This window comes from Ruegeria sp. CDSB013 (genome assembly GCF_059611165.1).
Genome location: NZ_JBXWPA010000001.1, coordinates 567,350 through 623,437, shown reverse-complemented (window position 1 = coordinate 623,437; position 56,088 = coordinate 567,350). Strand labels below are relative to the sequence as shown.

General features: G+C 56.4%; 56 protein-coding genes, 1 tRNA gene and 1 pseudogene (2 of these 58 only partly in view). 28 read left to right on the top strand and 30 right to left on the bottom strand.

What is annotated here, in order from left to right:
* The 3 genes from AC2FJF_RS03125 to AC2FJF_RS03115 form a co-directional block, all read right to left on the bottom strand.
* Positions 1–124 carry the 5' end (the start) of a 50S ribosomal protein L21 gene (locus AC2FJF_RS03125; RefSeq protein WP_282118448.1) on the bottom strand. It extends 488 nt beyond the left edge of the window, so the window shows 124 of its 612 coding nt (coding positions 1–124); the start codon lies at positions 122–124; the stop codon falls past the left edge of the window.
* 208 nt (positions 125–332) lie between these two features.
* Positions 333–1,133: a DUF2059 domain-containing protein gene (locus AC2FJF_RS03120; RefSeq protein WP_496722845.1), complete on the bottom strand. Its 801-nt coding sequence runs from the start codon at positions 1,131–1,133 to the stop codon at positions 333–335.
* Positions 1,133–1,975 (bottom strand): DUF2059 domain-containing protein, encoded by an 843-nt coding sequence (locus tag AC2FJF_RS03115; protein ID WP_282168326.1) that lies wholly within the window; start codon positions 1,973–1,975, stop codon positions 1,133–1,135. Before AC2FJF_RS03115 ends, AC2FJF_RS03120 begins: the two co-directional genes overlap by 1 nt.
* A 123-nt stretch (positions 1,976–2,098) precedes the next feature.
* Here AC2FJF_RS03115 and AC2FJF_RS03110 point away from each other — a divergent pair.
* Positions 2,099–2,188, top strand: a tRNA-Ser gene (locus AC2FJF_RS03110).
* Between the two features lie 725 nt (positions 2,189–2,913).
* On the opposite strand, the gene AC2FJF_RS03105 is transcribed toward AC2FJF_RS03110, so the two are convergent.
* Entirely contained in the window at positions 2,914–3,480 is a 567-nt protein-coding gene (locus AC2FJF_RS03105; RefSeq protein ID WP_496722843.1) for a TetR/AcrR family transcriptional regulator, read from the bottom strand.
* Positions 3,481–3,654: 174 nt separating this feature from the next.
* On the opposite strand from AC2FJF_RS03105, the pseudogene AC2FJF_RS03100 reads away from it, so the two are divergent.
* The 3 genes and pseudogenes from AC2FJF_RS03100 to AC2FJF_RS03090 all read left to right on the top strand — a co-directional run bounded on the left by AC2FJF_RS03100 (position 3,655) and on the right by AC2FJF_RS03090 (position 7,561).
* Positions 3,655–4,956 (top strand): annotated as a pseudogene (locus AC2FJF_RS03100) (purine-cytosine permease family protein).
* A 64-nt stretch (positions 4,957–5,020) separates the two neighbouring features.
* Positions 5,021–6,481 carry a beta-Ala-His dipeptidase gene (gene pepD / locus AC2FJF_RS03095; RefSeq protein WP_496722841.1) on the top strand — a complete coding sequence of 487 codons (1,461 nt, stop codon included), beginning with the start codon at positions 5,021–5,023 and terminating at the stop codon, positions 6,479–6,481.
* A 12-nt stretch (positions 6,482–6,493) separates the two neighbouring features.
* Entirely contained in the window at positions 6,494–7,561 is a 1,068-nt protein-coding gene (locus tag AC2FJF_RS03090) for a 2,5-dihydroxypyridine 5,6-dioxygenase NicX family protein (protein WP_496722839.1), read from the top strand.
* Between the two features lie 192 nt (positions 7,562–7,753).
* On the opposite strand, the gene AC2FJF_RS03085 is transcribed toward AC2FJF_RS03090, so the two are convergent.
* The gene (locus AC2FJF_RS03085) at positions 7,754–8,140 is read right to left on the bottom strand and encodes a hypothetical protein (protein WP_496722837.1); all 387 of its coding nucleotides are present in this window, start codon (positions 8,138–8,140) and stop codon (positions 7,754–7,756) included.
* A gap of 236 nt (positions 8,141–8,376) precedes the next feature.
* On the opposite strand from AC2FJF_RS03085, the gene AC2FJF_RS03080 reads away from it, so the two are divergent.
* The 15 genes from AC2FJF_RS03080 to AC2FJF_RS03010 all read left to right on the top strand — a co-directional run bounded on the left by AC2FJF_RS03080 (position 8,377) and on the right by AC2FJF_RS03010 (position 26,371).
* Positions 8,377–9,615: a hydroxymethylglutaryl-CoA reductase gene (locus AC2FJF_RS03080; protein WP_496722835.1), complete on the top strand. Its 1,239-nt coding sequence runs from the start codon at positions 8,377–8,379 to the stop codon at positions 9,613–9,615.
* Positions 9,612–10,523, top strand: coding sequence for a UbiA family prenyltransferase (locus tag AC2FJF_RS03075; protein WP_496722833.1), 912 nt, complete (start codon positions 9,612–9,614; stop codon positions 10,521–10,523). The genes AC2FJF_RS03080 and AC2FJF_RS03075 overlap by 4 nt, the downstream gene beginning before the upstream one ends.
* A complete protein-coding gene (locus AC2FJF_RS03070; RefSeq protein ID WP_496722831.1) occupies positions 10,520–12,976 on the top strand; it encodes a PEP/pyruvate-binding domain-containing protein in 2,457 nt (818 codons plus the stop codon). The genes AC2FJF_RS03075 and AC2FJF_RS03070 overlap by 4 nt, the downstream gene beginning before the upstream one ends.
* Positions 12,969–14,069: a BtaA family protein gene (locus AC2FJF_RS03065; protein ID WP_496722829.1), complete on the top strand. Its 1,101-nt coding sequence runs from the start codon at positions 12,969–12,971 to the stop codon at positions 14,067–14,069. Before AC2FJF_RS03070 ends, AC2FJF_RS03065 begins: the two co-directional genes overlap by 8 nt.
* A complete protein-coding gene (locus tag AC2FJF_RS03060; protein WP_496722827.1) occupies positions 14,066–15,397 on the top strand; it encodes a hypothetical protein in 1,332 nt (443 codons plus the stop codon). Before AC2FJF_RS03065 ends, AC2FJF_RS03060 begins: the two co-directional genes overlap by 4 nt.
* Complete coding sequence (locus AC2FJF_RS03055; RefSeq protein ID WP_496722825.1) at positions 15,394–16,239, top strand: hypothetical protein; 846 nt, start codon at positions 15,394–15,396, stop codon at positions 16,237–16,239. The genes AC2FJF_RS03060 and AC2FJF_RS03055 overlap by 4 nt, the downstream gene beginning before the upstream one ends.
* On the top strand, positions 16,232–17,653 hold the full coding sequence (locus AC2FJF_RS03050; RefSeq protein ID WP_496722823.1) for an AMP-binding protein: 1,422 nt from the start codon (positions 16,232–16,234) through the stop codon (positions 17,651–17,653). Before AC2FJF_RS03055 ends, AC2FJF_RS03050 begins: the two co-directional genes overlap by 8 nt.
* Positions 17,654–17,998: 345 nt before the next feature.
* Positions 17,999–18,493 carry a hypothetical protein gene (locus AC2FJF_RS03045; protein WP_496722821.1) on the top strand — a complete coding sequence of 165 codons (495 nt, stop codon included), beginning with the start codon at positions 17,999–18,001 and terminating at the stop codon, positions 18,491–18,493.
* A 183-nt stretch (positions 18,494–18,676) separates the two neighbouring features.
* Positions 18,677–19,705, top strand: a complete 1,029-nt coding sequence (locus AC2FJF_RS03040) for an alcohol dehydrogenase catalytic domain-containing protein (RefSeq protein WP_496722819.1) — start codon at positions 18,677–18,679, stop codon at positions 19,703–19,705.
* A 75-nt stretch (positions 19,706–19,780) separates the two neighbouring features.
* On the top strand, positions 19,781–20,656 hold the full coding sequence (locus AC2FJF_RS03035) for a branched-chain amino acid ABC transporter permease (RefSeq protein WP_170557355.1): 876 nt from the start codon (positions 19,781–19,783) through the stop codon (positions 20,654–20,656).
* Between the two features lie 3 nt (positions 20,657–20,659).
* Positions 20,660–21,757 (top strand): branched-chain amino acid ABC transporter permease, encoded by a 1,098-nt coding sequence (locus AC2FJF_RS03030; RefSeq protein ID WP_496722816.1) that lies wholly within the window; start codon positions 20,660–20,662, stop codon positions 21,755–21,757.
* Positions 21,754–22,518, top strand: coding sequence for an ABC transporter ATP-binding protein (locus AC2FJF_RS03025; protein WP_496722814.1), 765 nt, complete (start codon positions 21,754–21,756; stop codon positions 22,516–22,518). The genes AC2FJF_RS03030 and AC2FJF_RS03025 overlap by 4 nt, the downstream gene beginning before the upstream one ends.
* Positions 22,515–23,288 carry an ABC transporter ATP-binding protein gene (locus AC2FJF_RS03020; protein WP_496722812.1) on the top strand — a complete coding sequence of 258 codons (774 nt, stop codon included), beginning with the start codon at positions 22,515–22,517 and terminating at the stop codon, positions 23,286–23,288. The genes AC2FJF_RS03025 and AC2FJF_RS03020 overlap by 4 nt, the downstream gene beginning before the upstream one ends.
* 5 nt (positions 23,289–23,293) lie before the next feature.
* On the top strand, positions 23,294–25,180 hold the full coding sequence (locus tag AC2FJF_RS03015; RefSeq protein WP_496722810.1) for an AMP-dependent synthetase/ligase: 1,887 nt from the start codon (positions 23,294–23,296) through the stop codon (positions 25,178–25,180).
* A gap of 30 nt (positions 25,181–25,210) precedes the next feature.
* Entirely contained in the window at positions 25,211–26,371 is a 1,161-nt protein-coding gene (locus AC2FJF_RS03010; protein WP_496722807.1) for an ABC transporter substrate-binding protein, read from the top strand.
* 71 nt (positions 26,372–26,442) lie between these two features.
* On the opposite strand, the gene rpsI is transcribed toward AC2FJF_RS03010, so the two are convergent.
* Positions 26,443–26,928, bottom strand: coding sequence for a 30S ribosomal protein S9 (gene rpsI / locus AC2FJF_RS03005; protein ID WP_058271904.1), 486 nt, complete (start codon positions 26,926–26,928; stop codon positions 26,443–26,445).
* A gap of 5 nt (positions 26,929–26,933) precedes the next feature.
* Positions 26,934–27,392 carry a 50S ribosomal protein L13 gene (gene rplM / locus AC2FJF_RS03000; RefSeq protein ID WP_496722805.1) on the bottom strand — a complete coding sequence of 153 codons (459 nt, stop codon included), beginning with the start codon at positions 27,390–27,392 and terminating at the stop codon, positions 26,934–26,936.
* A 237-nt stretch (positions 27,393–27,629) separates the two neighbouring features.
* Between rplM and AC2FJF_RS02995 the strand changes: the two genes are divergently transcribed.
* Positions 27,630–27,992, top strand: coding sequence for a nuclear transport factor 2 family protein (locus AC2FJF_RS02995; RefSeq protein WP_496722802.1), 363 nt, complete (start codon positions 27,630–27,632; stop codon positions 27,990–27,992).
* 4 nt (positions 27,993–27,996) lie between these two features.
* Here AC2FJF_RS02995 and AC2FJF_RS02990 read toward each other — a convergent pair whose 3' ends face one another.
* Positions 27,997–29,400 carry an aminotransferase-like domain-containing protein gene (locus AC2FJF_RS02990; RefSeq protein ID WP_496722800.1) on the bottom strand — a complete coding sequence of 468 codons (1,404 nt, stop codon included), beginning with the start codon at positions 29,398–29,400 and terminating at the stop codon, positions 27,997–27,999.
* Between the two features lie 98 nt (positions 29,401–29,498).
* On the opposite strand from AC2FJF_RS02990, the gene AC2FJF_RS02985 reads away from it, so the two are divergent.
* Positions 29,499–29,726: a DUF1127 domain-containing protein gene (locus tag AC2FJF_RS02985; protein ID WP_496722798.1), complete on the top strand. Its 228-nt coding sequence runs from the start codon at positions 29,499–29,501 to the stop codon at positions 29,724–29,726.
* A gap of 59 nt (positions 29,727–29,785) precedes the next feature.
* Here the strand turns inward: AC2FJF_RS02985 and AC2FJF_RS02980 are convergent, their stop codons facing one another.
* Positions 29,786–30,229: a PaaI family thioesterase gene (locus AC2FJF_RS02980; RefSeq protein ID WP_108858651.1), complete on the bottom strand. Its 444-nt coding sequence runs from the start codon at positions 30,227–30,229 to the stop codon at positions 29,786–29,788.
* Between the two features lie 58 nt (positions 30,230–30,287).
* On the opposite strand from AC2FJF_RS02980, the gene AC2FJF_RS02975 reads away from it, so the two are divergent.
* The 4 genes from AC2FJF_RS02975 (at position 30,288) to gluQRS (ending at position 34,223) form a co-directional block, all read left to right on the top strand.
* A complete protein-coding gene (locus AC2FJF_RS02975; RefSeq protein WP_496722794.1) occupies positions 30,288–31,073 on the top strand; it encodes an enoyl-CoA hydratase in 786 nt (261 codons plus the stop codon).
* Positions 31,074–31,337: 264 nt separating this feature from the next.
* Positions 31,338–32,678 carry a methylenetetrahydrofolate--tRNA-(uracil(54)-C(5))-methyltransferase (FADH(2)-oxidizing) TrmFO gene (gene trmFO / locus AC2FJF_RS02970; protein ID WP_496722792.1) on the top strand — a complete coding sequence of 447 codons (1,341 nt, stop codon included), beginning with the start codon at positions 31,338–31,340 and terminating at the stop codon, positions 32,676–32,678.
* Between the two features lie 37 nt (positions 32,679–32,715).
* A complete protein-coding gene (locus AC2FJF_RS02965) occupies positions 32,716–33,330 on the top strand; it encodes a class I SAM-dependent DNA methyltransferase (RefSeq protein WP_496722790.1) in 615 nt (204 codons plus the stop codon).
* Positions 33,327–34,223: a tRNA glutamyl-Q(34) synthetase GluQRS gene (gene gluQRS / locus AC2FJF_RS02960; RefSeq protein WP_496722788.1), complete on the top strand. Its 897-nt coding sequence runs from the start codon at positions 33,327–33,329 to the stop codon at positions 34,221–34,223. Before AC2FJF_RS02965 ends, gluQRS begins: the two co-directional genes overlap by 4 nt.
* Before the next feature lie 6 nt (positions 34,224–34,229).
* Here gluQRS and hisI read toward each other — a convergent pair whose 3' ends face one another.
* The gene (gene hisI, locus AC2FJF_RS02955) at positions 34,230–34,619 is read right to left on the bottom strand and encodes a phosphoribosyl-AMP cyclohydrolase (RefSeq protein WP_496722786.1); all 390 of its coding nucleotides are present in this window, start codon (positions 34,617–34,619) and stop codon (positions 34,230–34,232) included.
* A 48-nt stretch (positions 34,620–34,667) separates the two neighbouring features.
* Between hisI and AC2FJF_RS02950 the strand changes: the two genes are divergently transcribed.
* On the top strand, positions 34,668–35,120 hold the full coding sequence (locus AC2FJF_RS02950) for an iron-sulfur cluster assembly scaffold protein (RefSeq protein ID WP_496722784.1): 453 nt from the start codon (positions 34,668–34,670) through the stop codon (positions 35,118–35,120).
* 59 nt (positions 35,121–35,179) lie between these two features.
* Positions 35,180–35,818, top strand: a complete 639-nt coding sequence (locus tag AC2FJF_RS02945; protein ID WP_058271582.1) for a MarC family protein — start codon at positions 35,180–35,182, stop codon at positions 35,816–35,818.
* 184 nt (positions 35,819–36,002) lie between these two features.
* Here the strand turns inward: AC2FJF_RS02945 and AC2FJF_RS02940 are convergent, their stop codons facing one another.
* From AC2FJF_RS02940 to sciP, 5 genes are all read right to left on the bottom strand, one after another.
* Positions 36,003–36,125 (bottom strand): hypothetical protein, encoded by a 123-nt coding sequence (locus AC2FJF_RS02940; RefSeq protein WP_496720389.1) that lies wholly within the window; start codon positions 36,123–36,125, stop codon positions 36,003–36,005.
* A gap of 111 nt (positions 36,126–36,236) precedes the next feature.
* Positions 36,237–38,327: an ATP-dependent DNA helicase RecG gene (gene recG / locus AC2FJF_RS02935; protein WP_496722780.1), complete on the bottom strand. Its 2,091-nt coding sequence runs from the start codon at positions 38,325–38,327 to the stop codon at positions 36,237–36,239.
* Complete coding sequence (gene ligA / locus AC2FJF_RS02930) at positions 38,324–40,450, bottom strand: NAD-dependent DNA ligase LigA (RefSeq protein ID WP_496722777.1); 2,127 nt, start codon at positions 40,448–40,450, stop codon at positions 38,324–38,326. The genes recG and ligA overlap by 4 nt, the downstream gene beginning before the upstream one ends.
* A 124-nt stretch (positions 40,451–40,574) precedes the next feature.
* Positions 40,575–41,291 (bottom strand): response regulator transcription factor CtrA, encoded by a 717-nt coding sequence (gene ctrA / locus AC2FJF_RS02925; RefSeq protein ID WP_496722775.1) that lies wholly within the window; start codon positions 41,289–41,291, stop codon positions 40,575–40,577.
* Positions 41,292–41,388: 97 nt separating this feature from the next.
* The gene (gene sciP, locus AC2FJF_RS02920; RefSeq protein ID WP_496722773.1) at positions 41,389–41,667 is read right to left on the bottom strand and encodes a CtrA inhibitor SciP; all 279 of its coding nucleotides are present in this window, start codon (positions 41,665–41,667) and stop codon (positions 41,389–41,391) included.
* Positions 41,668–41,796: 129 nt separating this feature from the next.
* Between sciP and mnmA the strand changes: the two genes are divergently transcribed.
* Complete coding sequence (mnmA, locus tag AC2FJF_RS02915; protein WP_496722771.1) at positions 41,797–42,942, top strand: tRNA 2-thiouridine(34) synthase MnmA; 1,146 nt, start codon at positions 41,797–41,799, stop codon at positions 42,940–42,942.
* Positions 42,943–42,952: 10 nt separating this feature from the next.
* Here the strand turns inward: mnmA and AC2FJF_RS02910 are convergent, their stop codons facing one another.
* From AC2FJF_RS02910 to AC2FJF_RS02840, 15 genes are all read right to left on the bottom strand, one after another.
* Positions 42,953–43,528: a hypothetical protein gene (locus AC2FJF_RS02910; protein WP_496704259.1), complete on the bottom strand. Its 576-nt coding sequence runs from the start codon at positions 43,526–43,528 to the stop codon at positions 42,953–42,955.
* A complete protein-coding gene (lpxB, locus tag AC2FJF_RS02905) occupies positions 43,521–44,687 on the bottom strand; it encodes a lipid-A-disaccharide synthase (RefSeq protein ID WP_496722769.1) in 1,167 nt (388 codons plus the stop codon). The genes AC2FJF_RS02910 and lpxB overlap by 8 nt, the downstream gene beginning before the upstream one ends.
* The gene (locus AC2FJF_RS02900) at positions 44,687–45,481 is read right to left on the bottom strand and encodes an LpxI family protein (RefSeq protein WP_496722766.1); all 795 of its coding nucleotides are present in this window, start codon (positions 45,479–45,481) and stop codon (positions 44,687–44,689) included. Before AC2FJF_RS02900 ends, lpxB begins: the two co-directional genes overlap by 1 nt.
* Positions 45,482–45,484: 3 nt before the next feature.
* On the bottom strand, positions 45,485–46,270 hold the full coding sequence (gene lpxA / locus AC2FJF_RS02895; RefSeq protein WP_496722764.1) for an acyl-ACP--UDP-N-acetylglucosamine O-acyltransferase: 786 nt from the start codon (positions 46,268–46,270) through the stop codon (positions 45,485–45,487).
* On the bottom strand, positions 46,267–46,740 hold the full coding sequence (fabZ, locus tag AC2FJF_RS02890; protein ID WP_496722762.1) for a 3-hydroxyacyl-ACP dehydratase FabZ: 474 nt from the start codon (positions 46,738–46,740) through the stop codon (positions 46,267–46,269). The genes lpxA and fabZ overlap by 4 nt, the downstream gene beginning before the upstream one ends.
* Positions 46,741–46,812: 72 nt before the next feature.
* A complete protein-coding gene (locus AC2FJF_RS02885) occupies positions 46,813–47,397 on the bottom strand; it encodes an OmpH/Skp family outer membrane protein (protein WP_496722759.1) in 585 nt (194 codons plus the stop codon).
* A gap of 7 nt (positions 47,398–47,404) precedes the next feature.
* Complete coding sequence (gene bamA / locus AC2FJF_RS02880) at positions 47,405–49,765, bottom strand: outer membrane protein assembly factor BamA (protein WP_496722757.1); 2,361 nt, start codon at positions 49,763–49,765, stop codon at positions 47,405–47,407.
* A gap of 123 nt (positions 49,766–49,888) precedes the next feature.
* Positions 49,889–50,017 (bottom strand): hypothetical protein, encoded by a 129-nt coding sequence (locus tag AC2FJF_RS02875; RefSeq protein WP_496722754.1) that lies wholly within the window; start codon positions 50,015–50,017, stop codon positions 49,889–49,891.
* A 90-nt stretch (positions 50,018–50,107) separates the two neighbouring features.
* Complete coding sequence (gene rseP / locus AC2FJF_RS02870) at positions 50,108–51,460, bottom strand: RIP metalloprotease RseP (protein WP_496722752.1); 1,353 nt, start codon at positions 51,458–51,460, stop codon at positions 50,108–50,110.
* A gap of 4 nt (positions 51,461–51,464) precedes the next feature.
* Positions 51,465–52,637, bottom strand: a complete 1,173-nt coding sequence (dxr, locus tag AC2FJF_RS02865) for a 1-deoxy-D-xylulose-5-phosphate reductoisomerase (RefSeq protein WP_496722750.1) — start codon at positions 52,635–52,637, stop codon at positions 51,465–51,467.
* Entirely contained in the window at positions 52,637–53,419 is a 783-nt protein-coding gene (locus AC2FJF_RS02860; protein ID WP_496722747.1) for a phosphatidate cytidylyltransferase, read from the bottom strand. The genes dxr and AC2FJF_RS02860 overlap by 1 nt, the downstream gene beginning before the upstream one ends.
* Entirely contained in the window at positions 53,416–54,147 is a 732-nt protein-coding gene (gene uppS / locus AC2FJF_RS02855) for a polyprenyl diphosphate synthase (RefSeq protein ID WP_496722744.1), read from the bottom strand. Before uppS ends, AC2FJF_RS02860 begins: the two co-directional genes overlap by 4 nt.
* An 8-nt stretch (positions 54,148–54,155) precedes the next feature.
* On the bottom strand, positions 54,156–54,719 hold the full coding sequence (gene frr / locus AC2FJF_RS02850) for a ribosome recycling factor (RefSeq protein WP_496722742.1): 564 nt from the start codon (positions 54,717–54,719) through the stop codon (positions 54,156–54,158).
* Positions 54,720–54,904: 185 nt separating this feature from the next.
* Positions 54,905–55,900, bottom strand: coding sequence for an acryloyl-CoA reductase (gene acuI, locus AC2FJF_RS02845; RefSeq protein ID WP_496722739.1), 996 nt, complete (start codon positions 55,898–55,900; stop codon positions 54,905–54,907).
* A 58-nt stretch (positions 55,901–55,958) separates the two neighbouring features.
* On the bottom strand, positions 55,959–56,088 hold the 3' end of the coding sequence (locus AC2FJF_RS02840; protein WP_496722736.1) for a dimethylsulfoniopropionate demethylase. 974 nt of this gene lie beyond the right edge of the window; only the last 130 of its 1,104 coding nucleotides appear in the window; the start codon falls outside the window, past its right edge; its stop codon occupies positions 55,959–55,961.

The window sequence follows — 56,088 nt, the reverse complement described above, 5'->3', positions numbered from 1 at the left end:
CCAGCATCAGAACATCGTTGAATTGAACTGTTTCACCTGCGTCGGCAGCCAATTTTTCAACGCGGAGGATATCGCCCGCTTGAACTTTGTACTGCTTGCCGCCAGTCTTGAGGACCGCAAACATGCGTCTTTCCTTTGTCTAATCGCGTTCTATGGTCCCCGACCGGGCGTTTTTGGCTTTCGCCACCTCGAACAGCGCGCCCTTTTCGGGCTGTGTGACGACCCGTGGGACAAGGTCCTAGGGTCAATAATAACGACACCCGGCGCGGAAAACCGGCCGGGATGCGCGCTTATCCATAGATTGATCGGCAAAGTCAACATCAAATACAGGATCAAAGATCCGATGCGCCAAGCGCCCGTGAGACCGCCTGTCCCAGTTGAAAATAGATCTGGTCATACATCTTATCGAAACCATCGAAAAAGGCCTCGTTTACGGCGCGCCCGGTCTCAGTTCGGGAAAAAGCAATGTTCTCCCGCATCTGAGCCTCATCGAGCGGTTGATAGGCTACCAGAAGGAAGGAATACAACCAGATGCGGTTTTCCTCGGCAAGCCTGTCCTTGTCCGACAAGAGCTGCGCCAGAATATCTTCCGAGCTGGTTCCGGCATCCGCGCTGAGGCCGCGAAAAAAGTTATAATCCGAACTAAGCGAGCTTTGTACGTTCTTTTCGATAAGGTCATTGACCTCGATATACTCGCCGACCAGCCGGTAAAGTTGGGTGCCGCCTGCCCCGTTCAGATAGTTTTCACGCGCCATGTCTTTGATAGTTTCATCTGCAAAGGCCTTTCTGGCCGAGTTTTCCAGAGTTATAACGGTTTGCCCGACATCACTTTCAAAGAACAGGATGGCGCGATCCATCTGGCTAGCTGTCAGGCTTGTCTCGAAGGTCCCGGAAATCTGTTCCTGCATCCACTCCGGATCATAAATCTCGTCCACCTGATCATCGAAGAGCGGCCCGCCGTCACCACCCAGAAATGTGTCGTTCAGGCCTTTGGACTGAGCCAACCCTTCGTCGCGCAAGATATCGACGACCTGTTCCAATTGAAGTGCCAGCATGAGGCGTTCAACCCGCTCGGACGCCGCCAGCGGCATGGCTGACAGCAAAACGGCAAAACAAGCAGCGATCAGGCGCATCAAATATCCTGGGCCGGGTGCAGTTCCGCCATCCGCGCGGCCAGGTCTTCAAACTTCATGGCCATGATTTCGTATTGAATGGCATTCAGCAGCTCATAGACTTCTTGCATCAAAGGTTGTTCCAGCGCCTCAGCATAGGCGACGACCTCAGAATCCGAGAAGTCCTGATAGGTATAGGCTGCCCCGGCAAGCGCGGACAGCTGCAAAGCTTGTCGCATGCCGGTCTCATTGCGCTTCATCATCTGACGCAGCTCATCCGCGCCCAGTTGCAAGTCGATCACCCCCGAGGCGCTGGCAGCGAGCAAAAAGCGCACCTGAATTTCCTGCAGCGCACGCAATGCCGTCCCGCTGGAATCAATTGCATTATTCATGCGTTTCAGATTTTCGACCCGTTTCGATCCACCCTTGATCAGGTCCGAGACGATTTTCTGCCCTTCCAGTTGCTTGGCATCGTCATCTTCAACCATGTGCGATGCATTCTCGGACTCGACCAGCCGTTGCCCAAGATCGGATGCATAAAACTCGACCGCATGGGTTAGCGCCTCGTCGCTCAGCGTTTGTTCCAGAATAGACACGGCTGTTTCGCGCATTTCCTTGGTATCAAAGACCTCTTCGGTCAGGCGTGTCCAGTCGGACCCAAACCCATCAGGATCGATCCCCAACATTTGCGGGGCTGAGGCCGAGGCCAGAGCGATGCTTTCAAGTGCAACGTCGAACCCGGTTGTTGTCAAAAAGGCTTCGATCCGATCCCGTCCGGCAGCAAATGCTTGCTGCGACCCGGAAATCACGAACAGAACGGCGGCGAATAGCGGCAGGATAGTTTGGCGTAAAGGATATGTCATACCTATGAGCCTAGGGGAAATACCGCGTCAGGCAACGGAAAATCCCGCCTTTGTCATTTTCAGGAATTTTCTGCTTGCACCCCCGCGCGTTCCTCACTAAATCCCCCCCTCACAGACCCCCGCGGAGAGGTGCCGGAGTGGTCGAACGGGGCGGTCTCGAAAACCGTTGTGGGTGCAAGCCCACCCAGGGTTCGAATCCCTGTCTCTCCGCCACTACCTATCAAAAATAAAAGATATTCCCAGGCTTTCTGCTCCCACGAGGGACGCCGTTAAACCACTTTGCGCTGCCGCAACATGTCATACTATGACAACATTTCGGGTTTCGTTTGCACCAACTATGCCATTTCTTGGGTTCAAATCTTGGCGCGAGAGCATCGGTAGTCGCCATGGGGCACCGCAGACCTCGATGGCCGCGAAGGCAGCGCAGATTCCAAACATCCGCACATGCCGAATGGGTTCTTTCCTTGAAATTTGATGGGATAGCCAACTCCGCGCGCCCACTCTTGAACCCTAACGCGCAAATCGACCGTGCCAGTAATGATGTCGTCGAACCCACTACGGAAGATCTTTGTTGTTATTTGTTCGAGCGAAAGCCCTATGTCCATCTCAAATGTATCCGCCCATACGAACCTTCCGTCTCCAATGTTGCGGTTGAGAAATCCGTCGAAGTCCCGGGCGACACTGGTGTTTGGATCACTTGCAATACTCGATCTAATCATACTGTCAGGTTAAGTAAGGACTTTTGGGAACACCAGCGGTAGAGAACGACTGTACTCTTGTAGACCCTTACCAAAGGCTAAGTACCCTCCGCATCTTGCTGTCGTCATTTGAAACTGCTGGATGCTACGATGGGGCCATCCATCCGGACCGGTTCGCCTGCATTCAAATCACCCTAACGCTCTAACCTGCTTAAGTTCCGCTGAACCCGACCTAACGTGCTACTTTTGTGCCAGACTGTGTTTCAGCATTTCAATTCGTTCAGGGTCCAAAGCACCGAGACGAAGCCATTCATATGACAATGACACATAGAGTGCTCCCATGCGCTGACTGAACCACAGAAAGAAATCTGCATCCGGGAGGTCTCCGTCTGCCACAGCCCTTTGAAACAGCTCTCGTTCGATTTCTGTAATGCGTACAATTTCGGGTGTCTGCCAGCCAATCGCCTCAGTGCCGCCGGGCTGACTGAGGTCCAGTAAGACAAGCCGCGCAATGCCAGGGCGTTGAACCAACAAATCGACCTGACGACCTTGAATGAAGTTCAGCGCTTGCATTGCGCCAAGTGATTCGTCCACGTTGTCGTAACACAGAAGAATTTGGCCTAAGCCTCGGCGCGTCACTGCTTCGAGTATCGCCTGCATACTCGAAAAATGGGCGTAAAGAGAAGGTGGTTTGATCCCCAACTCTTTGGCGATCAAGGCATGCTGCAGTCGCTGGGGGCCCACCTCGGCACTCAGGCGTTCAACAACATCAAGTATATGATCTTTGGAGTTTTTCTTCTGAATCATAATCAACTTTTCGTCTGTTTCTTTTGAATATCCGCTTCAAACGGGTCGCGCCTGTGGGCAGAGCGCTTCGCCACGGTACCTAATTTCGTTAGGATACGTAACCTAATTATGTTAGGCTAATGGTATTAGGGAATAGAGCCACGCGTAAGAAGCCGGGCCAATAGGGAGGGACAGATGTCAAATTCGGATATTCAGCTTGAGGTGTCGCGCCTCGAAAAACTCACCGAAGATTACACCCGCGAACCGGTTCCGGCGGACGTGAATACACGCGGCATCCAGATCGCAGTTATCCAATGTGCAATCGGCATCACGCTTCCGGTGCTGGCCTACAGCTCTTGGCTGGCTCAAGATAATGGACTGGGCAGCGCCAACTTTGCCTTCTGGGTTGGCAGCTGGATTGTCGCGATCATTTCGATCTTTTCGGGAATCGTCGGTGCACGTTCGCGCCTGTCGACCTACATGATCCTGCAATTCTCGTTTGGTCAAACCGGCGCAAAGCTGGTGAACCTGTTGATGGCCCTGATCCTGTTGGGTTGGTACGCGGTGACCTGCGAAGAGTTCGGCGTGGCGATTTCGCAAGCCCTCAAGACAATGCTCAACATCGACTTCAACGTGAAAGTCGCGACCTTTATTGGTTCGGTCCTGATGACGATCACAACGATCTTTGGCTTTCAGATGATCGAGAAATTCTCGCGTTTCTCGGTACCGTTGCTGGCGGCGTTCATGATCTAAGTCGCGTTCCAAGCCACCGGCAATGCCGACAGCGCGCTGGACTGGACCCGCACGGCAACAACCGAGAGTGAGATTTCGCTGATCTCGACTGTGATCGGCCTGTTCGTGATTGCAGCTGTGCTGATGCCGGATTTCACGCGGTATTGCCCTAACGACCGGGAAAGTCTGATTGCATCAGCTGTGGGACTTGGCTTCACTTTCCCTATGGTTGCCCTGATGGCGGCGATCCCTGCGGTTCGCACTGGTGAATCCGACCTGATCCTTATCATGGCTGGAATGGGTGTGGTCTGTGCCGCTTTGTTCGTTCTGGTTTTCGCCACTTGGTCGACGAACATCACCAACCTCTATTCCTCGACCCTGACGCTGCCGACATTCGCAACCAAGACCCCAAGCTGGAAGATCACTGTCTTCGGCGCGATCATCGCAACCATTGCCGCCGTGGGCGGGTTCGCCAGTTATTTCTCGGACTTCCTGCTGTTTATCGGGGTTTGCGTGACACCGCTGGTCGGCGTCTATGCCGTCGACTTCTTCCTGGTCAATGACCGGGACTATGGCCTGAACAAGCTGGAAAGCACTCCGGCTATCGGTTGGCCAGCATTGATCGCGTGGGCCGCAGGCTCGGTACTCGGCTACGTCACGCAAAATGGTTATCTGACGCTGACCGGCCTGTCCGCGATCGATGCGTTGGTCGCCACAGCAGTGCTGTACTTCGTGTTGGCGAAGGCTCTGCGCAAAACAGGTTAACCCTCCCCGACTGCCCGTGCGCGGCTGCTGCGCCTCGCGCGGGCCTTTTCAAGGAGCAATGACAATGCCCACGTCCCTTTCAGGGCTGATGCCCTACGCCGTCTGGCGGCACTTCGAAGGTCTCAGCCAGATCCCGCGCGGATCAGGCAAGGAAGAGCGGGCGGTCGCTTTTGTCCGCGGATTTGGTCTGGCGTTGGATCTGGATACCCGTGTCGATGCCACCGGCAACGTGATCATCCGCAAACCCGCGACCCGTGGGATGGAAGATCGCCCGACGGTCGCTCTGCAATGCCATCTGGATATGGTGCAGGAGCAGGAAGAAGGGCGTGGTTTCGACTTTGACTGCGATCCCATTGAATTGGTGGTGGACGGCGACTGGCTGACCGCTCGGGGTACGACATTGGGGGCGGACAACGGTATCGGCGTCGCCCTGACAATGGCCGTTCTGGCCTCGTCCCAGATGGCACATCCGGCGATTGAGGCTTTGTTCACCGTCGACGAAGAGGTCGGCATGAGCGGAGCCGAGGCGGTGACAGCCGACCAGTTGACTGCGCCCTATCTGATCAATCTGGATATGGAGAGCGATCACGAGTTGACCATTAGGTGCGCCGGTGCCGTCGATATCCTGGCCGAGGGCCGATATGATCAGCAGCCGCTGAATGGTGACGCGCATCTCTATGAGATTCAGGTGCGGGGTGGCCTCGGCGGACATTCCGGCCTCGACATCCATCTGGATCGCATGAACGCTATCAAGGTTCTGGCAGAGGCACTGGTTCGACTTAACGCAGCCGTGCCCTTGACGGTCACGTGGTTCGGCGGCGAAGGCGTGGCCAACGTCATCCCGCGCCGTGCCAAGGCCCATTTTGCGGTTACCCCAGGCAGTGAGACTGCGTTGCAGGAGGCTATTCACGGCTTGCCGGATCTTGTGGCACCGTTCGTGCCTCGCGAACCCGATGCCCGCATTCGGTGCAACCGGGTACATGAGACTGCCGAGCGCGGCTTTACCCCTGCGTTCCAGGCCGAGTTTCTGGTTGCAATTGGCCGGGTGAACAGCGGCGTCCATTCGATGAGCGACGACGTGCCCGATCTGGTCGAGACCTCCAACAACCTGTCTATCGCCGTCGCGGAAAAAGGCCGGTTTCAGGTCACCTGCCTGGCCCGTAGCTGCGTCGAAGCCCACAAACCAAAGGTCATTGAACGGGTGAAAGACAGCGTCGGTGGAACCGGGGCGCAAATCTGGACGGCCAATGAAGCGCCGGGATGGGAACCTCAGGCCGATAGCGCGCTGTTGCATTTCATGTCGAACGCCTACCACTCCCAGCAAGGCGAGAAGCCCGGAGTGATCGCAATTCATGCCGGGTTGGAAACCGGTATTCTGTCTCAGACCTTCCCGGCCACCGAAATGATCTCGTACGGGCCAAACATTCAGGGCGCTCATTCCACCGATGAACGAGTGCAGATCAGCTCGGTCCAGAAAGTCTGGGCAGTTCTGCAAAAAACGCTCGCCAAACTCCCTTCAGCATAAGGAACTCTAACCATGACTCCGAACCTGCCCGAGCAATATCTGGTCGTTGCGCGCCGTATCATTCAGGAGATGTTTGCTGCCAAGCCCGGAGAGACCGTGGCCCTGACTGAGGACGACGGCACCGACCCGCTGATCACGCAAGCCTTTTATCAGGCGGCGGCCGAGGTGGATGCCAAGCCGCTGATCATGAAGTTCCGGCGGGCGAACAACAATGGTGAGGCAGGAATGCCGGACTGGCCCGCCGGAGCCATGGAAGCCGCCCTTAGTCACGCCGACATCTGGATCGAAAACAACGAGGCGTTCACGCTCTACTCCTCCATGTGGGAACGCGTGATGGAGGCCAACGACAACCTGCGTTACAATGTGCTGGCGGGCAGTTCCATCGACAGTCTTGAGCGGGTGTTCTGCCACTATGACATCACCCGCATGGGCCAAGTGATCGACAAGATCGTAGCGCTTGCGGCCAAGGCCAAGACCGTGCGCGTCACCAACGAAAGCGGCACGGACGTGTCCTTTGAAATGGACCCCAACAACGTGATCGATGCCGATAGCGGAGATTTCTCGCAGAAGAAATTCGGCACTGCACCTGGGTATGTGAACCTCGTTCCCAAAACCGGCACGATGGAAGGCCGTATCGTGTTTGACATGATCATGCATGCTGACCTGTCGAAAGGCGGCAAAGTTGAGTTCACCATGCAAGACGGCAAGATCCTCGATTACGGCGGCCAACACGGGAACCTGTTGCGCGATTATGTCGAAGGCTTCGACGAAGAAAACATGCGCAGGATCAGCCATATGATGATCGGGTTCTGCACTGGCGTGCGCGAGCTGAGTTGGGAAATCGTCGAGGACGAACGCATCTGGGGTGGTGTCGACTTCGGCTTCGGCCACACCTCTCCGATGGACATGCCCCCGCATGGCCAACCCGCCAGTTCTCATTTTGACGGTATTTCAACCAAGGCAACCGTTTGGCTGGACGATCTGAAAATTATGGAAAATGGGGTGATCGTGCACCCGGACATCAAGGAAGATGCCGAACAATTGCTGCATGACTACGACCGAAAAACCGCGAGCGCGTAACGGTCGTCGCCCCCATCCTCGTCAGCAAGACTGGCGAGGATGGCATACTTACTGTTTTAGCGGATTTGCTTTAGGGTCAAAAATATCTTCCTTCGGTGCCACCCCAAAACGCGGGTTTGGACACCGAGCGCGGTATTATCGCCGGGAGCGTCGAACAGACAGCCCGCTTGGACAACCCGAACGCTTCCGCACTCAGATTGCATTGGCTTCTCTGACCGTAAGTTGCCGTTCTGCTCCCAGAAACCAAGATTCTCCGGAAACGATCATACGGTTACCAGGCTCAAGATGATCAAAATCGAAATTGGAATCTGGACCAAGATTGGGGATCGAAATGACTGCCTGATACATGTGCCCGGCATTGTCGCGAACGGTAACTGTACTTCCATCCTTTTCAGGCTTAACCGAAACGATTTCTACTTCCAGCTCGTTGAGTTCCACCTCGTCGTTGGCGGATGCTCGCGTCCCCGGCTGACAGGCTGTAACACTTAGAAGAACGAAAAATGTAACAATGGCTTTCATCAGTTTTTGCATGATGTTTTGTGATCTTCTGATTAGAGGCTTGAAGGCGATGCGTTTCATCTGACCCGTTGGCGTTTTGGCTGATCTATTGCGTAGACACGCTTATCGAGCAGAAAGTAGTATCAACCGCAACATATACGAGACCCTTTCGGATCAAATACTTGATAAAGGAAAATTTGGCTGGTTTTTAGTCGATCTATTAGTAACTTGCATACCGATCAGATTGTGGTTGTAATCGCTTTTTGCGGAAAATCTATTGGAGTGCACTCTTGATAATTCCGTTTCATGTTCGGGAAATGCTTCAACGCATCAGGGCACGATTTGACGCTGATCAGATACCGAAACAGATGGCACCAAATGATGCCGAGTTTTCAACACTGCGCCCGTCCCGCAAGCCTACCAAAGAGATGGTCGTGCGCTTTTGGGAGCAGTTGAAACCCACAGCCAGCGACGAGGATCAAGCGCAAATCGCTGATCCGGAAACGGTAGAAGATGCCGAAACCTATGGCACCAATATTGAGAACTTCATCGGGACGGTTAAGCTTCCTGTCGGGGTCATTGGACCTTTACGTTTGAACGGAATGAACGCAAACGGCGATTTTCATATCCCCCTTGCAACAACCGAGGCGGCGCTGGTCGCGTCTTATGCCCGGGGCGCTTATGCCGCCACCCGATCGGGCGGTGTCAGTACAGCTGTTTTGTACGAAGGTGTTCTGCGGACACCGGCGTTTGTTTTTGAGAGCCTTCTTAAGGCCGGGCAATTTGTGGATTGGGTTGTGACAAATGTCGACATACTCAAATCTGCGGCCGAAGCGACGACCCGTCATGGCAAGCTTGTATCGCTGGAGCCGTTCATTGATACAAACGTCGTTTTTTTGATTTGCCGCTACACCACAGGTGACGCAGCGGGTCAGAATATGGTGACCATCGCCACCGACGCCTTGTGCCACGCAATCGCGGATAGCTGCCCTGTCGCGATTGAGAACTGGTATGTCGAAGGCAATTTTTCGGGCGATAAAAAGGCTTCGGCGCTGGGGCTGGTAACGGGGCGCGGGCGTAAGGTCAGCGCCTCGGTCACGCTTCCGGCTGAGGTTGTCAAAAAGACGCTTGGAACGACGGTCGAAGCGATGCTTGACTATGGCCGTGTCGCCAATCTGGGGGCGCTTTTGTCCGGCCAATTTGGGGCGCAGGCGCACTATGCCAACGGGCTGGCGGCATTCTACATTGCAACCGGACAGGACGCGGCCTGCGTTGCCGAAAGCGCGATGGGAATCACGCGAATGGAACCAAGGGGCGACGATCTTTTCTGTTCGGTTACACTTCCGAACATCTTGGTTGGCTCGGTCGGCGGGGGCACTGGATTGCCCAGCCAGGCAGCAGCGCTGAACATACTCGGCCTACGGGGCAGCGGGTGTGGCACAGCTTTGGCTGAAGTGGCCGCGGCCACGTGCCTATGTGGTGAAATCTCCATCGTCGCCGCGATTGCTGCGGGCCATTTCACCCGCGCCCATGAAAGTCTGGCCCGCCACAGATGAGCATTCAGAACCGATTCTGGATTTATCAATCCGAGCGTTTTCCACTGAAGAAAACCGTCCCTCTGTTGCTGGTGTTTTCCTCGGCCAGTATCTGCGTGTCCGCCCGTCTCGCAGACCGCCCCCTGCCCGAATGGCCCGCCTTTGCCGCCGGCTTTGTGTTGGCCATGGCGTTGTTCTTCCAGATGCGGGTCTGTGACGAGTTTAAGGACGCTGAAGACGACCGGCGCTACCGGCCCGAAAGGCCGATCCCACGCGGATTAGTCTCAACCGGTGAAGTTCTAAGCCTGGGTTTACTGACCATTCCACTGGCATTTGCGGCTGCCTGGTTCTGGTACCCGTCGGTTTTGTGGCTGTTGGGCGCGGTTTGGATCTGGCTCGCGGCGATGACGGTCGAATTCGGTGTCCCGGCCTGGCTGAAGGCGCGGCCGGTTTTGTACCTGCTAAGCCATATGGCGATCATGCCCTTGATTGATCTGTTGCTGACCGGCCTCGAATGGCTGCCGGCAGGCGGGGCGGCGCCCTCTCTGTGGCTGTTCCTGGCGTTGTCCTTTGTGAATGGCTGCGTCCTTGAGATCGGGCGCAAACTGTGGGCACCAGAAAACGAAATTGCCGGGGTCGACACCTATTCCGCCCTATGGGGTCCGCGTCGGGCGGGGCGTATCTGGATCGGCTGCGTCCTGCTGTCCTACGCGCTTCTTGTCGGCACGGGCAGCGCCACAGGCGTTGGCTGGCCAAGTGCCCTGATCGGCGCGCTGGCGCTGGTTCCTTGCGGGGCTGCCGCATTCCGCTATAGTCAGTCACCAACTGAGAAAGCCCAGAACAGGATGGACACTGTTTCCGGCCTTTGGGTGTTTTTCTGCTATGCCACGGCTGGTTTCCTGCCCTTCTTGTTCGGAGCCGCTGTATGACTTTCATCGTCGCCCAAGCGGATGCCAACGATGTCTCGGTTGTCGGTGGCAAAGCGGCGGTACTGTCGCATCTGACGCAGCACGGTTTTTCCCCACCCGAGTTCTTTGTCATCACTAATGACGCATTTCGCATGGGGCAGTCCGGGCCCATCGCGAAAAAGGGCCTGCGATCGGCAGTGACCGCTGCGCTTAAAACGCTCGGGCCCGGGCCTTACGCGGTGCGCAGCTCTGGCCGGTCCGAAGATGGCGTGGATCACAGTCACGCGGGACAGTTCGAGTCTGTCCTGAACGTTCCTGGCAAGAGTGTGATCGCAGCGGCCAAGCAGGTGTGGCAATCCGGTTTCTCGGCAACGGTCGAAACCTACCGGGCGGTCAAATCCGGCGGCCAAGCCGAGGCTCCTGCGATCATCGTACAATGCATGGTCGATGCAAAGACGGCCGGTGTCGCCTTTTCCGCCGATCCGGTCAGTGGTCGGCGCAATGTGGTCGTGATCTCGGCCATTGAAGGCCTTGCAGACCAGCTTGTGTCAGGTGAAGCGGACGGAGAGGACTGGATCATCGGTGCGGATGGCACACCGGAAAGCGCACCAGACACCCCAACACATTTGAACGTGAACGAGGCGCAATCCATCGCGGCCCTTGCCCAAAAGGCCGAAGCTCTGTTTGGATCACCTCAGGACATCGAATGGGCCATTGATGCGCAAGGGCTACATATTTTGCAGGCCCGACCGATTACCACGGCCTTACGTCCTGTGCCGCTCGAAGACCAGACACTTACTATTTTCGACAACTCCAATATCGTAGAAAGCTATCCGGGCATCGTCAGCCCGCTGACCTATTCTTTTGCTCTGCATGTTTATTCTCAGGTGTATCGCGCTTTCGTCAGGTTGCTGGGCGTTTCCCGGCACACGGTTGCCCAGAACCCAACTGTGTTTGACAATTTGCTGGGGCGGGTGGATGGGCGTGCCTATTACAATCTGATCAACTGGTATCGCGCGCTGGCACTGTTGCCCGGGTTTTCACTGAACCGCGACTATATGGAAACGATGATGGGCGTTTCTGAGCCGATGCCGCGTGAGGTCACGGATGCTCTTGCTCCGCCCTCCACCACTGGTTGGACCAGGGTCGTGGAATACGCGAAACTCGCCAAGGTTGCCGGCGGTCTGATCTGGCAGGCTATCCGGCTGCCGCAGACCCGGCGCAATTTTTATCATAGGCTGAACGACATATTGCTGGCGGGGCTCGATGTGAACACGTCCAACGCGACCGAACTGGCGGCCGAGTACAGGCGCATCGAAAGCACCTTGCTGGATCGTTGGGACGCCCCGCTGATCAACGATTTTCTATGCATGATTGCCTTTGGCGGCTCGCGCAACCTGCTACAAAAGTGGCTGGGCGAGGACGGGTTGACCCTGCACAATGACCTCATGATCGGGCAAGGCGATATCGTTTCAGCGGAACCCGCTCAGCGCATTGCCCAAATGGGAAAGTTGGTTAGGCAGGCAGGTCTTGCCGCAACTTTAAAAGCCAATGCAGAGCTGTCAGTTTTTTCCGGGCACCGGCAAATCGAAGCCGAGGTTGATGCGTATCTTGAGAAGTTCGGCGACCGATGCACCGAAGAGCTCAAGCTGGAAAGCGTTCCGCTGCGCGACGACCCAACCAGCCTTTTGCTGGCGATTGCAGCCAGCGCCGAGCGTCCCCCGTCCGGGCGTCAGGAAGGCGCTGAACCGGACTGGCAAGCTCTGTTTCCAGCAAACCCCCTCAAACGGCAGTCGGCCAAATGGATTCTTGGCTGGACCAAGGCGCGTGTGCGCGACCGCGAAAACCTGCGTTTTGAACGCACGCGAATCTTTGGTTATGCGCGGCGTGTGTTTTTGGGCATCGGCCGGGAATTCGCCGCCCACGATCTGATTTCATCACCAAAGGATGTATTTTTCCTGACAACACATGAGGTTCTCGGAGCAGTCGAAGGCTATAACCTGTCACCTGATCTGAAAGGCATCGTTGCGCGGCGCAAACAAGAGGATGAAGCTTCATCCCGACGCCCCGACCCGCCGGAACGCATCGAAATCCGTGGTCCCGCCATCGCGCCGATCTGGTCCGACAACGCGGAACTCGAGGTGGACACGGCACGGGTGAAGCACGGCACGGGCTGTTCCGCAGGACAGATCAAAGCGCGTGCGCGTGTGATCCGTGATCCACGCACCGAGGCCCTGGACCCCGGAGACATTCTGGTGGCGCGCCACACCGACCCGGGCTGGATCGCCGTATTCTCAAACGCATCGGCCATCGTCGTCGAGCGAGGATCACTGTTGTCACATTCGGCCATTGTGGCGCGCGAACTTGGTATCCCCTGCGTGGTTGGCCTGAAAGGGGCCACCAACTGGATCGAAGATGGAGAGATGATCTCGGTCGACGGGGCAAGCGGCGCGGTGGAGCGGTGCGATGGGTAGCAGTGAGATTGAGAAAAAAGCGGATTTCGACTATGTCCGCTATGCCCAACTGTGGGAGGACGCAGATGTCCTGACTTCTGCATTGGGCGATTGTGCGGGCAAGACATTGGTGTCCATCTGCTCGGCCGGTGACAATGCGCTGGCGATGCTGACACTCGATCCCGCGCGCGTCGTGGTTCTGGACCTATCACCGGCGCAGATCGCCTGCCTCAAACTCAGAATCGCGGCCTATCAGCGGCTGACTCATTCAGAGTTCATCGAACTTACAGGCTCGCGCCCAAGTACCCGACGGGGTACATTGCTGGGCCGGGTTTTGGACGCCACAGATACCGACACACGCGCCTTCTGGGAGGCTCTGACTCCGGAGGTCAAAAAACACGGCATTGGGGGCGTCGGCAAATTTGAACGCTATTTTCGCATTTTTCGGACCCGGCTTTTACCGCTGGTGCATTCACGCCGAACCATCGACGAAGTGTTCACTCCACGCAGTCCAGAAGCACGACAAACTTTTTTCGACGCGCGGTTCAACACATTCCGTTGGCGTCTTTTGCTGAACATCTTCTTTTCTCGCTTCGTCATGGGGCGCATGGGCCGGGACAGCGCATTTTTCGATCATGTCGAAGGCAGCCCGGCCCAACATGTCGCCCGCCGCATCCGTCATGCGGGGGTCGCCACCGATCCTTCGCAAAATCCCTATCTGCATTGGATTCTCAAGGGCGACCACGGTGACGCGCTGCCGATGGCGTGGCGCCCCGAGCATTACGAGACAATCCGATCCCGATTGGATCGTCTCGACATCCGCCTCGGGTCGCTCGAGGCATTTGTATCGACCGGTGAAAAAGCCAGCGGGTTCAACCTGTCGGATATCTTCGAATACATGTCGCCTGAAAGCTTCCCGCAAGTCTACGGCTCTATCCTGACCGCCGCAGAGCCACACGCCCGACTGGTCTATTGGAACATGATGGCACCCCGGCGGGTTCCGCCGGTATACAGAAGCCAGATAGGCACACTGACCGACATCGAAACGCAGCAGAAAGCCCGTGACATGGCATTCTTCTATTCGGATTTCGTCGTTGAAGAGGTGCAACCGTGACGGTTCCTGGGCAGGTTCTGCTGGCGGCGGGGTCCGTATTGGCTCTGGTCGGAGTAATGATGGTCATCCGAAGTCTGGCCAACACGGCGGGTTTGAGCGCCGAAGTGCAGCGCAAGCTGATGCATGTCAGCACGGGCCTCTTTGCGTTGCTGTTGCCCTGGCTCTTTCCTGATCGCTGGCCGGTGTACATGCTGATCGCAGCCACAATGCTGGTGATGCTTGTGCTGCGCCTGCCGCGTTTTTCATCGGGTCTTGGCTCGACCCTACATGGGGTTGAACGCACATCCTACGGTGACTTTCTACTCGCCTTGTCCGTTGGACTTTGCTTTTTGCTGGCGGGCGAAAACACGCTGTTCTACTTGCTGCCAATTGCAGTTCTGACACTCGCGGATGCTGCCGCAGCGCTTGCCGGGACCGCGTATGGAACCAAACGCTACGTGGTGGAAGATGGCGACAAGAGCCTAGAAGGGTCAGTGGTGTTTTTTGTCGTAACGCTATTGGTTGCGATCATCTGCTTCTTGTTCTTGTCGAAACTCCCGCCATCTAACGTCATGATGTTGTGTCTTATGGTTGCGGCCTTTGGCACATTGGTCGAGGCGCAAAGTTGGCGGGGGTTTGATAACTTGTTCCTGCCGCTTGGCTTGCTAATTTTTCTGAACGGCCACTATCACAGCTCTTTGGCAGAGCTCGCCCTGTTGGCTGCCATGTTTTTTGCCGCCCTTGCCAGTTTCGGCGTGGTGGGAACCAAGCTGGGCCTGACCAAGCATACGACCCGCGTGTATGTTGTCGCGGTTTTTTTGCTGCTTGCGGCCGCTAAACTGCAGAACACAGTACTCCCGATTATGGTTCTTGCCGCACATGGCTGGGCACGCACCGCTTCTCCTTGTGACAGTAAGTACCCCGATCTGGATATTGTAGCCGCCTTAGGGTTTTTGGGTTTCGGTTGGCTTGCGGTTGGAAATGCAACGGGATGGGATGCAATTTCTTTTTTTGGGCTCAGTGCGATGGGGTTGGCTATGGGGCTCTCTGCAGTGGCGCTGTGTGCCAATCCTATTGCGATACCGTTTGCTGCGGCTTTCCTGTTTATCATTCGGTCTTGGGCTGTTTCCCAGAATTCTGAACAGTCGAACTGGGCCGAGCCGCTGACGGCTCTGACCCTGCTCTCACTGCTGTGCACAGTCGCGGTACCATTGGCCCGGCCACACTGGTTCGGAAAAGATCGGGTTCTGAGGTTGACGCTGTTGGCCCTCGCCCTTCCCTTGCTCTACTATGTTTGGGTCGTTTCTGGATCGCTTGGAGCGGGGTTCTTTGCCGGAATTGTTTCATGACCAAAGAGACGATCAAAACCGCTGATGCAAAGCTGACCGTGTATCTGAACGGCCCGAACTGGGACGGCGTTCCCGCCGCAACCTTCGGTGATTTTTCCTGCAAAACCCCCGAGGCCGGAGCCGAAATCCTGCACAAGGGGATACGGCAGGTCAGAGACGCGGGCCTCGACCGGATCATCGGGCCGATGTCCGGCGATACCTGGCACAGTTACCGGTTTGTCTCGGGCAGCGACGGGTCTGCTTCGTTCCTGATGGAGCCCACCAACAAACCTCATGATCCCGAGGTGTTTCGGTCGGCAGGATTTACAGAGATAAGCAGGTACTTCTCGGCCCGAGTGCCGCTGCAGGCCGCCGCCCGGTCGGCACCGCCGGTAATCGATGGGTTCGTGGTGGAAGAGTGGGATGGAACAGACCCCGAGGCCCTGTTCCGTCAGGTATTCGAACTTTCATCCCGGGCATTCTCAAACAACGCATTCTATAAGCCGATTTCCGAGGCGGATTTTCTGGCCATGTATATGCCGGTCGTGCCGATGATGAAGCGCGACCTGATCCTGTTTGCGCGCCGCCGCGACGGGACATTGGCCGGATTTTTGTTCGGCATTCCCAACTATGCCGAAGGCCCCGATCCGACTTCCGCAATCCTTAAGACCTATGCAAGTCTCGAACCCGGCGCCGGGCGGCATTTGGCACACAGGTTCCACAAGACAGCATTCAGCATGGGGTACGACACCGCCATTCATGCGCTGATCCATGATGACAACAGCTCGGCCGACCGCAGTGCCGCGGAAGGTGCAACGATTTTCCGACGATATTCCCTGCTTGGGCGGAAGCTGAATGGCTGACCTGCTTGCCCATTTTTCAGCTGCGGTTGAACGGTTTCCGGACAGGACCGCAATAGTGGACGGCAAAGGCCGCCAGATTAGTTTTCAGACCCTGCACTCACGGGTTCAGCACCTGGCAGGTAGGTGGCAGGACAAGGGTATCCAACCAGGTGATCGTGTGCTTTTGGCCATGCCTGTCGATGCGGACCTGTATGCAAGTCTGGCCGCCCTATGGTCCCTTGGCGCCACCGTAGTCTTGCCGGAACCGGCCATGGGGTTGGCCGGTCTGCGCCACGCCGCCCGGACCACGAAACCAAAAGCGTTCTGTGCAGCGGGCGCTTATTCTTTGCTGAAGTTTCTGATTCCAAACCTTTGGTCCCTACCTCTGCTGAAGCCGGGGGAAAGTCGCTGCGATCCGGTGGTCCATGAGGTTCGACCGGAGGATATAGCCCTTATTTCTTTCACCTCCGGGACGACGGGCCAGCCGAAAGCCATTCCCCGCTCGCATGCATTTCTGATGGCGCAGCACGATGCCATCGCGCCCCTCCTCGCCAGCAACAATGCCGAGCGCGATCTGGTGGCCTTTCCGGTGTTCACATTGATCAATCTGGCGGCTGGGCGCACAAGTGTTCTCCCGAACTGGAAGTTGAGCAAGCTGGACCGCTTGTCGCCAGAACAGTTGGATAGCTGGATCCATGTGCAGCAAATCACCCGAACCCTCATCCCGCCGTCACTTTGTGAAAAACTTGCTCAATCCGGCGACACCGGTGCGTTGCGCACGGTGTTCACGGGCGGTGGCCCGGTGTTCCCGGACCTGGTGGAGACGTTGAGAACCCGGCACAGGCTTTCGGTTATTTGCGTCTACGGATCGACCGAGGCCGAACCGATTGCCCATCTCGACGCCAGGGACATCTCGGAGGAGGATTACCGTCGGATGTCCGGTGGCCATGGGCTTCTCGTCGGATATCCAGTGCCTGAGATCACGCTCCGCATTTGCGACAATGAAATTCAGGTCGCAGGGGCACATGTGAACAACGGTTATCTTGATCCGGCCCAATCAGTGGAAAACAAAATTAAAGAAGGCGGCGTCGTTTGGCACCGAACCGGTGACGCTGGCACGTTGGACGAGCACGGACGATTGTGGTTATGGGGGCGGATGGGGTCCGAAATTGAAGTGAATTCGGGTTCATTATTTCCCTTCGCAATCGAAGTCGCGGCAAGGCAATGGCCGGGTGTAGAACACTGCGCACTTGTGAATACGAAAGCAGGCCCGGCGCTTTGCATTCAAGGGTTCCCTGCTCAAGTTGAGGCTTGGAGTAGTTGTGCGCTTAGTTTTGGTGTTCCCAAGGTGATTTCAATTGACAAAATCCCCATGGACAAGCGTCACGCCTCCAAGGTCGATCGCGCGAAACTTGAACGCTTCTTGGGTTCTTAACGAAAAATGGGCCGAAACCGCACCGTTTTCAGTTGGCTTGAATTTCAGACCTGAGTGTCCGCGCCTGTACAGCGAGAAATTGGGCTTCGCTAGCGCGGTGAACGGCAGCTTCGCGGCCTTTGTGCAGAATGTGTCTGCTTCCGGCCCAATTCCGCCTCGGATTTTAGCGAATAATCAAGCTCACCTGCTGTGCTGTCCGCATGACGGCGTGTTATTGCCACCTGGTTCCATCAGATCGGCGCAGGCTGGCTCAAACCCCCGAATTGAAATGAATTTCTGGGAATTCCCCTTTGATCACCGATAATTTACCCTCATCTAAGCGGCACATATTTCAAGGAGAACCCCATGTCGCGTACTCTCATATTAGCTGTTATCGTCGCCGGACTTGGCGCCGGAGCTTACTATTATCTCAATCAACCCGAACCCACACCTGCCGAACAACTGCAATCGGCGGCCCAAGAAGCCGGTGAGGCTGTGAACGATGCCGTAGAAGCCGCGACCGAGCAGGCGAGCGAAGCCGCATCTTCCATTGCAGACCAAGCCAACGAAGCGGCCGAGCAAGCCGGACAAGCAGCTACTGATTTGGCCAACCAGGCCGGAGATCAGGTCGCCGCTTTGGCCAATCAGGGGCAAGATCTACTGAATTCCTGGATCGAAGAAGGTACGCTTTCCGTCCAGAATTTTGACTATGACGCCATGGTGACTTCGGTTCAGGACAGCCAGTTGTCGCAGGACCTCAAAACAAAGGCTCTGGGTATCTTGGATGAAATCAAAGCATCCCCTCAGTTGATTGCCCAGAAGATCGAAGAGCTCCGTGTGCTTTTGACCGGACAACAATAATTTCCAAGGGCCGTTCGGAATTGAGCGGCCCTTTTTCCATACGGCGCACACGCTCCCGCAACGTCAGACGCAACTCTGATTGACGTCCCAACACACGTTTGATTGGCTGCCCCTAAATCCAACGCAACACCATTGGCAACAGACCCGTTCTGTGCGGTGTCCGCACAGGAGATAGGAAACAAAATGACCACCCTGCCCCCAAACATGTTCGCTGTCATTCAAACCCATGACGGTTATTCCGGATCGGCCACCGGTCCGTTTATCGAAGATGCCGCCGATTGGCTGGCCGAGGCCGAGCTTCCTGTGCCCCAACCCGGCCCCGGTCAGGTCCTGATTAAATTGCGGGCATCGTCGGTGAACCCGTCCGACATCCACTTTATCAAAGGCGAATACGGGCAGCCGCGTGTAAAAGGCACGCCCGCCGGGTTCGAAGGCTGTGGCGACGTTGTGGCCACCGGTGCCGGTGCCGAAGCGTTGCAGGGCCAACGGGTCGCCTTTGTGGCAGCTGGTTCCGGAGCATGGGCCGAATATGTCGTGACACAAGCGATGATGTGCATCCCATTGCGGCCCGATATCTCGGATGAGGACGGCTCAGCCCAGATCGTCAACCCTATGACTGCGATGGCGATGGTGGACATCGCGCGCGGTGCAGGCGACGCTTTTGCCGTCTCAGCTGCCACCAGTCAGTTAGGCAAGCTCATGTGTTCCTTAGGGCGCGACCTTGGGCTTAAACCCATCGCCATCGTGCGCCGGGCCGAGGCCGTGGAAACCGTGAAAGAACTTGGCGCGCACGAGGTTCTGGTCACATCCGACCCCGACATGATGCGGAAGTTCGAAGCACTCAGCAAAAAGCTGAAACCGCGTGTCTTCCTGGATGCTGTGTCGGATCAGATGTCCGAGCAGGTTTTCTGCGGGATGCCCAACGGTGCACGGTGGGTCGTTTACGGCAAGCTTAGCCCCGAACTACCAAAGCTTACGCAGACGGGCCAATTGATCTTTATGAGCAAGCGGATCGAGGGGTTCTGGCTGACCAAGTGGATGACATCAACACCTCCGGAAGACCAGATGAGAGTTGTCGCCGAAGTACAGGCCCGATTTGCCGATGGTCGCTGGAAAACGGATGTTTCTGAACGGCTTGGCTTGCGCGATGTGGTGGCAAATCTGGCGGATGCGCTGAAAAAGAGTGACGGAAAGGTCATTATCGCGCCATAGTAGAACAAAGCCCCGGACGAAGGAGGATGTCCGGGGCGCAAAAAACGCCGGACATACCGGCATGGGAGGACAGACTTGGATAACGCACAGCTGCTGATCAGCGGGCTGGCGAATGGCTGTGTCTACGGCCTTATCGCTCTTGGCTTTGTTCTGATTTACAAGGCCACTGAGGCGGTGAATTTCGCGCAGGGCGATTTCATGATGCTGGGCGCCTTTGTGACAATCGGGCTTACGAATACTGAATATATGGGCCTGCCTTTCTGGTTGGCTCTTCCGATTTCGCTGGGGATCATGGGGGCGTTGGGTTACCTGGTGGATCGCCTGATCATTCGCCGTTTGTTTGGGGAAAGCCAAACAGCCGTCGTCATTCTGACCATCGCATTGGGGTTCGTAATCCGGTTTGTGGCCGGGCTGATCTGGGGGCATGAGCCGCAGACGCTGCAAAACCCGTTGGCAGGCAAAGAAGTTCGGTTTGGAGGGCTGGTGCTGGGGATGGAGGACGTTGCCGTTATTGTCGTTACCATCCTTCTGACCTGGGGTCTGTATGTTTTCTTCAGCCGGACCAAATTGGGCTTGGCGATGCAAGGCGCGTCACAAAACCAGTTGGCAGCATATTACATGGGCATCCCGGTAAAGCGCGTTCAGGGTTTCATCTGGGCTTTGGCCGGGGTTGTCGCAGGGATTGCAGGGATCTTGTTCGCGGCCAAAGGCTCGGTTGATCCAACCACAGGTTTGCTTGGCATCAAGGCCTTTGCCGCAGCCGTTATTGGTGGTTTCGGCAGCCTGCCCGGTGCCCTCGCAGGCGGGCTGATCGTTGGGGTAATTGAACCCTTTGCCAGCCGTTACATCGCAGCAGGATACAGTCAGATCGCGCCTTATGCGCTGCTCTTGGCAGTGTTGATTTTCCGCCCCAACGGGCTGTTCAGTCAGGTTCGGGTCAAGAAGGTTTAAGTCATGCGGATTGTGTTCAAAACCAACTATATGCAGGATATCCGACCTTGGAAGGACACCTATCAGCTGTGCCTGTATATGATCTTACTGACAGCCGTCGCAGCCGCGCCGTGGTGGCTGGATGATTTCTATCTAGGCGAGCTGACAAATGTGCTGATATGGGCCATAGCGGGACTCGGTCTGATGATCTTAACAGGTCACACCGGTCAGGTCAGTCTGGGTCACGCAGCTTTTCTGGCCTTTGGGTGCTACGCCAATGTTATACTTTTGGAAGCGGGCGTGCCGTTTCTGATCGCCTTCCCGCTGGCTGGTATCCTCACAGGATTGGCTGGCGTGACCGTCGCCATCCCTGCCCTGCGTCTGCATGGCATTTACCTTGCGATCTTCACCATGGCTTTGTCCATCCTGATGGATGACGTCATTGTTCTGGCCGAACCGATCACGGGGGGCGTCGCTGGAAAATATCTGGGCGGTGTCGAAATATTCGGGTTTCTGGTCGACCGCTGGGGTACTCCGGTTCAGTTCTTCTGGCTGGTCCTCAGTGTGGCGGTGTTGGTCACACTTGGCTACATCAACCTGTTGCGGGCACCTTTAGGACGAAGCTTTATCGCTGTGCGCGACTCAGAGGTATCGGCGCAGGCAATGGGCGTGGATATTGCCAGGACCAAGATGATCTCATTCGCGTTGTCCTGCGCTGTCAGCGGATGGGCAGGCGCGCTGATGGGCATGTTCTCGGGCGCATTCAACAATGAGACATTCAGCGTCCTGATTTCAATCCAGTTGCTGATGATGATCGTGATCGGCGGTCTGGGGTCCATCCACGGCGCGTTTCTTGGCGCCATTGTGATAGGGTTCCTGCCTCAGTTCTTATCTATCTCCAAGGAATACGTGGGTGCCCTTTTCGGTGGCAACACCGTCGCCATTCCGGGGCTGGAATTTGGCATCTTCGGAATGATCCTGATCGCCTTCATCCTTTTTGAACCGATGGGTCTGTACGGGCGCTGGCTGAAAATCCGGACGTGGTTCGAACTGTTTCCGTTTTATCGGAAAGACATGTTCAAACGTCAAAAATCCTATCTCAAGACGGAGCGCCTGAGATGAGCTTGCTTGAGTTCGAAAACGTCACTCTGAAATTCGGTGGACTGACGGCTGTCAACGAACTGTCTTTCGAGGTCGAAGAAGGCGAGGTTTTTGCTATCGTCGGACCAAATGGTGCAGGAAAATCCACCGTCTTCAATCTGATCTCGCGTTTCTACGACCCTTTTGCCGGGTCGATCCGGTATAACGGTCACGACTTGCTCAAGGCCAAACCGTCCGGCGTGGCCGCATATGGTGTGGCGCGGACATTTCAAAACATCGAACTCTTCGAGCATGCGACGGTCCTGCAGAACCTCCTTGTCGGACGGCACCGTCACCGCAAAACCAACATGCTGTCCGAGGTGTTGTTTCTGCCCTCCGCGCGGCGGCAGGAATTGGAGAACCGCGAAAAAGTAGAGGAGATCATCGACTTCCTCGACCTGCAGGCATTCCGCGACAAGATGATCTCTGGCCTGCCCTATGGCGTGCGAAAGGTTGTCGAGGTGGCACGTGCTCTGGCCACCGATCCAAAGCTGCTTTTGCTGGACGAACCAGCCTCGGGTCTCTCGGTCGAAGAAACAACCGACATGCGCTGGTGGATCGATGATATCCGGCGGCAGATGGGGATCACGGTTTTGATGGTCGAGCATGATATGGGGCTGGTTTCCGGCGTCTCGGATCGCGTTCTGGCAATGGCGGACGGCGCAAAACTGGCGCTGGGAACACCTGCTGAGGTTCAGTCGCACCCGGCGGTGGTCGAGGCCTATTTGGGGAAAGCCTCATGAGCGAGCCGATCCTGACAATCCGCAACATCGAAAGTTTTTATGGTCCGATCATGGCGATCCGGGGTGTTTCTCTGGATGTTCATCAGGGCCAAATTGTCTCGATCCTTGGCGCCAATGGCGCGGGCAAGACCACGCTGATGAAAACCGTTTCTGGCGTGATGGATCCGGAAAAGGGCAAGATCACGTTTGAAGGCGACGAAATTCAGGGGTCCGAGCCACACAAGGTCGTGCAGAAAGGCATCGTTCATGTGCCCGAAGGGCGTGAGGTGTTTCCACTGCTGACGGTCGACGAAAACCTCAGCCTCGGGGCCTATACCCTGAAGGACAAGGGTCAGATCGATCACGATCGGGATCTGGTGTTCTCATACTTTCCGATCCTCAAGGAACGTCGCAACCAAGAGGCGGGAACATTATCTGGCGGGCAGCAACAGATGCTGGCAATCGGCCGTGGCTTGATGGCCAACCCAAAGATCATGCTGTTGGATGAACCCTCGCTTGGCTTGTCACCGCTGCTGGTTCAGGAGATTTTTGGCATCCTCAAGCGACTGAATGACGAACAGAGCATGACCATGATGCTGGTCGAACAGAACGCCAACGCCGCCCTGGAACTGGCCCACCATGGCTATGTGATGGAGGTCGGACGCATCGTCATGGACGGCGCAGCAGATGTTCTGATGCGGTCAGAGGACATCCAGAACTTCTATCTGGGCGTGCAGGAGGAAGGCGCACGCGAAAACCGCCGCTGGAAACGAAAAAAGACGTGGAGGTGAAACAGATGAACATCAGCACCCTGCCCCCTCAGATCACGGTCAACGGCGTTCGCCTGAACGCAACCCCCGGCCAACGCCCGGTTTGTGTCGACGGAAGCACCACGATTTGCGAACTGTTTCGGAACCGTTGCGCCGAGCTTGGCGATCGCACAGCGCACCGTGAAAAGGACCTTGGCATCTGGAAGTCGTATTCCTGGGCGGACTATTGGCAGCATGCCAAGTGGATTGGGCTTGCACTGCGCAAATTGGGACTGCAACGGGGCGAGGTTGTATCGATCCTGTCAGAGGACCGCAAGGAATGGGCCTGGTTCGACATGGGCATTCAGGCCGTTGGTGGCATCGCGTCTGGTGTCTACACCACCGACTCGGCCAACCAGCTAAAATACCTGATTAATGACAGCGACAGCCGCTTTCTGATCGTCGAGAATGAAGAGCAACTGGACAAATTTCTGCAGGTCGAAGACGAGGTTCCCGGCCTTCTGAATGTCATCATTCTGGACGATGAGGGGCTGCACGATCTGGACCATGCGCGCTGCATGATGATCGACGCGTTATATACTTTGGGTCAGCAGGCCGAGGCTGAAGAACCCGATCGCTTTGAGGCCGAGATAGCTCTGGCATCACCGCAGGACACTGCACTTCTGATTTACACCTCGGGCACCACAGGAATGCCGAAAGGCGCGATGCTGAGCCACGAGAACATCTTGGCCGCGATTGAATGCGGGGCCCATGCGCTGCCCGCGCTCGAGTCTGACGAACAGCTTTGCTTTCTGCCGCTGTGCCATATTCTTGAGCGGGACGTATCAATCTATTTCCCACTGGCTGCAAAATGCGTCATTAACTTTGCCGAAAGCCCCGAGACGGTGTTTGCCAACCTGCAAGAAATCTCACCGTCGACCTTCACGGCCGTTCCACGGGTTTGGGAAAAGATCTATTCGTATGTTCAGATCATGACGCAGGACGCAACGCCCACTGGCCGCGCAGCCTTTGGCATGGCGCTGAAGGCTGGGTTCAAGCGCGCGGAATACATATTGGCTGGAAAACCCGTCCCTGCTGGCGTTGCTGCACAGTTCTGGGTGTGGGACAGGCTGGTTCTGCGTAATTTGCGCCGTATGTTGGGGATGGACAAGATGCGGCGTGGCGGTTCGGGCGCGGCCCCGATTTCGACGGATCTGTTAAAGTGGTACTGGGCCATTGGCGTACCGTTGGTCGAAGGGTTCGGGATGACCGAAACCTCGGGCTTGGCGACGCTAAACACAATCGAAAACAACAAGGTCGGAACCATCGGACGCGCGGTTCCCGGAAATGACATCCGGATATCCGACGACGGTGAGATTCAGCTAAAGGGCCTCAACATTTTTCAGGGTTATTGGCGCAATAACGCAAAAACGGCCGAAACTTTCACTGCCGACGGATGGCTGCGAACTGGCGACCTCGGGCATATTGATGAGGATGGCTACGTCACCATCTCAGGCCGAATGAAAGACATCATCATCACTGCTGGCGGCAAGAATATCACCCCGGCCGAGATCGAAAGCCGGTTGAAGTTCAGCCACTACATCTCGGACGCGGTGATAATCGGTGACAAGCGAAAGTTCCTGACCGCGCTGATCATGATTGATCAGGAAAACGTCGAAAAATTTGCGCAGGATCGGAAAATCCCCTTTTCAAATTTTGCATCCCTCTGTGCGGCCCCTGAAATCAAAGATCAGATTCAGGGGGAAATCGACGCGGTGAATAATGATTTTGCACGGGTCGAGCAGATCAAGGACTTTCGCCTGATTGATGTACTTCTGACCGCAGATGACGATGAACTGACCGCAACAATGAAGCTGAAACGCAGTTTTGTCGAAAAGAAACACGGCCATCTTATTGAAGACATGTACAGTTAATAAAAGAGATAACCTAAAGGGAGGAGAAAGATGAAGAATGTGATCATGCGGCTGGCGGCGGCCACCGCTTTGACGGCTTCGGCGACCCTTGCCAATGCACAGACCCAGGGTGTCACGGATGATGAGATCATCATCGGGTCGGTCAATGACCTGAGCGGTATCTTCGCAGCCGTCGGTGTTCCGGCGACCAAGGGTGCAAATGTGGTGTTTGACCGCGTGAACGCCAATGGTGGCATACACGGGCGGACGATCCGCTATGTTGTTGAGGACAATGGGTATCAGATGCCGCGTGCGATGCAGGGCTATAACAAGCTGCTGAACCGCGACAAGGTGTTCGCAATGCTGCAGTCGCTGGGAACGCCGATGAATGTCGCGGGGTTCAAGCTGTTGGATCCAAAAGGTATTCCCAATGTTGCCCCTTTGTCTGCTGCACGGCAGATGTTGCAGGAGCCGATGGACAACAAGTTCACGGCCTTTTCCACATATTTTGACCAAAGCCGTGTCGGTGTGAAATATCTCGCTGAGCAGTTTGGTGGTCAGTCTGTGTGTTCGATGTATCTGCCAACCGATTTTGGTGAGGAGATCGTCGAAGGCACCAAGGCCGGTGCCGAAGAAGCCGGGATCGCTTTCGTCGCTGAGACCACGCACAAACCCGATGAAACGGATTTCGTGGGCTCACTCAGCAAGTTAAAGGAAGAAGGCTGCGATATCGTAACGATCGCTCTGGGCGTACGACAGGCTATCACAGTTGTCGGCACGGCCAAAAAGATGGGCCTTGCAGATATGAAGTTCCTTGGCACCTCGGCCAGCTTCCTGACCGTCGTCGCGCAAGTGCCGGGCGGTGTGACCGACGGTTTTTATGCCGCCGCATCCTGGCAGGATCTGTGGTCCCGCGCGGAAGATCCCGCCCCTGCCGCCTTTATCGAAGAATATAAAGCGGCAACCGGTGAAGATCCCGTCGGGTTCGCAATGCTGGGATATTCTGCTGCTGAAACGATGGTCAAAGCGCTTGAGGCTGCTGGCCCCGATCTGACTCATGAAAGCTTTATCGCGGCCATGGAAACGCTGGACTATCAGGATGAACTGGTTGGAAACCACATGACTTTTGGACCTGATGACCATCAGGGGGCCGACTCAGTGTACGTGAGCGTTGTCGAGGATGGCGCCTGGAAGATGGTGTACGAAGAATAACCGTACACGCATCCCAAACGAAAAAGGGCTCGCAACTGCGAGCCCTTTGAATTTGTGCACTCGGCAGCGAATTAACGCTTCGAGAACTGGAACGAACGACGCGCTTTGCGCTTACCGTATTTCTTACGTTCCACAACGCGGCTGTCGCGGGTCAGGAAGCCAGCAGCTTTCAGAGCACCACGCAGCGACGGATCGTACAGTTGCAGCGCTTTCGAGATGCCGTGCTTGACCGCACCGGCCTGACCGGTCAGGCCACCGCCTTTGACGGTTGCGACAACGTCGAATTCACCTTCAACACCGGCAACCTGGAACGGCTGGCGCAGGATCAGCTGCAGAACGGGACGCGCAAAATACTTGTCCTGGTCCTTGCCGTTCACGGTGACCTTGCCGGAACCCGGCTTGATCCAAACGCGGGCAACAGCGTCTTTACGCTTGCCGGTGGCATAAGAACGACCCAGCTCGTCACGTACGGGTTCACGCACGATGACTTCTTCGGCCACAACCTCAACGCCTGCAACGGCGCTCAGCTCTTCGAGAGTATTGATCTGATCAGCCATGGTCATTAGCTCCGGGTGTTTTTCTTGTTCATGGATGCAACATCCAGAACTTCGGGCGCTTGCGCCTCATGGGGATGCTCGGCACCGGCATAAACGCGCAGATTGGTCATCTGCTGACGTGCCAGACGGTTGCCCGGCAGCATGCGCTTGACCGCTTGGGTCACGACGCGCTCGGGGTGCTTGCCTTCAAGGATCTGCTGCTTGGTGCGCGACTTGATGCCGCCTGGGTGGCCAGTGTGCCAGTAGAAGTTTTCTTCGCGCTTCTTGCCGGTCATCTGGATTTTGTCAGCGTTGATCACGATGACATTGTCGCCCATGTCCATGTTCGGGGTGAACGACGCTTTGTGCTTGCCACGCAGGCGCATGGCGACGATCGAGGCAAGACGGCCCAGAACAACGCCCTCGGCGTCGATCAGGATCCATTTCTTGTCGATGTCTGCAGGTGTTGCAGAAAAGGTTTTCATGGCAGGATAGTCCTGTTTGATGTGAAAGACCGCCCACAAACGGAGCGGCCCGAATTCGATGTTGGGTATTTAGATGCAGGCGTAATGCGCGTCAAGAACGCTGAAACTTATTTTAATAAGCAATTACAGTATGTTATAAAATAGGTATTATTTTACCCCACAACTCAACAGATAAACCGCAATACATAAATGAACGTTAATTAACCCGGCAAGATCCGGAAAGGGAGATATTGCGCAATGAACTGGCAGCAGACCGTAAACGACTATGGGGCAGCATGGAAAGAACCTAACCGGGCGAAACGGCTTGAGATACTGGCCGGGTGCTTTGCTGAAGATGGCATCTATGTCGACCCCATGGCCGAGGTCAAAGGCCGCTCAAACCTATGCGATCATATCGGAGAGGTGGCGCAAAGCACGGGCGGAATGCTTGAGTTGACCAGCAAGGCCAATGGCCACAACGATGTCATTCATTTCACATGGCGACTGGTTGGCCCGGACGGCAGTGTAGTTGTCGCTGGCCACGATTTTGCGCATTTGGGTGCTGAGGGAAAGATCTCACATCTGGCCGGTTTTTTCGGCGACCCCGAACCAACGAGCTGAGTCTTTAAACGCTGATCTGTTCCGGCGGATTGTCCAGAAGCGCCCTCAGGCGCTGCATCGCGGCCTCGAACCGCTCCAATGACACGTGCCCGTTCATCGCAATGCGTACAGCGTTGGGGGCACGGCCGTCCCGCAGCGCGAACTCGTCGGCAGACCGTAACTGAATGCCTTCGCGCTCAGCAGCACGGCTGAATGCGGCGGCACGCCAACCCGACGGTAGGTACAGCCAGACAAACGGCACGTCCGGCGCCCAGTTAAGATCAAAGCCGCCAAGCGCATTGACCGTCACCCGGACATAATCGCCCATCCGGGCGCGGACGTCCCTGGCGATTTGCCGTGTCCGTGGATCAGACAGCAACAGCCGGGTCAGTTCTGCAAGTGGTTGCGCCAAACCGAAATAGCCGTATTCGGCTGAGCGCCGAAGATCGACGCTGCGTTCGCGCGGGGCGATGGCGAACCCGACGCGTAGGGCTGGCGTCAGGATCTTTGAGATCGACGAGACATGCCAACCTCGTTCAGGCGCCAATGCACGATAGCTGGGCTCGCGCGCATCCCCCATCCGATAACAATCGTCTTCAATGATCTGCAAATCATGGCGGCGCGCGACTTCCACAACCTCTTTTCGACGCTCCAGCGGCGTATGCGTTCCGGTTGGGTTTTGCACCTCGGGCGAGACGCAAACCGCTTGCGCCTGAGTCTGGCGCAAAATGTTATCCATGGCCTGAGGGTCAATTCCCCACTTGTCCATCTTCACGCCGACGACCTCGGCGCGCATCAACTCTCCTGCCCGACGGAAACCGGCATATGACAGATCCTCGACCAACACGACCGGCTTGGGACCGCGAAGGATCGTCTGAAATACAAGGCAAAGGCCGTTTTGCCCACCATGCGTCAGAACCACATCATCATGGGTCACTGTGCCAAGCGGCAGGTCTGAGAGCCATTCGACGACCGCCTGACGCATGGGTTGGTACGCATCGCGCGTCGGGTAGTTCATCAGCAAACGCGGATCGGCTTGGGACACTTTTTTGAGACATTCCCTGATCAAAGCCACCTGCCCTACATCCGGCAATCTGGGACTGAACAGGCTGACATCGGCGTTGTACTTGTCGTCCCGCAGGTGAAGTTGTCTTGCCCACACGTCGTCCAGCAACGGTGATTTCGGAGGGGCGACAAATGTACCACGTCCGACCTCGGCTTGTAGCAAGCCTTCTTCCGTCAGAATCGTATATGCCCGGGCAACCGTGCCTGGCGTGATTTGTAACCGATACGCAAGTTCCCGGACTGGAGGCAGCTTGGATCCTATCTCCAGTGCTTTGTTCTCAATCGCTTTTCGTATTGTGTCAGCGACCAGAGTATACTTGGGACCTTTGGATTTCGGGAGCGCCTCTGGCCAAATTGTATCCATTACAATTCTTCCTTTGCTTTTGACACAATCTTGAATGTATCACGCACATGTACCGAACACTAATACTTTGTGTCAATACAATTTGAAAGGATACCCAGATGACACGCCATATGCACAACCCCGCCCTCATGCTGCTGAACGATAGCCCTCGGCTGCCGATGATCGCCGCGCTGGCCGTGCGGTTTGCGGCGACTGTCACGCAGTGGGAACGACAGCGCCGCAGCAGGGTCAACCTGTCAAAGCTGGACGATCGGATGCTTAAAGATGTGGGCCTGACCCGCCCTCAGGCTGACCGAGAGATCAAACGCTATTTCTGGCAGTATTAAAATATCCCCAGTCCCTATTGGGACCTCTTCCTAGGCCGGGTTTCATACCCGGCCCTTTTTTATCCAAATGCCGCAGCTGCAGACCCCGCCGGTGGCAATGAATAGGTCATCGTAGCCCGCGCCACGGGTTTGTCTGAGCCTTCCGAGAACATCAGAACATCGCCTACCGCAAGCGTCTTGCCCAGTTTTAGCAAGCTGCAGCGCGCGATCATATCGTTGGCCCCATCGGGTTTGCGCATGAAATCCATCGAACACCCCGTCGTCACCGCCAGCGACTGACGTCCTTTCAATGCAAGGATCATTGCATAGACGCTGACATCGGCCAGACCGAACATCGACGGGCCTGAAACTGTCCCCCCTGGCCGCAGATGCCTGTCCCCGACCTTCAGCCGCATGGTGATTGAGTTTTCATCCAGGCTGTCGATGACAAAGTCCTTCTCGACCTGTGGAAAAACCTCGACCAGATAATCTGACAGTTGTTCGCGGTTCAAAACCAACGACATACTTCCCCTCCTCGAATTGCCACCCTAGAGTTGGCCCGACATCAGATCGGAGAGCAAGATGGGAATTCTGGAACGTAACGACATGAATGGCGTTGCCCGGTTGAAAATGAACGCGCCAGAGCGCTTGAATGCCCTGAGCGAAGAGATGCTGGCAGCACTTCAGGCTGAATTCGACGCCTTAAGCAACGACTCGAGCATTCGCGCTGTGATCCTGTCCGGCGAAGGCAAGGCGTTTTGCGCAGGTCACGATCTGAAACAGATGACTGCGGGACGTCAGAGCGAGGATGGGGGAAAAGCCTACTTCCAGGACTTGTTCGCGCAGTGCGCAAAAATGATGCTGTCGATTCAATCCCTGCCCCAACCCGTGATCGCGCAAGTCCACGGCATCGCCACGGCCGCCGGCTGCCAACTGGTGGCCACTTGTGATCTTGCGATTGCAGCCGAAGGCACGCGCTTTGGTGTAAACGGGGTCAATATCGGGTTGTTTTGCTCGACCCCTATGGTGGCCCTCAGCCGGAATATCCCCCGGAAACAGGCATTTGAGATGTTGACGACAGGCGCGTTCATCTCCGCAGAACGCGCGACAGAGCTGGGCCTGGTCAATCGCGCAGTACCCGAAATGTTGTTGGAACATGAAACGATGGCGCTGGCCGAACACCTGGCGGACAAGCTTGGATCAGCGGTCAAAGTGGGCAAACAGGCCTTTTACAAGCAATTGGATATGCCGATCGAACAGGCCTACGGCTATACCGGAGAGGTAATGGCGCAGAATATGATGCATCGGGATACCGAAGAAGGAATATCTGCATTTATCGAAAAAAGACCGCCAAATTGGGAACAATAACGAGATTATTTAAGGAAATTTTCGCGACTGTTCGCAATTTAGTCCTTTTCAAAAGGGCCACACTGTGGCAAAGCTGAGACATGGCTTAGGCCCAAATACGCTTTTGGGTCGCTGTAGGCGGAAGGTCCCTCCAAGCTGGTTTCTCTCACCGGCGCTGACATTCCCGCTGCGGCGACCCCAAGTACCCTCCTTAAATTACTAGCTAATCAACGCGAAACTTGGCGTGTGTTGCGTTGCGCGATGCTGTGCCCTATGTGGCACCTCATGACACAGAAATTGCATATAGTTGGCGGCGGCATGGCAGGGTCCGAGGCGGCCTGGCAAGCAGCGGAAATGGGCGTGGACGTTGTGATCCACGAAATGCGGCCCAAAGTGGGCACTTTTGCGCACCAGACCGGCAATCTGGCCGAGATGGTGTGCTCGAACTCCTTCCGCTCGGATGACGACGAACAAAATGCAGTCGGTCAGCTGCATTGGGAAATGCGGGAAGCCAACGGCATCATCATGGGCACGGCCGATACGCATCGCCTGCCCGCCGGTGGCGCATTGGCCGTGGATCGTGATCCGTTTGCCGAAGCAGTGACCGCCAAGTTGCAGGCCCATCCACGGGTTGAGGTGACGGGCGAAGAAGTCACCGCCCTGCCCGACGACGGCCACTGGATCATTGCGACGGGTCCGCTGACATCCTCGTCGCTGGGCGAGTCGATCAGGGCTCAGACAGGTGCTGAGGCTCTGGCGTTCTTCGACGCGATCGCGCCCATTGTCTATGCCGACAGCATCGACATGAGCCAGGCATGGATGCAGTCACGTTATGACAAGGGCGAAACCGAAGAGGAGCGGACGGCCTATCTGAACTGTCCCATGGACCGCGATCAGTATGAGGCGTTCATCGACGCCCTGTTGGCGGCGGACAAAACAGAATTCCACGAAGGTGAAACTGCCGGGTATTTTGACGGCTGCCTGCCCATCGAGGTTATGGCGGAACGCGGCCGCGAAACGCTGCGCCACGGTCCCATGAAGCCAGTCGGCCTGACCAACCCGCATCAGCCTGACGTCAAACCTCATGCCGTTGTGCAACTGCGCCGAGACAACGCGCTGGGCACTTTGTTCAACATCGTCGGTTTTCAGACCAAGATGAAATACGGCGCTCAGACCGAAGTGTTTCGCATGATCCCGGGGCTTGAGAACGCCAGTTTCGCGCGCCTGGGCGGGATTCATCGCAACACGTTCATCAACTCTCCGACATTGCTGGACGCGCAGATGCGGCTGAAATCAAAGCCGAATATTCGGTTTGCCGGCCAGATCACCGGCGTCGAGGGTTATGTGGAAAGCGCTGCAATGGGCTTGTTGGCTGGGCGGCTGGCTGCTGCCGAGATCCTGGGGCGTTCCCTGCCCGAGATCCCGCAGGACAGTGCCATGGGCGCGTTGATACACCACATTACCGGCGGGGCCGAAGCCAAGACCTTTCAACCCATGAATGTCAACTTTGGTCTGTTTCGCCCGGTTGATGGCCTCAAAGGCGGTCGCCGGGGCCGTAAGGACCGGTACAAGGCCTACACCGACCGGGCCAAGACGGAATGGACCGACTGGTTGGCGCATTGCTGACTGGACGCATTGCACCCTACCGGCCTAACATACGGGTATGAGCGACAAATACCTCAAAGACGCCTACGGGCTTGATACGCCCGAGGCGACACGTACGCATTATCAGAAATGGGCCTCGTCATACGACGCCGAAGTTGGGTCACATGGCTACGCCACGCCTGGCCGCGTGGCCGAGGCGCTTTGGTCCCAGATGCCCGAACCGCAGACGCCTGTTCTGGATTACGGTTGTGGCACGGGTCTGTCCGGCAAGGCCCTGCATGATACGGGATTTCAGGTAATCGATGGTGTGGATCCCACGCCCAAGATGCTTGAAGGGGCAGCCGCTAAGGAGGTTTACAGAAACCTCACGACGTTTGAGATCACCGATCCGGAACCGCTGGAGCAAGATGCCTATAAGGCAATCACCGCGATTGGCGTGATCGGAACCGGTGCCGCCCCGCCAGAAACATTTGATCTGTTGATGAAAGCGCTGCCCAAAAGTGGCCTACTGGCCTTTTCCTTCAATGATCACACGCTTGACGATCCGTCCTATACCACCCGTTTGAACGATTGGCTGGATATGGGCGCCGCGCGGCTGCTGTTTCGGGAATACGGGCCGCATCTTCCCGGAATGGACCTTAAATCTGACGTATATGTTGTTGAGAAGACGTGACATTCATAGCCAGATTTGCCCCATCTCCAACGGGGCCGCTTCATCTTGGCCACGCCTATTCTGCACTTCTTGCCAGTGATATGGCCGCCGCTGAAGGCGGTCAATTTTTGTTGCGGATCGAAGACATCGACCGCTCCCGCTGCCGGGTAAATTGGGAAGAGCAGATTTATGACGATCTGACTTGGCTAGGATTGAACTGGCCAGAACCCGTGATGCGGCAATCGTCCCGTTTGTCGACCTACGAAGACGCTCTGAGGGCATTGTGGTCGCGGGGCTTGCTGTACCCGTGCACGTGCAATCGTCGGGACATTGCCGCAGCCGCCGGGGCACCACAGGAAGGTGTTCCTCTGCATGGGCCTGATGGGATCATTTATCCGGGCACGTGCAGGGATGTGTCAGATCGAACGGGGCCGATCCCGCACGAAACGCCCCTTCGATTGGACATCAAAATGGCTGCGCGTGTGGTTCCCGATCTGTTTAGGATCGCCACTCAACCCTCTGCCAAAAAATCTTTTTTCGAAGAAACTGGCGTGGGACCAAACGGGGAATCGGGCCCAGTCGCTTTCACTGCTGATGAGTTGCGGGACACAATCGGAGACGTGGTATTGTCCCGGCGCGATATGGGAACATCCTACCATCTATCCGTCGTTCTGGATGATGCGGAACAGGGCGTGTCCCACGTCGTACGCGGTCAGGACCTATTCGAGGCGACGCGTATCCATGTTCTGTTGCAGGCCCTGCTAGGCTTGCCGACACCTGTCTATCACCATCATAAGCTGATCCGAGATGACTTGGGCAAACGTTTGGCCAAGCGCGACGATGCGCGCGCCATCGCCAAATATCGTGCTGATGGAGTTACCGCGGATCAGGTTCGGGCCATGGTCGGGCTGTGATCGGCCCTAATCCATCGGCCGCATCAATTCGACCTCATCGCCATCCCGCACTGCGGTGTAGAAACAGGTGCGCCGGTTCGTGTGGCAGGCAGCACCGGTCTGTCGCACCAGAACCAGCAGGCAGTCGCGATCACAATCGACGCGAAAATCGACCAGTTCCTGAACATGCCCCGAGGTTTCACCCTTGATCCAGAACGACTGACGTGACCGTGACCAATACGTCACGCGGCGCGTTTCAAGAGTTTTTTCAACCGCTTCTGCGTTCATCCACGCCATCATCAACACCTCGCCAGAAGCTTCATCCTGTGCGATCGCCGGAATCAGACCGGCGTCGTTAAACTTCAGGCTAGACAGATCGAAAGTGACGGTCTCGGACATTGTAAAAACCTTTTGCATCCCGGTGGATGGCCACTATGTATGGGGAACACGCAACGAGGGAAAGCCATGTCTGGCGAGAACGACCTGATAAAGCTCTATTCTGGGCGCATTCTGGCCCTGGCTGCGGATATTCCGCATCTGGAACGACTGGAAAACCCAGATGCGACCGTCAAGAAACGTTCGCCTTTGTGCGGGTCTACCGTAACCGTGGACGTCAAGGTTGAGGACGGCCGCGTTTCCGAGTTCGGTCAGGACGTTAAGGCCTGCGCCTTGGGTCAGGCCTCGGCCTCGGTCGTTGGATCCGCTGTAATTGGCACCACGCGCGCGCAAATCGAAACAGCGCGGGATCAGCTGTCGGCTATGCTAAAGAAAGACGGCCCTGCACCGGACGCACCGTTTGACGGGCTGGAAGTTCTCATGCCTGCGCGTGATTATAAGAACCGTCACGCTTCGATCCTGCTGGCGTTGGATGCCACTGCTGAAGCTATGGAACAAGCCGAACAGGCCAACTGCGCCTGAAGATGGTAATTCAATTCAAACCCATCTAACCTCCGCCATAGTTTTGGGGAGAATTTGGTTTGAATAGTTTGCTGGAGCATTTTGTTACCCTGTGGGTCGTTATTGATCCGATTGGAACAATTCCCGTTTTTATCGCCGTTACAGCCGGGCTTGGCGCTGCGGCGCGTCGCAAAACAGCCCTGTTGGCCGCGCTCATCAGTGCCGGTGTTTTGCTGTTCTTCCTTGTTTTCGGGCAATTGCTGATCGAGGCGCTGGATATCGGGTTGAACTCGTTCCAAGTGGCCGGAGGGATCATCCTGTTCCTGTTCGCCCTGACGATGATCTTTGGCGAAAGCAAACAAGAGGTTGAACAACGCGCAGCAGAAGACGATCAGGAAGACAAATTCCACAAGCCCAACCCTGCGATCTTTCCGTTGGCGGTACCTTCATTGGCGTCACCGGGTGCAATGCTGGCCGTTGTTATCCTGACCGACAACAACCGGTTCAGCGTGGCGGATCAAGGTATCACGGCAATGGTTATGTTATCCGTTGTGGCCATCGCCTTCGTTTTGATGCTGCTGGCCGAGCCGATCATTCGACTGATTGGCCATTCAGGTGCCGCCATTATCAGCCGCATCATGGGAATGATCCTGGCGTCGGTTGCCGTGAATTCGGTACTGTCTGCGATGCTGGAAATCTTCAAAACCGGACAGCTATAAAAAAACCGCCGCACCTTCCGGGCGGAAAGGGCGGCGGTAGGCAATGCGTGTCTCGCGTGGGATCCGTATTTCCGCGCAGGGCCGAGGCTGGCCCTTTCAAGGGAATTGGGACAGGCAGGTCACCCTTGACTGAAATGGGGACGACAGCACGGTGTTTTCGGCACGAGATCGCAGGCAGAAAGGGTCAGAACGTTCCGGGAAGGTGAAGGGCAACCACCAGCATCACCACCAATGACACCGCACCTGCCGCATCCTGCAATAGCGTGGAATGCGAACGGCTTATGGCGGTCTTGATCTGGGTCAGCATGGTCTCACCTCCGGTCTTGTTTTAATCCTTTGTTGACCTTTTGTTCTCATATTTTACCGAGTCGGTAAAGAACTTTTTGAGAACATTAGTGAACTTTACGGAACGATATTGCTAACCCACTGAAATTAAACGGATTGCCTGATCCTGTTTCATGAGCCACAGCAGAACACGGACAGCCTGCCCGCGTTCGGTGGTCAAGTTCGGGTCTTTGGACAACAGGTTTCGTGCATCCGTCTGCGCAACAGCCATCAATCCGGCCTGACGCTCCAGATCAGCGATCCGGAACTTTGGTAGCCCGGATTGAGCCGTGCCAATCAGATCCCCTGCGCCGCGCATCTGCAAATCGGTCTCGGATATCCGGAATCCGTCTTCCGTCTCTCGCAAAACCTCCAGCCGCTTCCGCCCGCCCTCGCTTAGCGGTGGTTGATACATGAGCAAGCAGGTCGAATCCGCCTCGCCCCGTCCAACGCGGCCACGCAGCTGGTGTAACTGCGCCAAACCGAATATTTCGGCCCGTTCGATTACCATGATCGAGGCGTTGGGTACATTCACTCCGACCTCGATCACAGTCGTTGCGACCAGAACCTTTGTGTGCCCTTTCTGAAACGCAGCCATCGCGGCGTCCTTTTCGGCAGCGGGCATTTGGCCATGGACCAGCCCGACTGTGCCTTCGCCCAGCACCGCCCGCAGCCGTTTGAACTGTTCTTCGGCAGCTGTCAGGTCCGAGACCTCGGATTCGTCGACCAGCGGACAGACCCAATAGCACTGACGTCCTTCATCGATGGCCCGACGTAAATGCGCTACGACGTCATCCATACGCTCGGTACTAATAATCGCCGTTTTGATCGGTTTCCGTCCTGGTGGCTTTTCATCCAGAACAGAGACGTCCATGTCCCCGTATTGCGCAAGCGCCAAACTGCGGGGGATCGGGGTGGCGGTCATCACCAGAACATCCGCGCCCTGCCCTTTTTCCGACAACTCCATCCGTTGCCGCACCCCGAACCGGTGCTGTTCATCCACAATGGCCAGTCGCAGGGCATGAAATTCAACATCGCTCTGAAACACTGCATGGGTGCCGACAAGGATGTGAATGTTACCCTGTTTCAGAGCGGCCAGCTTTGCACGCCGTTCAGCGCCCTTGTCCCGCCCAGTCAGGATTTCCAGAACCACCCCGGCTTCTTCGGCAAGCGGGCGCAGGCCTTCCAGATGCTGCCTAGCGAGGATCTCGGTCGGGGCCATCATAACACCCTGCCCACCAGCCTCGACCGCGACCAGAAGTGCCATGAAGGCGACCAGAGTTTTCCCTGCACCCACATCGCCTTGCAGCAATCGGTTCATCCGCGAGTCTGAGCCCATGTCGGCAGTTATTTCCTTGATCGCACGTGTCTGGGCCCCGGTTGGTTTGTAAGGCAGATTAGCAAGAACTTTGGCCTGCAGAGCACCAGTGCCGACGCTCACGATGCCCCGAGCCTTACGCTCGCGCTGTCGCGCCAGAGCCAGCGTCACCTGATGGGCAAACAGTTCGTCATAGGCAAGGCGTTCCCGGGCTGGCGCGTGCGCGGCCACGTCATCCGCACCTTGTGGGTTGTGTGCCGCGGATACAGCCGTCGCCCAATCCGTCCAGCCCTGTTTTGACGCTTGCGCTGGGTCAATCCACTCAGCCAGCTGTGGCGCGCGTGCCAATGCGCTGCGTGCGGCCTTGTACGCCGTTTTTTGGGTGATGCCCTGTGTCAGGTGATAAACTGGCTCGAACTCAGGAATGTCATCCGCGCTTTCCACGGGCAGCATGTGATCCGGATGGACCATCTGAGCCATGCCGTCGAACAGTTCGAGCTTGCCAGAGATCACACGACGACTGCCTTGCGGCAAAACTTTATTCAAATAATCTCCACGTGCGTGGAAAAAGACCAACTGAAACTCGGTCTGAGTGTCTTCGACGTGAACGCGGTAAGCCCCGCCCTTGTTTCGCGACGGCCTGTGAGTGCCGACCGTGACCTCAACCGTCAAAGTCGTTGGCAGATCAGCCCCTTGGATTGTATCGCGCCGCCTGCGGTCCACTACAGCGTAGGGCAAGCCGAACAGCACATCACGCGGCGACTCGATCCCTGCCTGCACCATTGTCTGCGCAGTTTTGGGGCCAACGCCTTCCAGCGTCTCCAGCCCGGCGAACAGGGGAAACAGGATTTCGGGACGGCCGCTCATGCGGTGCCGATCAGTTGCAGCCACTCATCTTCGTCCAGGGTTTCGATCCCAAGCTCTGCTGCTTTCTTGGCTTTTGAACCAGCACCAGGGCCGGCCACCAGCAAATCGGTCTTCTTGCTGACCGAACCAGAGACCTTGGCCCCCAGCGCTTCGGCCCGGGCTTTGGCTTCGGCACGGGTCATCTTTTCAAGTGACCCCGTGAAGACAACCGTCTTGCCAGCCACCGGACTGCCCGATGTGTCAGGTCGTTTGGCGTCCTGCACGTCCAATTGTGCAACCAAAGCGTCGACGCTGGCGCGTTCTGCATCTTGCGCAAATGCGGACACCAAGGCGCGCGCCATGACGTCACCTACGCCATCTATGCCCAAAAGCTCGTCCCACTCAGGTCCTTCGAAATCAGCGGCTGCGGTGACGGCGCGCTCAAATTCTGTCCAGGCGCCATAGTGGTTCGCGATCAAGTTCGACGCCGCCTCTCCGACATGTCGAATACCTAATGCAAAAAGAAGGCGTCCGAATGGGATTTGGCGCTTTTCATCAATTGCGGCCCAAAGGTTCCCGGCACTTTGCGCACCCCAGCCCTTGCGGTTGTCGAGTTTGTTTAGATTGGCCGCATCTCTGTTCTGCAGTGTGAAGATGTCCACCGGGGTTTTGATTGGTAAGTCCGGGTCATCGTAGAACATTTCAATCTGCTTGGCGCCCAACCCCTCGATATCGAACGCCTTCCGAGATACGAAATGTTTCAGTTTTTCCACGGCTTGCGCGGGGCAAATAATTCCACCGGTACAACGTCTAACGGCATCGCCTTCTTCCCGAACCGCATCACTGCCGCATTCAGGACAGGTTGTGGGAAAATCATAAGGTTGCGCGCCATCTGGACGTTTCGAAATGTCGACATCCGCCACTTTGGGGATCACGTCGCCCGCGCGATAAACCTGCACCCAGTCGCCGACCCTAATGTCCTTCCCATCCCGGATCGTACCGCCCTTTGCATCGCGACCGGCGACATAATCCTCGTTATGCAGCGTGGCATTGGACACGACGACGCCACCAACAGTTACCGGGTGCAGCCGGGCAACCGGGCTGAGCGCACCCGTTCGACCCACCTGAATGTCGATGGCTTCCAGCCTCGTCCATGCAAGTTCAGCGGGAAACTTATGCGCAATGGCCCATCTTGGGGTCGTGGACCTGAACCCCAACCGGGCCTGCAGCGCCAAGTCGTTCACCTTGTAGACAACGCCGTCGATGTCATAGCCAAGAGTGGCGCGTTGGGCTTCGATGCTGCGGTAATGTCCGATCAACTGATCTGTTGTTTCGCACAATGCTGTCAGTGGGTTGGTTGAGAAACCGAATTCCGCCAACCGTTCGATGGCACCCATTTGTGTATCGGCCAAGGGGGCTGACAATTCACCCCAGGCATATGCAAAAAAACCAAGCGGACGGGATCGTGTTATTTTCGCGTCAAGCTGCCTCAACGACCCTGCGGCAGCGTTTCGTGGATTTGAAAACACCTTTTCGCCCAGCTCTGTCTGTCGCGCGTTCAGCTTGTCGAAGTCTTCATGAGACATGTAAACTTCACCGCGCACCTCCAGAACCTCCGGGGCGTTTTTGACGCTGTGCGGAATGTCTGAGATCGTCCGCGCGTTCGCAGTCACGTTTTCACCAATCTCGCCATCGCCTCGGGTCGCCGCCTGCACGAGCTCACCCTGTTCGTATCTTAGCGATAGGGACAGACCGTCAATCTTGGGTTCAGCAGTAAAAGCCAGCTCGGCCGAGTCGCCCAATCCCAGATATTTGCGGATTGACCTGTCAAAATCCGAAACGTCCTCATCGTTGAACGCATTGCCCAGGGACATCATCCTGACGGCATGTACGAGTTTTGAAAATCCCTCTGCCGGTTTTGCGCCCACTTGATCTGTGGGGCTGTCGGACCGTTTCAGCTTAGGAAAGCGTGCCTCGATGTCAGCGTTTCGCCGCTTTAGCACATCGTAGTCCGCATCCGAGATCTCGGGGGCGTCCTCGGCGTGATACAGCGTGTTGGCCCGCGCAATCAATTCCGCGAGCCGCGCCAGTTCGGCACGTGCCTGATCTTCCGTCAGTTCTGTTACCGCAATTGAGTCGCTCATGGCCTCGCCCTGTCACATAGTCTTTGAACCCAGTGATAGGGCGAGGCCATGGCTAGGTCCAGATGTGCTGTTACGTGAGTGAGGGGGTCGCCCTGGACCAACGGCGACCAGATTTCACTGAAAATCAGGCTCCAACAGCGATCCGCCGGTCGTCCAAGCTGTTGCTTTGCGGATCGCGCAGCACATAGCCCCTGCCCCAAACAGTTTCGATATAGTTTTCGCCACCTGTAGCATTGCTGAGTTTCTTGCGAAGTTTGCAGATAAAAACGTCGATAATTTTCAATTCGGGCTCGTCCATGCCGCCGTAGAGATGGTTCAGGAACATCTCTTTGGTCAGCGTTGTACCCTTCCGCAGGCTCAGCAATTCCAGCATCTGGTATTCCTTGCCGGTCAGATGAACGGCTTTGCCTTCGACCTCAACCGTTTTAGCATCCAGATTCACCGCGACACGGCCGGTATGAATGACGGACTGCGAATGCCCTTTGGACCGGCGAATGATCGCGTGAATACGAGCGACCAGTTCCTCGCGGTGGAACGGTTTGGTCATATAGTCGTCGGCGCCAAAGCCGAAACCTTTGATCTTGCTTTCGGTATCGTCAGCGCCCGACAGGATCAAGATGGGGGTTTCAACACGCGCGATGCGCAGCTGTCTCAGCACTTCGTGCCCGTTCATGTCTGGCAGATTCAGATCCAGAAGGATCAGGTCATAGTCGTACAACTTGGCAAGATCGATGCCTTCCTCGCCCAGGTCCGTCGCATAAACGTTTAGATTGGCATGCGTCAGCATCAATTCGATGCTTTTCGATGTGGTCGGATCATCCTCGACGAGAAGTATACGCATTTACTGCTCCAATTTAGTCAACTTACCAATTTCAAAATGAGCCTGATCAAAAATGGTTAATCTGACGTTACCGTTGAATCATTTATTCACATTCATCTTAAAGTTGTCGATATTTTTTTAAGGCCGTGACTTTCAAAGCGTCTGTTCCGTGCTCAGCGACTGCAGAAACCCAGGAATTGAACTCTTCATCGCTAAGCCCATACCGCTTTTTGGCGTCTGACAACGAAATCAGCCCGTAAAGAACGCCGCGCACCACAACCACCTTGCGCGATGCGACCCATCTGGTCGTCTCTGCAGGTGGTAGATCGCTACGCGATAAAACCGTTCCATCCGGCAGGGTTACGGACCTTGGCCCTTCGACTTTGTGCAAATACATCTCTTGACCCTTTTTCAGCTGCGACAAAGCTGCCGACAGCCTACTTAATGCCGGGTGAAACCGCCCCTTGAGAGTGTGTAGAATTTTCCTATATTCTGCCGGTCTTTCTTAACCCGCACTGGAATCGTCATGGCCCTCGATACCGAGACACCGCTGAACTCGCTTGGCTTTGCCAAACCCCCGTCGGAAACACGGGTGGTTGTTGCCATGTCCGGTGGCGTGGACAGTTCGGTTGTCGCTGCATATTTGGCAGATCAGGGTTATGACGTGGTTGGCGTGACGCTGCAGCTGTATGATCACGGCGCGGCCTTGGCCAAGAAAGGCGCATGCTGCGCCGGGATTGATATCCATGACGCGCGGCGTGTGGCAGAGGAACGCGGTTTTCCGCATTATGTTCTGGATTACGAGAACATCTTCAAAGATGCCGTGATCGACGAATTCGCCGACAGCTATCTGGCCGGGGCGACTCCGGTCCCGTGTATCCGGTGCAATGAGCGGGTGAAGTTCAAGGACCTTTTGGAAACCGCCAAGGACCTTGAAGCCGACTGCATGGCGACTGGCCATTATATCCAGCGCAAGATGGGCGCGAACGGGCCAGAGCTGCACAGCGCCGAAGACGCGAACCGGGATCAGTCCTATTTCCTGTTTTCCACTACGCCTGAGCAGTTGGACTTTCTGCGTTTTCCACTGGGCCACTTACCCTCGAAGGACGCAACCCGAGAGATGGCCGCGCATTACGGGCTGTCGGTGGCAGACAAGCCCGACAGTCAGGACATCTGCTTTGTGCCCGATGGCAACTATGCCAGCGTGATCGAAAAGCTGCGCCCCGGTGCGGCGGAACCAGGTGAGATCGTTCATTCCGACGGTCGAGTGCTGGCGCAGCATAACGGCGTTATTCACTACACCATCGGTCAGCGCCGCGGACTTGGTATCGGCGGGCTGAGCGAGCCTTTGTATGTGATAAAGTTGGACGTAGACAAAAAGCAGGTTGTGGTTGGCCCGAAAGAGCTGCTGGCGACCCGGACCGTTCCGGTGCGCGAGATCAACTGGCTGGGGGATGAACCTTTTACTTCACGCGACGAATGGCATCTGTCGGTCAAGGTGCGGTCGACCCGCCCGCCGCGTGAGGCGATTATCCGACCTCTGTCTGAAACGACTGCCGAAGTCGAATTGCTGACACCCGAGGAAGGCATTTCGCCCGGTCAGGCCTGCGTGTTCTATTCCAATGAAAGCAGCCGCATATACGGAGGCGGCTGGATCTGGCGCGGTTACTGAGGAACCCCGATCACAAGACGTCGGTCGGGCTGTTCACCAGAATATACAGTCCGACTGCCACCATGATGTAAGGTGCAATCCTGTCAAGGCGGGCAAAACGCGGACCTAAAACCTGAGCGCGTGGTGCGCCCCAACTTGCAATCCCGATTAACGTCGCCAGTGCGCACCCGGCCCCGATCAAGGCCGTCAACCGAAACGCTGGCGTCGAATCCGCGAACAGCGGAGTCATAGCCGCAAGCGTATCAATCGATAGCGTCAAAAACAGCGCGACGACCGAGGTGATGGCCCCTGTATCAGGCAGTTGACGCCCGCCCGACCCTTTCCGTTGTTGCCAAATGCCATAAAGGCCCAGAGACAACGGGATAATCCCAAGATAACCGACCCAATTCAGAAACCGGCTGTGATCCAGCCCGCTGGCAATCACAAGCGACAGGCTCAGAATTATCATTTGCGCCGCGGCAAAGCCAAAGACGGCTCGGCGTGTCTCCATCACCATGATCAGGCCAAACAGGATGACCAGATTGTCCAGGTTAGTTGATATGGTCACGATCGCAGCGGAAAATGCGAACAGGATGTGTTCAATCATGGCGATTGGGCAGCCTGTTCAAAACCGCTCGGGCCGCCCGCAGACCCGGTGCCTCACCACCGCGCCCCAGACGGTCCATGGTCACATCCATCGCGCTGCGCTGCGCATCCGGACTAGTGGCAACGTCCGACAATGCCGTGGCAATCTTATTCGGTTCGCAATCATCCAGCAGGCATTCGGGAACCGCGCGTGTTTCAGACACCAGATTGACAAGGGTCGCCGTGTCCAGATTAACCATGCGCTTTGCGATCAGAGTAGTCAGCCAGTTCAGATTGTAGGCTATGACCATTGGCGTAGCCTGTGCCGCCAGTTCCAATGAAACTGTCCCAGACGCCGCCAACGCAAGGTCGGCCGCAGCAAAAGCGGCCCTTTTCTGCGCCTGCGCCTGGTCCGAGGGCAAGTCTCGGGGGTCAACCACGACGGGCGACCCTGGCCAGTCCTGAACATGTTCGGTGACCGCATCAACCATATGGGCCACAGCTGGCACGACAACGCGCGTGTCAGGGCGCTGTTTCACAAACTCGATTAACGCCTGACCAAAGACCGGAGCCAGTCGATCCACCTCACCCCGCCGCGAACCGGGCAAGGCCAGAACAATGGGCGCTTGGCCTAGACCGTAGGCCTCGCGAAAAGCCTGAATGTCTTGTTCGGTCGCCGCTGGTTCGCTGACCACCGGGTGCCCGACAAAGTCACATTCCATCCCCGCGCGCTGCATATAAGGCGGCTCGAACGGCAACAGCGCCAGCACATGATCGATGACCTTGGCCATCTTGTCCGCACGCCCGGGACGCCAGGCCCAGACGCTGGGGGCGACATAGTGAACCGTGCGAATAGTACCTTGCGCTTTGACCAGCTTGGCAACCCGCAATGAGAAATCGGGACTGTCGATGGTGATCAGAACGTCTGGATTGCTATCCAGAACAGCCTGCGCTGTCTCAGAAATCCGACGTTTGAGGTGAAAGAACTTGGGGAGAACCTCGACCAGTCCCATGACCGACAATTCGGACATGGGAAAAAGGCTGTCCAACCCTTGTGCCTGCATCAGCGGGCCGCCAACGCCCTGAAATTCAACTCCTGGTACCAGCGCGCGCAGGCCTTCCATCAATGCCCCGCCAAGCCGGTCCCCCGAAGGTTCACCGGCGACGACGAAAACCCGCATCAGTTCGTCCGCTCGCGGACATACAAAAACAGGCCCAGCCGATCACATTCCGCGATCACGCGGTCTTTCTCAAGCACAAGGACGCCGCCCTTTTCGATCACAATTCCCGACAGCCCCGCCGCAACTGCGCCAGACACAGTATCAGGCCCGATCGCAGGCAGATCTGCACGAACGTCCTGATCCGGTTTCGGGGCTTTGAACAGAATGCCGCCGCCCGCATCCGGGCGCTGAGTCAGAGACTGCAACATCCATGCCGTGCCGAAGATACCCTCAATCGCCAGCGCCTGCCGTTTTGAAACCACGCAGGCCTGCCCGACATCCGCAGCACCCATCGCCCGGACGATACCCGATGCACGGTCCGCATCCGTCAGATCGGCCTCAGACGGTTGCGCCTGCGTCAGACACCCGAGTTTTGGAAGAAGGTTCGGCGCGATTTCGTGGGCTGCCTTAACCTCCAGACCTGCATCCTCAAAAATGCCGATGACCGCGCGCAGCGCCGCATCATCGCCGGACATGATGGCTTGTTGCAGGATTGGGACCAAAGGCATTGTTGCAGCATCGATCCTTGCAGGATCAATGGGCGGGCGGCCTACGGCACCTGCCATGCAGATCTGGGTCACACCCCGCGCCTTGATGTCGGCGATAAAGGTTCCAACCTTCTCCAATGGAAACTCGACATCCGGGGATAAAGTATCCGGGCGGAAGCCTTCCATCGCGCAGACCACCGGGCGGTCGGACAGTTGCGCGACAACTTCACCCGGCAAAACGCCTGTTCCCGCAATCAGCGCCAGCATTGTTTATTTCCCCGGTGTAAGGAAAGACCGATCCGAATGTCCGGTCACGAAATCGACGATCCGCTGAACGTATTCGCTTTCGTTATCCGTGCCGACCCGGTGCGCGCGCTCCATGAACGTACCATCGCCAGTCGACAATTCGCGGAAGGCCGCCCGCAAAGCGGCAATATCCTCACGTGAGACACCGCGCCGTTTGAGGCCGACGAGATTTAGACCATCAAGTTCGCCACGCGGCGCCTGAACCAGGCCATATGGGATCACGTCATTCGGAACCATGGTCAACGCGCCGATGATCGCGCCGCGCCCAACGCGGACCCACTGGTGCAATCCAGAGATACCACCGACAATCACGTCATCCTCAATGATGCAATGACCCGCAGCGCCGGCATGGTTCACCATGATCACCCGATTGCCGATCTGGACATCGTGGGCCACATGCACGCCCGCCATCAGCAGACAATCATCCCCAATCCGCGTAACGCCGCCGCCACCATCGGTCCCGGTATTCACCGTGACATGTTCGCGAATCCGGTTGCGTTTACCGATCTCAAGGCTCGTGTTTTCACCGCCGAACTTCAGATCCTGCGGGATCTCTCCGATGACCGAAAAGTTGAAGATCACGGTCTCTTCACCAACCGAAGTATCGCCGGTCACGACAACATGCGACTTCAGCTCAACCCGATCGGCCAACTTGACTTGGGGACCCACATAGCAAAACGGACCTACGACGCAGCCTTCACCAATCTGCGCGCCGTCTTCGATGATTGCGCTTGGGTGGATGCCGCTCATGTGGTCTTTTCCATATCCCAGTCGACATAGGCCGAAAACTCGGCCTCGGCCGCGACCTCGCCATCGACTGTGGCGCGACCGGCAAATTTGAAGATCTTGCCGCCTTTTTTGCCGCGGACCGTTTCGACATGCATTTCAAGCACGTCACCCGGGATCACCTTGCGACGGAATTTGCATTTGTCGATGTTCATGAAATAGATCAACAGCTCACTGTCGATCACATCCATGCCCACGCCCAGCATGACCCCTGCGGTCTGTGCCATCGCCTCGACAATGGTTACACCCGGCATGATCGGGGTTCCCGGAAAATGCCCCTGGAAATGCGGCTCGTTCATGGTGACGTTCTTGATGCCAACCGCCGATTGATAGCCCGAGATATCGACGACCTTGTCGACCAGCAGAAACGGATAGCGGTGGGGCAATATCCGCTGGATCAGCTGAATGTCTGCGCTTTTGGTTTCCGTGGTCATAGTGCAGTCGTCCCGTTGTGGATTTCTCTTTGACGCGTGGTTAGCAACACCGCGCCTCAAGGGCAAGCAAACCTATTCTTTGCTTTCGTCTTCAAGTTGGCTGCCATCGCCAATCTGTTCATTGATCCGCGCAATCGCCGTGTCCGTCACATCGGTTCGGTCCGAGCTGAGAAAGACATTGGAACGTTCGATAACGACCGACGCCCCGGATTCGCGTAACAGCTCGATCAGGATCGGTTGCACCAGAACCAGAAAGGTCTGCCTGGCTTCCTCGCTTCGGCGTGCAAGGGCGTCCAGTTTGGCGCGCTGGCCTTCACGGTGCGACTGAACCTTGTTGTCAAACGCCTCGGCCAGCGGGCGAAATTGTTCGGTTGGCAGTTCTGCGCGCTTTTCGGTCAGGTCTTTTTCTTCCTTGCTCAGCTCAGCGACAATTCGTTCATTCTCGTCTGCCAGCAATGCGCCTTCGGTTTCGATCTCGCGCATGACGCGCCGACCGAATTGCGACTCGGAAAACAACCGGTCGCTGGACAGGGTCAGAACATTCGCCTGAGGAACACCCAATTGCTGCGCCTGAGCGGTCGACACGCAGGCCAGCGCCAGAAAAACGCACAGGGCCCGAAATGGGCCCTGCGCACTTAATTTTATCAAGTTCAGCATCTGGCGATCAGAACCGCGCCTGAACGGTCAGGTCAAAGTTCTGTTCCTTGTCGAAGTCTTCTTTCTTCAAAGCTTTCGAGAAGTTGAACCGCAGAGGGCCAAAAGGCGTTTCCCACAGAACCGACACACCGATCACGTGGCGGACAGACCCGTCCGCGCCCACGATGTCGGCACCAGCGGTGTTTACGTTGTTGATGTTGTAGACGTTACCAACATCATAGAACACGCCGCCCCGCAGACCCAGTTCTTCGGGCAGGCCAAGCGGGAAGTCCGATTCAAACCGGGCAACCCAGTAATAGTTACCACCGATGGCATCGTCCTGACCATTCGACAAGTCACGCGGACCCAGACCCGCAGGTTCAAAGCCACGAAACGTGTTCGGACCAATCAAGAAGCGGTCGATCACGCGGCTGAAGTCGTCGCCCTGCCAATGCAGCGCACCTACTTCCATCGATGCCCGCAGAACAACTTCCTCGTTCAGGACACGTGTCTGCGCGATGCCGCGCGCTGTTGTTTTGTAGAATTCGTTGTCGCCGCCAAGACCGGCCGCATCAACGCCTACCTCAAACAAAACGCCCGCATTCGGATTCAAACCACCGCGACGGCTATCATAGAGGTAGGATACGCCCAGCGTGCTGGATGTCCGCTTACCCTGCTCGATTTCCGAAGCGATAACAGCGCCGTTCACTTCATCGTCCTGCTGCGTCATCTCGCTGCGGTTCCATCCATAGCGGAGACGGAGCGAAGACAATTCGCTGATTGCGTAGCTCAGCTGCGGCTCGAAGAAGACGCGCTTGGTATCGTAGCTCGCAAAGCTCGAATTCGTCGATGCCAGACCAAGACCGAGATCGAACTGCAACCGGCGACCCAGCAAATATGGTTCGGTGAAGTTAATGATGTATTGCTCGGAATCCTGCGCCGTCGAAAGGGTCAACCCAAGGTTTTGACCGCGACCCAGGAAGTTGGATTCGTTCAGGCCAATTGCAATCCCGAAACCGTCTGAAATCGAGTAGCTACCACCAAGGCTTAACGAGCCGGTGGGCTGTTCTTCGACGTCCACATCCACAATCACCTGGCTGGGCGTGGAGCCTTCGCGCGGCTCAACATCTGCCACGGCAAAGAATCCAAGGGCACGGATACGTTCGGCACTCTGGCGGATTTCGCGCGGGTTGAACGGATCACCTTCGACCGTATCGAACTGGCGGCGGATCACGCGGTCAAGTGTCGTTGTGTTGCCTTCGATGTCGATACGTTCAACAAAGATCCGCGGACCTCTGGTCAGAACAAACTGAACGTCCAGCGTCAGATCACGTGGATTGCGCGTGACCCTCGGTTCGACCCGCAGGAAATCAACACCCTGTTTCAAACCCAACCGTTCCTGGCGAGCGATCGAGCTTTCGATCAGCGACGGGGAATAGGTCACACCTGGACGGATTTTCAACGCTGCTTGATATGCGGCAGGGTCCACCCCGGGAATTTCACTGACGGTCGAAATCTTACCGAATGAAAATTTTTGCCCTTCGGTGATGTTCATCACAAGGAAGAAGGCGTCACGTTCGCGGGTAAATTCGACGTTTGCGCTGTTCACACGGAAATCGACGTATCCACGCGACAGATAAAAGTCGCGGATGACCTGTTTATCGAATTCGATTCGGTCAGCGATAAACGTGTCGCCGCGCAGGAACGTGCGCAGAATGTTGGCTTGCTTAGTCTCAAGAACTCTGCGCAAGCGGCGATCCGAGTATGCCCGGTTGCCGACAAAACTAACACGCTCGACCTCGATCGTTGTGCCCTCGGCAATTTCAAAGACAAGATCGACGCGGTTGTCGCTGCGGCGTATGATACGCGGGATGACGGTTGCGGAAACGCGGCCCTGCGCGGAATAGATTTCGGCGATCTGATCTGCATCGGCTTCAGCAAGCTGAGGCGTAAAAACCCGACGAGGCTGAGAATTGATCGCCTCAAGCAGAACGTCGTCCTTTACGCGGCGGTTGCCTTCGATGCTGATCTGGTTGATCGTCGGATATTCTTCGACCTCGATCACCAGAGTGCTTCCACGCGGCGTCAGTTCAACTGTCTCAAAAACACCACTGTCAAGCAAACGCTGAAACGCATCGTTCAACTGTCCGGCGGTCACTGTCTGACCTGGCTGAATTCCAGTCCGGGCAATGATTGTCGAACTTTCGATCCGCCTGTTACCCTCAACATCGAACGAATTGATCGTGTAGTTTTGCGCGCGCGCAACCTCCGGCAGGAAGGTAAAGCTTGCTACAAAAACAAAAGAAAAAATACGTAGCGTCTGCCACAAAATATTGTTTACTGGCTTCTGCCCCCCGCAGGATGTGCCTGCGCCTCGCCTATCAGTCATTTTTTTCTACCCGAATTTTAGGACTTTATTGTTGAGTAGCGAGATTAGGTTTCCTTGTCAAAAGACGAAAACACAAAGCGGCCCAATGGGCCGCTGCTAATCGTGTTCAATTAATGGTAAGAATCACATGTTGACCAAGAAGGTCCAACTGCCAATGGCGAGTGCAGTCGCACCGAAAAACAGCAAAAAGTCCCAGTTCAACATGAACAGGAAGCTAAAGCTTTGATACGATTTTCGAAGTGCCTTGGTCATTTGAGCATCTGCCACATAAAATTGAGACGCGATAAAATTATCTGCGGATTGAGGCGAAATTGCGGCTTTTGTTGGCGCGTAAGGCCATAATCAGCAAAACAGATCGTTGGTCAGTGCGAAGATCATCAAGCCGAGGATCAAGGAGACCCCTACCCCCATCAAAATCTTCAGCGCGCCATCGCTTGGCGGTTTGCCAGTTACAGCTTCATAGGCATAAAACACCAGATGACCGCCGTCCAAGGCCGGGATCGGAAACAGATTCAGCAAACCGACTGCTGTAGACAGCACAGCAATAAAGAAGATGAAGCTTTGCGCACCCTGGCTGGCCATCGCCCCCGAAGTTTCGGCAATACCAATCGGGCCGGTCATGTTGCAGGTGCTGATGGCACCGGTAATCATGTGCCAGATACCTGACAGTGAGCCGTCTATGACACGCAGAGTTTGACGTGCGCCGCCCGAAATGGATTCGAGAACACCAGCCGATTCAGTCGCAGGTTCCAGCATCATGCCGCCAACGATACCAATGCGCCAATGCGTGACAAAGCCGCCTTCTGCCTGTGGTTCATCGGTGCGGCGCGGGGCAAGGGCGAATTCAAGATCGGCCCCGTCGCGCCAGACATTCAAGAGCAGAACTTTCCCGTCGGACCCTTCGACATGCTCTTTCAACTGATCGAAAGCAAAGATTGGGTCTCCGTTGACCGAAGTGATGACATCACCGCGCTGAAGGTCGATATCCATGGCCGCACTGCGCGGGCTAACCTGCTGGATCAGTGGCGGAAACAGCCAGGGGCCCGTAACATCCATGGTCTGATCATCGCGGATGACCTTATAATCCAAAACCGGTTCCACCGGCAGCGCGTCAACAAAGTCAGTCCATGCGCCCTCCTCGTCGAAGTCAGGCACCGCGACGCCGCCAATCGCGACGATTTCGTCACCGTCCTGCAATTGCTGAACAGTGCCGGGCAAAGGGTGCAAGGTCCCAACGGTCAGTGGGTCTTTGGTCACGCCCTGGGTCAGGAAAATCAGACCGAACACCAGGATCGACATGATGAAATTGAAAACCGGACCTGCGGCAACCGTGGCCGACCGGGCCCAAAGAGGCGCCCCGTGCATAGTGCGGCGCAGATCCTCTGGGCTTTGTTCGGTAATTTCCTCCATCGCGGTTTCGTCTTTGCCCGACGCCGCGTTCGCGTCGCCCAAGAATTTGACATACCCACCAAAAGGCAGCGCGGCGATCTGCCACCGCGTGCCGCGCTTGTCGATGCGGCTCCAAAGAACCGGGCCAAACCCGACCGAGAACACCTCGGCATGAATACCGGACCAGCGTCCAACAATGTAGTGGCCGTACTCGTGTACCGCCACGATCACCGAAAGTGCGATGACAAAGGCAATGATCGTATACAGCAAATTGCCGAACTGAGGGATCAGAGAAAGTACGTCCAAAATTCTATCCTGCTCGTTGGATGACGATGTCATCGACCCACGTACGTGCCAAATGGTCCGTTTGCAGCACGTTATCAAGGATTAAAGGGGCATCAATAAGGTCGCCTGCGGCCTCAAACCTGTCCAGAACGGTCTCGACTATGTCGGCCATCTGAAGGAAACCGATTTCACGCGCAATGAACCGATCCAACGCCCGTTCTTTGGCGGCGTTGAATACAGCACCTGACAGGCCACCGCGTTCCATCACGGCGCGTGCCAAGCGCAGCGCGGGATACCGCGCCTCATCAGGTTCATTGAACCTAAGCTGCTTCAGTTTTCCAAGATCCAGTCGTTCGACCGGCAAGTCCTTCCGATCGGGCCAGTGCAAAGCGTACCCGATGGCATGGCGCATATCCGGGGCGCCCATATGGGCCATGACAGCGCCGTCCTGGAACCCGACCAGAGCGTGAACGACGGATTCCGGGTGCACCAGCACTTCGATCTGATCCGGAGACACGCCGAAGAATTCTTTGGTTTCAATCAGCTCCAGCGCTTTGTTGAACATAGACGCGCTGTCGATTGTGATCCGCTGCCCCATATCCCAGTTCGGATGGCTCGAGGCTTGCTCGACTGTTGCATGTGCCAGTTTGCTCAGTGGCCAGTCACGGAACGCGCCGCCACTTGCTGTGATGATGATACGCTCGACCGCGGCCATATCCTCGCCGACAAGCGCCTGAAAAACGGCCGAGTGTTCGCTGTCGACCGGCAAAAGCCGCGCATTGTTCGCCTTGGCAGTCTCAAGAACCAACGCACCGGCGCAGACAAGCGTTTCCTTATTGGCCAACGCCAGCGTGCCGCCCTGCCTGAGCACTTCAAGACCCGGCTCCAGACCAGCGGCGCCGACAATGGCCGACATAACCCAATCGGCAGGCCGTGCCGCAGCTTCCGTCAGCGCATTTTGACCAGCGGCCACTTCGACGCCCGAACCCGCAAGGGCCGCGCGCAGATCATCCAGCCGGTTTTCATAGGCCGTAACTGCCAAATCTGCGTTCAAACGCCGGGCATCTTCTGCCAGTTTGTTGATATTCGCCCCACCCGTCAGAGCGACGACGTCATAGGACGCGGGGTCGCGATCAATTAGATCAATCGTGTTCTGTCCAATTGATCCGGTCGCGCCGAAGATTGAGATTTTGCGCATCACATCGCTCCGGGGGAATAGAGAATCCCGGCTATCAAAACAAAAAGGGCCGCGCCCATCATGCCGTCAAAGCGATCCAGAAACCCGCCATGCCCTGGGATCAAGTTCGAGCTATCTTTGACCCCGAACTTGCGCTTTGTCGCGCTTTCGACAATGTCCCCAGCTTGACTGGCCATCGACGCAAGCACCGAAATCACCACAAACATGACGCCAAAACCAGCATTCACGGCAAAGATCGTGCCAACCACAGCTGCTGCAGCCCACCCGCCTGCAGTGCCCGACCATGTTTTCTTTGGGCTGACCTTTGGCCAGAACTTAGGGCCGCCAAAGGTTTTGCCAACAAAGTATCCCGCAACATCCGTTGCCACGACCACCGAGATCAGCCAGACCATCCAGCCGAACCCCATGTTCTCGCGGATTGAGATGAAGCCTAGACCCGACGCAGCGATCCAGAGAGCAAAGAGTGCGTAGATACCCTTGGATCGACTGATTTGCCCTGCCCCGACCAATGCCGGTGCAAGCAGGAATGGCAACGTATAAAGCGGCGGAAGATGATAGCTGAGCACGACCGCAACACCGGTGAGAATGCCCAACTGGATCGCGATACCATTGCGGTCCGGATCAATCATCCGCACCAATTCCCAGGTCATCAAGCCGCAGGCTAATGCGATAAAGGCTTCGAACCACAGCCCGCCCAGCCACACTTCGACTGAACCGATGCACACAAGCACCGCGGCAGACAGAACACGGGCGGTTAGGTCAGACCATCGGCCCTCACTCATGCCGGAACCGCTCCGAACCGCCGGTCACGGCTTCCAAAGTTTCGACACAGCCGTTCCAACTCGGCCGAGGTGAAGTCGGGCCATAGCGTGTCGATGAATTCGTATTCCGAATAGGCTGATTGCCACAAAAGAAAGTTGGATATACGGGCTTCGCCACTGGTTCGGATCACCAAATCCGGGTCGGGAAGAACATGCGTATCCAAATACTTGGGCAGAGTTTCCTCATCCACGTCATCGGGTCGCAGGCGGCCTTCGGCCACGTCACGCGCCAGCCGTTTGGTCGCCCGGGCAACCTCATCCCGCCCGCCGTAATTCAACGCAATGGTCAAGTGCACCAGATCGTTGTGCTGGGTTGCTACCTCCAAAGTGTCCATCAGTTCGGTCAGCTTGGAATCCAGACGAACCCGATCGCCGATAAAGCGCACGCGCACACCGGCTTTGGTCAGGTTGCGAGCTTCCTTGATGATGTACCGTCGAAACAGGCTCATCAACCCGGCGACTTCAACCTGGGTCCGTTTCCAGTTTTCAGTCGAAAAAGCAAATACTGTCAGATACTTGATACCCAACCCCGGACAGGCCTCGACTACTTCCCTTACCCGCCGGGCACCGGCCTGATGCCCAAACAGCCTGGGCCGGTTGCGCGCCTGAGCCCAACGACCGTTGCCATCCATGATGATGGCGACGTGGCGTGGTCCGGTAGCGGGTGAGGGTTGCGACGTGTCAGGCATTTCGTGGATCAGACCTGCATGATCTCTGCCTGCTTGGTTTCAAGCGCGGCATCTACGTTCTTGATCATCTGGTCGGTCAGGTCCTGGACTTCGCTTTCCCAGAACTTCTGATCGTCTTCTGACATGCCGTCAGCTTTGGCTTTCTTGATCTGATCCATGCCATCGCGACGGACGTTACGGATCGAAACACGGGCGTGCTCGGCATATTGCCCGGCAACCTTGCCCAGCTCGCGGCGGCGTTCTTCGTTCAATTCGGGGATTGGCAGCATGATGATGGTGCCGTTCAGCTGGGGGTTGATACCCAGACCGCTTTCGCGGATGGCTTTCTCGACCTTGCCGACAAGGCCTTTGTCCCAAACATTCACCGTCACCATGCGTGGCTCGGGGACGTTTACGGTACCGACCTGATTGATCGGGGTCATCGACCCATAAGCGTCAACCATGACCGGTTCCAACATCGAGGCCGACGCGCGGCCCGTCCGCAACGAGGCGAATTCGGTTCTCAGGTTGCCCATCGCGCCTTCCATGCGGCGCTTCAGATCGTCGGTGTCCAGTTCAAAATCGTCAGACATGCTGCTCACTCCCCGTCTTCAGGTGCTGTTTGCATGGCTCATAGTCCATCGCAATTGGGATGTATAGCAATGATGATCTGGAATTGAGCCAATGACCAGAGGTGTTTCTGGCATTTTCGGGTTCTTTCAATGGCAACTGAACCGGCCGACATTGATGTCAGCCGGTTCGACCATGTGCATAGGAATCAACCGTTTACATCGACAACAACACGGCCTTTGACCTGCCCTTTTAGGATATCCGCACCCAATTGAGGCAGATCACTCAGGGTCGCGGGATGAACCATTGCCTCAAGCTTGTCCATCGGCAGGTCGGTTGCGACGCGTTGCCATGCGCGAACCCGGTTGTCATAGGGCTGCATCACACTATCGATGCCCAGCAGGTTGACACCGCGCAACAGGAACGGAATGACGCTGGCAGGCAGCCCTGCCCCTCCGGCCAGACCGACGGCTGCGACTGAGGCACCGTATTTCATCTGACCCAGCACACGGGCCAACATCTCGCCTCCCACCGCGTCAATGCACCCGGCCCAGGACTCGCTTTCCAGCGGGCGTTTCACAGTTTCATTGAGATCCTCGCGCGGGACAATCGTGGTGGCGCCCAGCGATTTCAGATATTCACCCGCCTCTGGTCGGCCTGTCACGGCAGCCACCTCATAGCCCAAATTGGCCAGAATGGCGGTTGCAACCGAACCAACACCGCCAGCGGCCCCGGTAACAAGCACTGGACCATGACCCGGCTGCATGCCTTGATCCTCAAGCGCCATAACCGCCAACATCGCTGTGAAACCGGCCGTGCCCACTGCCATTGCCTGACGCGTGTCCAGACCTTCGGGCAAGGGAACCAGCCAGTCGGCCAGGGCGTTGGCTTTTTGGGAATATCCGCCCCAATGCGCTTCACCCACGCGCCAGCCGGTCAGAACGACCTTGTCGCCCGGCTTATAGCGATCGTCCGAGGACGCCTCGACCGTGCCGCTGTAATCAACGCCGGGCACGTGCGGATAGCTGCGCACCAGCCCGCCGCCCTTCGGCGACATGCAAAGGCCGTCTTTGTAGTTTACGGTTGAATACTCAACAGCGATTGTCACTTCGCCATGGGGCAGATCCCCATCGGAAAGCTTTTTGACCGAAGCGCTTGCCAGTCCGCTGTCTTCGTCCTTATCCATTACCAACGCATTGAACATTTCAACTTTCCTTTCTTTTCAATCAGTCACCAACCTTGGCTGAACTGAAAATTCCCGTTCAAATCCAGAACTTGTCTTGGACGGTTGCGCCATGCATTCCATCCGGAGTTTCTACCTCGATCCGTGTGCCGGGCTCCCAATGGCTCAGTTTGACCATTCCTATGGAGACATTTGTGTTGAAATCAGGG

Bases quoted from the DNA above. Each gene is read 5' to 3' on its own strand.
- mnmA (WP_496722771.1), top strand. From the start codon at position 41,797: ATGGCCCTCGATACCGAGACACCGCTGAACTCGCTTGGCTTTGCCAAA.
- trmFO (WP_496722792.1), top strand. From the start codon at position 31,338: ATGACACAGAAATTGCATATAGTTGGCGGCGGCATGGCAGGGTCCGAG.
- AC2FJF_RS03080 (WP_496722835.1), top strand. From the start codon at position 8,377: ATGCTTCAACGCATCAGGGCACGATTTGACGCTGATCAGATACCGAAA.
- AC2FJF_RS03070 (WP_496722831.1), top strand. From the start codon at position 10,520: ATGACTTTCATCGTCGCCCAAGCGGATGCCAACGATGTCTCGGTTGTC.
- AC2FJF_RS03045 (WP_496722821.1), top strand. From the start codon at position 17,999: ATGTCGCGTACTCTCATATTAGCTGTTATCGTCGCCGGACTTGGCGCC.
- acuI (WP_496722739.1), bottom strand. From the start codon at position 55,900: ATGTTCAATGCGTTGGTAATGGATAAGGACGAAGACAGCGGACTGGCA.
- AC2FJF_RS03075 (WP_496722833.1), top strand. From the start codon at position 9,612: ATGAGCATTCAGAACCGATTCTGGATTTATCAATCCGAGCGTTTTCCA.
- AC2FJF_RS02900 (WP_496722766.1), bottom strand. From the start codon at position 45,481: ATGCTGGCGCTGATTGCGGGAACAGGCGTTTTGCCGGGTGAAGTTGTC.
- AC2FJF_RS03090 (WP_496722839.1), top strand. From the start codon at position 6,494: ATGACTCCGAACCTGCCCGAGCAATATCTGGTCGTTGCGCGCCGTATC.
- AC2FJF_RS02860 (WP_496722747.1), bottom strand. From the start codon at position 53,419: ATGAGTGAGGGCCGATGGTCTGACCTAACCGCCCGTGTTCTGTCTGCC.
- AC2FJF_RS02965 (WP_496722790.1), top strand. From the start codon at position 32,716: ATGAGCGACAAATACCTCAAAGACGCCTACGGGCTTGATACGCCCGAG.
- AC2FJF_RS02990 (WP_496722800.1), bottom strand. From the start codon at position 29,400: ATGGATACAATTTGGCCAGAGGCGCTCCCGAAATCCAAAGGTCCCAAG.
- frr (WP_496722742.1), bottom strand. From the start codon at position 54,719: ATGTCTGACGATTTTGAACTGGACACCGACGATCTGAAGCGCCGCATG.
- AC2FJF_RS03050 (WP_496722823.1), top strand. From the start codon at position 16,232: ATGGCTGACCTGCTTGCCCATTTTTCAGCTGCGGTTGAACGGTTTCCG.
- AC2FJF_RS03015 (WP_496722810.1), top strand. From the start codon at position 23,294: ATGAACATCAGCACCCTGCCCCCTCAGATCACGGTCAACGGCGTTCGC.
- AC2FJF_RS03010 (WP_496722807.1), top strand. From the start codon at position 25,211: ATGAAGAATGTGATCATGCGGCTGGCGGCGGCCACCGCTTTGACGGCT.
- ctrA (WP_496722775.1), bottom strand. From the start codon at position 41,291: ATGCGTATACTTCTCGTCGAGGATGATCCGACCACATCGAAAAGCATC.
- AC2FJF_RS02980 (WP_108858651.1), bottom strand. From the start codon at position 30,229: ATGTCGTTGGTTTTGAACCGCGAACAACTGTCAGATTATCTGGTCGAG.
- ligA (WP_496722777.1), bottom strand. From the start codon at position 40,450: ATGAGCGACTCAATTGCGGTAACAGAACTGACGGAAGATCAGGCACGT.
- hisI (WP_496722786.1), bottom strand. From the start codon at position 34,619: ATGCAAAAGGTTTTTACAATGTCCGAGACCGTCACTTTCGATCTGTCT.
- AC2FJF_RS02940 (WP_496720389.1), bottom strand. From the start codon at position 36,125: ATGCTGACCCAGATCAAGACCGCCATAAGCCGTTCGCATTCCACGCTA.
- lpxB (WP_496722769.1), bottom strand. From the start codon at position 44,687: ATGCGGGTTTTCGTCGTCGCCGGTGAACCTTCGGGGGACCGGCTTGGC.
- AC2FJF_RS02875 (WP_496722754.1), bottom strand. From the start codon at position 50,017: ATGACCAAGGCACTTCGAAAATCGTATCAAAGCTTTAGCTTCCTGTTC.
- AC2FJF_RS03020 (WP_496722812.1), top strand. From the start codon at position 22,515: ATGAGCGAGCCGATCCTGACAATCCGCAACATCGAAAGTTTTTATGGT.
- bamA (WP_496722757.1), bottom strand. From the start codon at position 49,765: ATGACTGATAGGCGAGGCGCAGGCACATCCTGCGGGGGGCAGAAGCCA.
- pepD (WP_496722841.1), top strand. From the start codon at position 5,021: ATGCCCACGTCCCTTTCAGGGCTGATGCCCTACGCCGTCTGGCGGCAC.
- AC2FJF_RS03025 (WP_496722814.1), top strand. From the start codon at position 21,754: ATGAGCTTGCTTGAGTTCGAAAACGTCACTCTGAAATTCGGTGGACTG.
- AC2FJF_RS02995 (WP_496722802.1), top strand. From the start codon at position 27,630: ATGAACTGGCAGCAGACCGTAAACGACTATGGGGCAGCATGGAAAGAA.
- lpxA (WP_496722764.1), bottom strand. From the start codon at position 46,270: ATGAGCGGCATCCACCCAAGCGCAATCATCGAAGACGGCGCGCAGATT.
- AC2FJF_RS03030 (WP_496722816.1), top strand. From the start codon at position 20,660: ATGCGGATTGTGTTCAAAACCAACTATATGCAGGATATCCGACCTTGG.
- sciP (WP_496722773.1), bottom strand. From the start codon at position 41,667: ATGTATTTGCACAAAGTCGAAGGGCCAAGGTCCGTAACCCTGCCGGAT.
- fabZ (WP_496722762.1), bottom strand. From the start codon at position 46,740: ATGACCACGGAAACCAAAAGCGCAGACATTCAGCTGATCCAGCGGATA.
- AC2FJF_RS02985 (WP_496722798.1), top strand. From the start codon at position 29,499: ATGACACGCCATATGCACAACCCCGCCCTCATGCTGCTGAACGATAGC.
- AC2FJF_RS02910 (WP_496704259.1), bottom strand. From the start codon at position 43,528: ATGATTGAACACATCCTGTTCGCATTTTCCGCTGCGATCGTGACCATA.
- AC2FJF_RS02950 (WP_496722784.1), top strand. From the start codon at position 34,668: ATGTCTGGCGAGAACGACCTGATAAAGCTCTATTCTGGGCGCATTCTG.
- rpsI (WP_058271904.1), bottom strand. From the start codon at position 26,928: ATGGCTGATCAGATCAATACTCTCGAAGAGCTGAGCGCCGTTGCAGGC.
- recG (WP_496722780.1), bottom strand. From the start codon at position 38,327: ATGAGCGGCCGTCCCGAAATCCTGTTTCCCCTGTTCGCCGGGCTGGAG.
- AC2FJF_RS03055 (WP_496722825.1), top strand. From the start codon at position 15,394: ATGACCAAAGAGACGATCAAAACCGCTGATGCAAAGCTGACCGTGTAT.
- AC2FJF_RS03065 (WP_496722829.1), top strand. From the start codon at position 12,969: ATGGGTAGCAGTGAGATTGAGAAAAAAGCGGATTTCGACTATGTCCGC.
- dxr (WP_496722750.1), bottom strand. From the start codon at position 52,637: ATGCGCAAAATCTCAATCTTCGGCGCGACCGGATCAATTGGACAGAAC.
- AC2FJF_RS03040 (WP_496722819.1), top strand. From the start codon at position 18,677: ATGACCACCCTGCCCCCAAACATGTTCGCTGTCATTCAAACCCATGAC.
- AC2FJF_RS02885 (WP_496722759.1), bottom strand. From the start codon at position 47,397: ATGCTGAACTTGATAAAATTAAGTGCGCAGGGCCCATTTCGGGCCCTG.
- uppS (WP_496722744.1), bottom strand. From the start codon at position 54,147: ATGCCTGACACGTCGCAACCCTCACCCGCTACCGGACCACGCCACGTC.
- AC2FJF_RS03120 (WP_496722845.1), bottom strand. From the start codon at position 1,133: ATGCGCCTGATCGCTGCTTGTTTTGCCGTTTTGCTGTCAGCCATGCCG.
- AC2FJF_RS03115 (WP_282168326.1), bottom strand. From the start codon at position 1,975: ATGACATATCCTTTACGCCAAACTATCCTGCCGCTATTCGCCGCCGTT.
- rplM (WP_496722805.1), bottom strand. From the start codon at position 27,392: ATGAAAACCTTTTCTGCAACACCTGCAGACATCGACAAGAAATGGATC.
- AC2FJF_RS03085 (WP_496722837.1), bottom strand. From the start codon at position 8,140: ATGAAACGCATCGCCTTCAAGCCTCTAATCAGAAGATCACAAAACATC.
- AC2FJF_RS02975 (WP_496722794.1), top strand. From the start codon at position 30,288: ATGGGAATTCTGGAACGTAACGACATGAATGGCGTTGCCCGGTTGAAA.
- AC2FJF_RS03105 (WP_496722843.1), bottom strand. From the start codon at position 3,480: ATGATTCAGAAGAAAAACTCCAAAGATCATATACTTGATGTTGTTGAA.